The sequence below is a fragment of the Roseateles sp. genome, from assembly GCF_965262435.1.
Taxonomy (GTDB): domain Bacteria; phylum Pseudomonadota; class Gammaproteobacteria; order Burkholderiales; family Burkholderiaceae_C; genus Paucibacter_A.
Genome location: NZ_OZ253537.1, coordinates 4,450,615 through 4,508,285 on the forward strand (window position 1 = coordinate 4,450,615; position 57,671 = coordinate 4,508,285).

General features: G+C 58.5%; 43 protein-coding genes and 1 pseudogene (2 of these 44 only partly in view). 10 read left to right on the top strand and 34 right to left on the bottom strand.

What is annotated here, in order from left to right; translation table 11 throughout:
* From ACQY39_RS19105 to ACQY39_RS19150, 10 genes are all read right to left on the bottom strand, one after another.
* On the bottom strand, positions 1-77 hold the 5' end (the start) of the coding sequence (locus ACQY39_RS19105; RefSeq protein ID WP_428508928.1) for a DUF3455 domain-containing protein. 475 nt of this gene lie to the left of the window's left edge; only the first 77 of its 552 coding nucleotides appear in the window; its start codon is at positions 75-77; the stop codon falls past the left edge of the window.
* Positions 78-94: 17 nt separating this feature from the next.
* Positions 95-610: a superoxide dismutase [Cu-Zn] SodC gene (sodC, locus tag ACQY39_RS19110; protein ID WP_428508930.1), complete on the bottom strand. Its 516-nt coding sequence runs from the start codon at positions 608-610 to the stop codon at positions 95-97.
* 460 nt (positions 611-1,070) lie between these two features.
* Positions 1,071-1,343, bottom strand: a complete 273-nt coding sequence (locus tag ACQY39_RS19115; protein WP_428508932.1) for a transposase — start codon at positions 1,341-1,343, stop codon at positions 1,071-1,073.
* Positions 1,344-1,517: 174 nt separating this feature from the next.
* The gene (locus ACQY39_RS19120) at positions 1,518-2,192 is read right to left on the bottom strand and encodes a PEP-CTERM sorting domain-containing protein (RefSeq protein WP_428508934.1); all 675 of its coding nucleotides are present in this window, start codon (positions 2,190-2,192) and stop codon (positions 1,518-1,520) included.
* Between the two features lie 74 nt (positions 2,193-2,266).
* Positions 2,267-5,485: a cellulase N-terminal Ig-like domain-containing protein gene (locus ACQY39_RS19125; protein ID WP_428508936.1), complete on the bottom strand. Its 3,219-nt coding sequence runs from the start codon at positions 5,483-5,485 to the stop codon at positions 2,267-2,269.
* A gap of 1,450 nt (positions 5,486-6,935) precedes the next feature.
* Positions 6,936-7,712, bottom strand: coding sequence for an SDR family oxidoreductase (locus ACQY39_RS19130; RefSeq protein WP_428508938.1), 777 nt, complete (start codon positions 7,710-7,712; stop codon positions 6,936-6,938).
* Between the two features lie 28 nt (positions 7,713-7,740).
* Positions 7,741-9,021: an L-fuconate dehydratase gene (locus ACQY39_RS19135; protein ID WP_428508940.1), complete on the bottom strand. Its 1,281-nt coding sequence runs from the start codon at positions 9,019-9,021 to the stop codon at positions 7,741-7,743.
* A gap of 40 nt (positions 9,022-9,061) precedes the next feature.
* Positions 9,062-9,919 carry an ureidoglycolate lyase gene (locus ACQY39_RS19140; RefSeq protein WP_428508941.1) on the bottom strand — a complete coding sequence of 286 codons (858 nt, stop codon included), beginning with the start codon at positions 9,917-9,919 and terminating at the stop codon, positions 9,062-9,064.
* A 24-nt stretch (positions 9,920-9,943) separates the two neighbouring features.
* Complete coding sequence (locus ACQY39_RS19145) at positions 9,944-10,852, bottom strand: amidohydrolase family protein (protein WP_428508943.1); 909 nt, start codon at positions 10,850-10,852, stop codon at positions 9,944-9,946.
* Positions 10,849-11,601: an SDR family oxidoreductase gene (locus ACQY39_RS19150; protein ID WP_263568881.1), complete on the bottom strand. Its 753-nt coding sequence runs from the start codon at positions 11,599-11,601 to the stop codon at positions 10,849-10,851. The genes ACQY39_RS19145 and ACQY39_RS19150 overlap by 4 nt, the downstream gene beginning before the upstream one ends.
* Before the next feature lie 239 nt (positions 11,602-11,840).
* On the opposite strand from ACQY39_RS19150, the gene ACQY39_RS19155 reads away from it, so the two are divergent.
* The 3 genes and pseudogenes from ACQY39_RS19155 (at position 11,841) to ACQY39_RS19165 (ending at position 16,936) form a co-directional block, all read left to right on the top strand.
* Positions 11,841-12,278 carry an RbsD/FucU family protein gene (locus tag ACQY39_RS19155; protein ID WP_428508945.1) on the top strand — a complete coding sequence of 146 codons (438 nt, stop codon included), beginning with the start codon at positions 11,841-11,843 and terminating at the stop codon, positions 12,276-12,278.
* A gap of 109 nt (positions 12,279-12,387) precedes the next feature.
* On the top strand, positions 12,388-15,840 hold the full coding sequence (locus tag ACQY39_RS19160) for a pyruvate carboxylase (protein ID WP_428508947.1): 3,453 nt from the start codon (positions 12,388-12,390) through the stop codon (positions 15,838-15,840).
* 69 nt (positions 15,841-15,909) lie between these two features.
* Positions 15,910-16,936, top strand: a pseudogene (locus ACQY39_RS19165) (IS5 family transposase).
* Here ACQY39_RS19165 and ACQY39_RS19170 read toward each other — a convergent pair.
* From ACQY39_RS19170 to ACQY39_RS19205, 8 genes are all read right to left on the bottom strand, one after another.
* Entirely contained in the window at positions 16,883-17,998 is a 1,116-nt protein-coding gene (locus tag ACQY39_RS19170; protein ID WP_428508949.1) for a lactonase family protein, read from the bottom strand. The pseudogene ACQY39_RS19165 and the gene ACQY39_RS19170 overlap by 54 nt on opposite strands.
* A gap of 1,186 nt (positions 17,999-19,184) precedes the next feature.
* On the bottom strand, positions 19,185-20,690 hold the full coding sequence (locus ACQY39_RS19175) for a xylulokinase (protein ID WP_428508951.1): 1,506 nt from the start codon (positions 20,688-20,690) through the stop codon (positions 19,185-19,187).
* A complete protein-coding gene (deoC, locus tag ACQY39_RS19180; RefSeq protein ID WP_428508953.1) occupies positions 20,690-21,385 on the bottom strand; it encodes a deoxyribose-phosphate aldolase in 696 nt (231 codons plus the stop codon). The genes ACQY39_RS19175 and deoC overlap by 1 nt, the downstream gene beginning before the upstream one ends.
* An 11-nt stretch (positions 21,386-21,396) precedes the next feature.
* Positions 21,397-22,416 carry an aldo/keto reductase gene (locus tag ACQY39_RS19185; protein ID WP_428508955.1) on the bottom strand — a complete coding sequence of 340 codons (1,020 nt, stop codon included), beginning with the start codon at positions 22,414-22,416 and terminating at the stop codon, positions 21,397-21,399.
* A gap of 957 nt (positions 22,417-23,373) precedes the next feature.
* Entirely contained in the window at positions 23,374-24,180 is an 807-nt protein-coding gene (locus tag ACQY39_RS19190) for an IclR family transcriptional regulator (RefSeq protein WP_428508957.1), read from the bottom strand.
* 78 nt (positions 24,181-24,258) lie between these two features.
* Positions 24,259-25,644, bottom strand: coding sequence for an MFS transporter (locus ACQY39_RS19195; RefSeq protein WP_428508959.1), 1,386 nt, complete (start codon positions 25,642-25,644; stop codon positions 24,259-24,261).
* 46 nt (positions 25,645-25,690) lie between these two features.
* Entirely contained in the window at positions 25,691-28,414 is a 2,724-nt protein-coding gene (locus ACQY39_RS19200; protein ID WP_428508961.1) for a GH116 family glycosyl hydrolase, read from the bottom strand.
* 107 nt (positions 28,415-28,521) lie between these two features.
* Positions 28,522-30,936 (bottom strand): TonB-dependent receptor, encoded by a 2,415-nt coding sequence (locus tag ACQY39_RS19205; protein ID WP_428508963.1) that lies wholly within the window; start codon positions 30,934-30,936, stop codon positions 28,522-28,524.
* Between the two features lie 854 nt (positions 30,937-31,790).
* Here ACQY39_RS19205 and ACQY39_RS19210 point away from each other — a divergent pair.
* Positions 31,791-33,041: a GGDEF domain-containing protein gene (locus tag ACQY39_RS19210; RefSeq protein WP_428508965.1), complete on the top strand. Its 1,251-nt coding sequence runs from the start codon at positions 31,791-31,793 to the stop codon at positions 33,039-33,041.
* A gap of 100 nt (positions 33,042-33,141) precedes the next feature.
* Here the strand turns inward: ACQY39_RS19210 and ACQY39_RS19215 are convergent, their stop codons facing one another.
* Positions 33,142-34,053 (bottom strand): substrate-binding periplasmic protein, encoded by a 912-nt coding sequence (locus tag ACQY39_RS19215; protein ID WP_428508968.1) that lies wholly within the window; start codon positions 34,051-34,053, stop codon positions 33,142-33,144.
* A gap of 261 nt (positions 34,054-34,314) precedes the next feature.
* Between ACQY39_RS19215 and ACQY39_RS19220 the strand changes: the two genes are divergently transcribed.
* Entirely contained in the window at positions 34,315-35,916 is a 1,602-nt protein-coding gene (locus ACQY39_RS19220; RefSeq protein ID WP_428508970.1) for a B12-binding domain-containing radical SAM protein, read from the top strand.
* On the opposite strand, the gene ACQY39_RS19225 is transcribed toward ACQY39_RS19220, so the two are convergent.
* Positions 35,906-36,913, bottom strand: coding sequence for a hypothetical protein (locus ACQY39_RS19225; RefSeq protein ID WP_428508972.1), 1,008 nt, complete (start codon positions 36,911-36,913; stop codon positions 35,906-35,908). The genes ACQY39_RS19220 and ACQY39_RS19225 overlap by 11 nt on opposite strands.
* Before the next feature lie 61 nt (positions 36,914-36,974).
* Here ACQY39_RS19225 and ACQY39_RS19230 point away from each other — a divergent pair, with 61 nt between their 5' ends.
* Complete coding sequence (locus tag ACQY39_RS19230) at positions 36,975-38,183, top strand: nucleotidyltransferase family protein (RefSeq protein WP_428508974.1); 1,209 nt, start codon at positions 36,975-36,977, stop codon at positions 38,181-38,183.
* Here ACQY39_RS19230 and ACQY39_RS19235 read toward each other — a convergent pair.
* Positions 38,159-39,259 carry a glycosyltransferase family 4 protein gene (locus ACQY39_RS19235; protein ID WP_428508976.1) on the bottom strand — a complete coding sequence of 367 codons (1,101 nt, stop codon included), beginning with the start codon at positions 39,257-39,259 and terminating at the stop codon, positions 38,159-38,161. The two genes, ACQY39_RS19230 and ACQY39_RS19235, sit on opposite strands and share 25 nt — an antisense overlap.
* Positions 39,260-39,273: 14 nt before the next feature.
* Here ACQY39_RS19235 and ACQY39_RS19240 point away from each other — a divergent pair, with 14 nt between their 5' ends.
* A complete protein-coding gene (locus ACQY39_RS19240; protein ID WP_428508978.1) occupies positions 39,274-40,086 on the top strand; it encodes a class I SAM-dependent methyltransferase in 813 nt (270 codons plus the stop codon).
* Here the strand turns inward: ACQY39_RS19240 and ACQY39_RS19245 are convergent.
* From ACQY39_RS19245 to ACQY39_RS19305, 13 genes are all read right to left on the bottom strand, one after another.
* On the bottom strand, positions 40,050-41,456 hold the full coding sequence (locus ACQY39_RS19245; protein ID WP_428508980.1) for an oligosaccharide flippase family protein: 1,407 nt from the start codon (positions 41,454-41,456) through the stop codon (positions 40,050-40,052). The genes ACQY39_RS19240 and ACQY39_RS19245 overlap by 37 nt on opposite strands.
* Positions 41,453-42,550, bottom strand: coding sequence for a glycosyltransferase family 4 protein (locus ACQY39_RS19250; RefSeq protein ID WP_428508982.1), 1,098 nt, complete (start codon positions 42,548-42,550; stop codon positions 41,453-41,455). The genes ACQY39_RS19245 and ACQY39_RS19250 overlap by 4 nt, the downstream gene beginning before the upstream one ends.
* The gene (locus ACQY39_RS19255; RefSeq protein ID WP_428508984.1) at positions 42,550-44,028 is read right to left on the bottom strand and encodes a B12-binding domain-containing radical SAM protein; all 1,479 of its coding nucleotides are present in this window, start codon (positions 44,026-44,028) and stop codon (positions 42,550-42,552) included. Before ACQY39_RS19255 ends, ACQY39_RS19250 begins: the two co-directional genes overlap by 1 nt.
* Entirely contained in the window at positions 44,025-45,134 is a 1,110-nt protein-coding gene (locus ACQY39_RS19260) for an amidohydrolase family protein (protein ID WP_428508986.1), read from the bottom strand. The genes ACQY39_RS19255 and ACQY39_RS19260 overlap by 4 nt, the downstream gene beginning before the upstream one ends.
* Positions 45,131-45,796: a class I SAM-dependent methyltransferase gene (locus ACQY39_RS19265; protein WP_428508988.1), complete on the bottom strand. Its 666-nt coding sequence runs from the start codon at positions 45,794-45,796 to the stop codon at positions 45,131-45,133. Before ACQY39_RS19265 ends, ACQY39_RS19260 begins: the two co-directional genes overlap by 4 nt.
* A complete protein-coding gene (locus ACQY39_RS19270) occupies positions 45,793-46,758 on the bottom strand; it encodes a radical SAM protein (RefSeq protein WP_428508990.1) in 966 nt (321 codons plus the stop codon). Before ACQY39_RS19270 ends, ACQY39_RS19265 begins: the two co-directional genes overlap by 4 nt.
* Before the next feature lie 25 nt (positions 46,759-46,783).
* Complete coding sequence (locus ACQY39_RS19275) at positions 46,784-47,866, bottom strand: hypothetical protein (RefSeq protein WP_428508992.1); 1,083 nt, start codon at positions 47,864-47,866, stop codon at positions 46,784-46,786.
* On the bottom strand, positions 47,863-48,375 hold the full coding sequence (locus ACQY39_RS19280) for a hypothetical protein (protein ID WP_428508994.1): 513 nt from the start codon (positions 48,373-48,375) through the stop codon (positions 47,863-47,865). The genes ACQY39_RS19275 and ACQY39_RS19280 overlap by 4 nt, the downstream gene beginning before the upstream one ends.
* A gap of 42 nt (positions 48,376-48,417) precedes the next feature.
* Entirely contained in the window at positions 48,418-49,128 is a 711-nt protein-coding gene (locus tag ACQY39_RS19285) for a TorF family putative porin (protein ID WP_428508996.1), read from the bottom strand.
* A complete protein-coding gene (locus tag ACQY39_RS19290) occupies positions 49,128-50,246 on the bottom strand; it encodes a S8 family peptidase (RefSeq protein ID WP_428508998.1) in 1,119 nt (372 codons plus the stop codon). The genes ACQY39_RS19285 and ACQY39_RS19290 overlap by 1 nt, the downstream gene beginning before the upstream one ends.
* Before the next feature lie 107 nt (positions 50,247-50,353).
* Entirely contained in the window at positions 50,354-50,965 is a 612-nt protein-coding gene (locus ACQY39_RS19295) for a zf-HC2 domain-containing protein (RefSeq protein WP_428509000.1), read from the bottom strand.
* On the bottom strand, positions 50,965-51,582 hold the full coding sequence (locus ACQY39_RS19300; protein ID WP_428509002.1) for an RNA polymerase sigma factor: 618 nt from the start codon (positions 51,580-51,582) through the stop codon (positions 50,965-50,967). Before ACQY39_RS19300 ends, ACQY39_RS19295 begins: the two co-directional genes overlap by 1 nt.
* Positions 51,583-52,527: 945 nt before the next feature.
* Positions 52,528-54,075, bottom strand: coding sequence for a methyl-accepting chemotaxis protein (locus tag ACQY39_RS19305; protein ID WP_428509004.1), 1,548 nt, complete (start codon positions 54,073-54,075; stop codon positions 52,528-52,530).
* A 691-nt stretch (positions 54,076-54,766) separates the two neighbouring features.
* Here ACQY39_RS19305 and hxsB point away from each other — a divergent pair.
* The 3 genes in view from hxsB to hxsA are tightly spaced (at most 44 nt apart) and all read left to right on the top strand, a layout consistent with a single transcriptional unit that may run on beyond the window.
* On the top strand, positions 54,767-56,218 hold the full coding sequence (gene hxsB / locus ACQY39_RS19310) for a His-Xaa-Ser system radical SAM maturase HxsB (RefSeq protein ID WP_428509006.1): 1,452 nt from the start codon (positions 54,767-54,769) through the stop codon (positions 56,216-56,218).
* A gap of 44 nt (positions 56,219-56,262) precedes the next feature.
* Complete coding sequence (gene hxsC / locus ACQY39_RS19315) at positions 56,263-57,333, top strand: His-Xaa-Ser system radical SAM maturase HxsC (protein ID WP_428509008.1); 1,071 nt, start codon at positions 56,263-56,265, stop codon at positions 57,331-57,333.
* Positions 57,326-57,671, top strand: partial view of a His-Xaa-Ser repeat protein HxsA gene (gene hxsA, locus ACQY39_RS19320; protein ID WP_428509010.1) — the 5' portion only. Its footprint extends 320 nt past the window's final position; the window shows 346 of its 666 coding nt (coding positions 1-346); the start codon lies at positions 57,326-57,328; its stop codon lies beyond the right edge, outside the window. The genes hxsC and hxsA overlap by 8 nt, the downstream gene beginning before the upstream one ends.

Below are 57,671 nucleotides of genomic sequence, written 5' to 3' on the forward strand. Positions count from 1 at the left end.
CCCGCGAATGCCAACCCAGTCACTAGAGCGAGCGCACGGGTCCAACCGAAAACTTCATTGGCAAATTTCAAACTCATCATTATTTCTCCCGCGATCAAGAATCCAGAACACCACAGGCAATACGGGCGCCGCCACCGCCGAGTGCAACTGGATGATCAGCATGGTTGTCACCTCCTGCATGAATCATGAGCGAACGCCCTTTGAGATCGCTGGAACGCAGGCGCGGGGCCACGACGGCATTGGTCGCCTGGCCCTTCGCATCGACGTAAAGTGAGGGCAGGTCCCCCAAGTGACCATCACCCCAAGGACCCAAGTGTTGAGCGGTTTGGGCAGGATCAAAATGCCCGCCAGCTGCACCGCCGACCACAGCTTTCCCATTCACTTGACTGGGCCCACAGCTGGGCTTTTCATGAACATGAAAACCATGCAGACCCGGAGGGAGTCCATACAGATTTGGAATTAGCTTGACGCCATATGTTGTGGCCTGGACTTCAATACTCCCGACCGGAACTTCCCGGCCGTCTTGGTCTATCAGGCTCATTGGAACAGTTACTGCGTGCGCCGCACCGGCACCTGCGAAGACCGCAAGTCCCAAAAGTGCGAGTGCCATAGACCTAGTTTTCATCGCGTACTCCATTCAGTGAAAAAGCTTCCGGGGGCCCCGGCTTAGAAGTATCGTGATCACTGAACCGAAAGCCCAATCGGATTCTTGAATGGCGACGTTGAGCTGAATCTATGGGTCGACAGCTCGGTCGCAGCGTGTGCAGCTCGCATGCCCATAACAGGCGCCATTGATGCGATGGCAAATTGGGCGGCACCCACAGGCTAACAAAGCTACCCAGCCATCCCCACACGCCAAGGTCAGATCTAGAAGTCTGACTGCCGTTCGTGCGAGTGCAAGCCCTCGGCGCTGATCGCTGGCGTTGGATATCCCGGCATGGACGTGGCCTGACGCACAGGTACAACGGTACAGGCGCGCCTGTCCATTTGAGAACTTCTGATGGGCATTGCGCCCTCTTTAGGATGGGCGCTGGCCTCTAGACTCAATTCTGCGAGCCTGATATGCGAGGTTAGGCCTTTACGCAGAGTGCGCCCCTGAGTTCGCGGATATTCGAGTGCGCCTCGGCCAGCATGTGCCTTAGCTTGGCGTTCTCATTTTCGAGCAACTGCAATCGCTGGTCACCCATGGAATGCGCGCCGCCGCGTTTTGCCCGCCATCTATAGAAGGTGGTGTCACTGAAGCCGCCGAGACGGCACAGCTCCCCGATCGGCAGACCGGCTTCGGCCTGCTTGAGGAATCCAACGATTTGTTCCTCAGTGAATCGACTCTTGTTCATGCCCATCACAGTTCTGGTTGATGGACTTGCGTTCCACGATACCGGCACAACTCAAAGGGCCCGCGTCAGGCAAGGACCTGATGTGCTGAACGGCGTCATTCAAATGTTGCAGAGAATTGTTCAAATCGCTACGAGGGAACAAGGGCAAGGCGGACTTACCCCCAGAAAGTCCCTTCTGAATTACGCTCGTTTTGTAGACCAGGACATGGCCTCAGAACGGCGCCGGCGGCGCGCAGTGACGAGACCCAAGCCAAGCAAAGCCGCCGAGGTGGATGCGAAGGTGCTGGGCTCAGGAACATCGGTGACCTCGATGCTCGTCGTGTACTGAAAGCTCCCCCCAGCGGGCTGCATGAAGTCCAGGGATTGAAAAGCTCCAGCGCTGTAAACCATGTACGTGCTCTGGCCCAAGAGCCCGCTGAAGAGGTCGCTTCCACCTGCCGCCATTGAGCGGCAAGTGCTGCCAACCAGGCTCAAGCAATCCTGTCCAATCAGGGCTTGAGACAAGGCATCAACCAGGGTCCAAGTCCAAGAGAAGGCTGTCGTGTTTGAACTCTGTCCATTTGCAAGAAATTGCCCAGTCACGGACATTCGCCGGATATGGCCGCCAGGCACGATAGAAAAAGCGAATGGGTCCTGATCAATGAACATTTGCGGCTCGCCGAGTGCATCCGTTGTGCTGCTCAAGGTCATGGTGCCGCTGATCGTGTTGATGCCGAGGCCGAGGGAGAACTGCGTCACGGGCCCAGAAACCAGGTCTCCTGAGACGGCCTCGTCATAGTGCACAGGCGAACTTTGCGAGGCCTGCGCAAACAGGATCAAGCCGACGCAGACAGTTGCAGCGAGGAATTTTTTCATTTTGCTTTTGCCTCAAGGGCAAGTGAGAGGTATGAGGCGGATCTCGCCCGAAGGCGAGATCCGCCAACGCGGTCTTACTGGATCAGACCTGTCAGGCTTGAGCTGCGAACATTTCGGCCCGATGTGAAATTGGCGCGAATGACATAGGGCTCAGCCGCGCCACCCGTCGTGAACGTGAAGGTGCCGGTCCCAACGCCGCCAGGCGCAACGGAAGCTGTTGCCGCGGCTTGGTTCAAGACACCTCCAGCTGCAGACAATGCGATAGCCGGAGTTATTGCCGTTGTGCCACGATTCATCGCTGTCCAGGTCACGGTGTAAGTCGTGTTCTTGCTCAGCGTCTGTGGGAGCGCGGACAGGCTTCCACTCAGGTTGCTCGAGAAGTCGACCACCCAGTTGCTGCTTCCGCCGCCAACCGTATTCACGGGCAGGCTCAAGTTGCTGAACCCGCTGGTTTGCGCTGTGAGCACAACCTTCTGCCCCAGGGGCAAATCCGTGATGCTCAGCTTGCCACTGCTGGGGACGGTGTAGCTGCGAGTTGCGATTCCAGGGTTGGACGGGAAGCTCGCAGAAACCGTTGCACCAATTGCGGCCGCGCCATTGGTGAAGTCGAGGTTCACTGCGTGAGCGCCTTCAAGATTCACAGCCCCCATGACGTAGGCATGGCTGTAGGCGATCCAACTCTCGCCCGAACCGTTGTTGATCGCATCAGCCGGCAGCTGGCGCGTCGAGTCAAAGTTCACCCAGAAAGAGTCGTTACCAGGGGTCGTGGTGTAACCACCGAAGACCGATCCATCAGCGGCCCACGACTCCATCAGCTGATTCGCCAACGAAGTATTGGGGATGCCTTTGAACATCGAACTTGGCTTCACACCGCCCGCCACGGCGAAGCCACTGTTCAAGCCGGCAAACATCTGAACGTTGGCATTGGCAAGGACCTGGTAGCTTTCATCATTCAAATAGTTGCCAACCTTCAAGAGGGTGCGTGCTGCCTGCCCCCAAACCTCACTGCCACCATGCAAGTGATTGCCAAACCAATAGATCGAAGCATTGGCGGAGTTGCCAGTGCCAGTCGGATCACGGTAGACCGTGTTGGGCGCGATCTTGAACGGGTTCGCATTGGCTGCAGGCTTCTGATATCCCTCTGCCCAAGTCTGCAAGACACGGTGCCACTTCGCGGAATCAGGATCGTTGGGAGCCAATTTCAGCAGATCGACAAAACCATCCAGGTTTGTGTAGATGTAGTGACCGAGATGCATCCAGCCCGTCTGAGCAGACTCCATCAGGAACGAGTTGTCGTCCGCCGTATTGGCATCCGACTGGCTGAACTCCTTGAACATGCCATGGACACCAGCCAGCTTTTGCGTGTGGTTCAGGTACTGCCGCGAAGCAATTTCGCGCGCAACCGCCTTGGCTTCTGTCAGGTACTTGTCCTTCTCAGCACCCGTCTCGTCGGTGACCTGATACAGCAAGGTCGACGCCCACAAATACTCGACCAGCTCGCGAGTTCGCAGGCCCTTGTATCCCGTAGATTGGAGCGTCACGGTGCCCATGTCCCAACGCGGGTCAGTGATGGCGTACATGGCGCGAGCTTCGGCTTGCCATTGATACCACGGCCAGTTGTCCGGGCCGCCTGACGATTCGATCGAGTTGACGATGTCAACCTCGCCGGGCAAGTAGTACGGGCGATTCTTGGCCAGCTTCCAAGCCTTCTTCGCGGCCGTCAAATAGCCAGCAGCATTTGCGCCGGCGCCCGCGACGCCATTGAGCGCCTGATAGGCCTTTGCCAAGGTGACCGCACCGACATTCAAGTTGTTCCAAACGTAGACCTTTCCGGCCCAGAATGCGTTCCTGTTATTGAACTCCTTGAGCAGGTTGATGTACAGCGAATGACGGAACCGCCCGTCAACCTGCGGGTCCGAAGAGGTCTCTTGAAGACCGACGATGTAGTCGGCGCCACGCTTGATGTTGGTCAGAATGGCGCTCTTCTGGGCGGCCGAGAATCGGCTCCGATGCAGTGCATCCAGGTCCACCAGGGCGCGCGTAGTGATTGCCGTGGATCCCATCTCTGTGTAATTGCTTGCGCAATCGATCCAGATCTGAGGGATGGGCGGAACCGCATTGGCGGTGCTGCCACTGGCGATCAGACTGGTACCAGAGGGGTCCGGGTTGTTGGACAGACGGACATCTGCTCGGGTGTTGCCTGTCGCCGGCAAGTAGCCGCCGAGATACGGCATGCCGCGCGCAGCCATGACAGGCGGGGTTGGGCCACCAAATCGATCTTCCAGCTGTTGGACGGCAATGGTGTACATGCTCGAATCCATCAGTGGCGTATCACCGATCTTGAACGGCTTGGAGGTTTGGGTGAACCCCCCAATCGTGACCTCCATCGTGTAGGTGCCAGCACTGGTCACTTGGCTGAAATCGATGGGGTAGTAATCGACACCCCACTTGTTCACTTTCGCGCCAACCGTCCCGGAAGCAGCGGCGCTGTTCGCCGAATTCAGAAGTCGCCAGGTCGCACCGGCCACGTTGAAGCTCGCGCTGGTCTGCGGGCTCGCACGAACCATGGCACGCTTCTCTCCATAGGTTTGGTAACCCAGCTCCGACGAATGCACGGTGGCGCCAGTTGCAAGCGGCGCACTCAACTGGGTCAAATTGATGTTATTGAAACGTACTGCTGTGCCGGCATGGAACATGCCCAGTTGTCCACTCAAGTAAGGCGAAGACGAGTCCGTGTACGTGAGCGTGGCAGTGGTGGCCCCATTGAAGTAGGCCTTGATACTGCCCCCAATGGCCTCAACCTTGACGTGATAGGCCGTTCCAAACGTCAATGCTGAAATTGGCTGAGTCAACAGAAGCGCACCGTTCTTGAAGAGCTCGATGGTGCTGCCCGTACTTTGCCGATGCAAAAGCAGCAAGTAGCCGTTTGTGAAGCTTCCGCTGCTGCGGAACACCAAGCCGCCTTGTGATGCCTGAGCGCCAGTGCCAAGCAATGTGATATCCGCTTCGAATCGGAGGTCACTTGCCAACTCCGTTGTCGCAATGTCGAGGCCTGCAGCAGCTGTGGCCGTTACGCAATCTGCCGCATTAATGTTGGCGCTCCATCCTGCCACTGGCCAATTTGCGAGATGTACGTTCAAGCAAGCCGCAGATGCAAAGGAATGAGAGAACAGGCCTGCCGCAAGAATTGCTGAAGCCGCCACCGCATGCAGCTTGTGAGCGGGGGCCCTTGTGCGCTGCACTCTCGGCTGCGAAGACAGAGTGCTCCGGAGAGCTTCCTTGTTTGTGGACATATTGGAACCTTGAAGTGTGTGTGGGGACAGTCGCATTGCAAACCACGCTCGCGCGTTTGATTGAGAAGCGCGGCAGATTGCAAGCAGACAAAAAGCCAAGGCACCACCTGTCCCCATAGCTCACTTTGCCGCCACCCAATTTATCACTTATGAATATGTAATTTATTGGTGAAAACTCTTAACGCACCCGGGAGGCGAGTCAACCAAGCTGAAGCCACTTGCCCTGCGAGAACATCAAGCCTTCTCGTACTGGGAGTTGGCAAGACCATCCAGTCACAAGCCAATGGAATGAGCGCATTGGCATGAGGTCTTCGCTCGGGGGATGGGTAGGCTCGGCCTTGCATTTCCAGCCGCGGGATGGGTCCAGAACAAGGACCACTCGATTCAGAAACAACCAGCCACTTGAACTCGGCACCCGAGCAAGCGGAATAGGTCTATGTGTCCGGCTACCTTGCTCCAAAGGAGCACTCATGGTCCGCGTGCTGATCCACGACATGGCGCGCACACCGCTGTTCACCATTCAGCGAGGGAACCGCACAAGACAAGGTCAGCAGTTCAAATCGGATGTACCTAGATTGCCTCTCGGCGAGGAAACTGCCTGCTAAGTGCCCAAGCGATTGCTTGCACCTGCGCACTATCTACTTCACTCAAAACGGCGGTGACCCTTTGATGCATGGAATACAGCGGCCGAGGATCAAGAAGATTGGGATCTCTGTATGGTCCACGTCCCCAGTGCGCCTCGAAGACAGCGCCATGCGCGTGGCGCTCAACAGCAGAGAACCCAACAGCCCCGCCCTGCTCCGCCACAAACCGCAAAGCATTTCCATCGCCTCGGCCGACGCTTTCGTTCAGCGCGCTGCGCGCTGCTTCGCGCCAACTGGCACTGGAGGGATGCCGCTGAATAACCCACTGTGCGAAGACTGGCGCGGAACCGAGTAGCTCAGATTTGATCGCCTTTTGCGCGAGCTCATCTGCTTGCTTCAGCCGCCCCGAATCCACACCAACGCAAGCGACAGCTGGCTGTGTACGACTTATCGGATTTGCAGGGAGACAATTCATCAATTGCTCCAACAGCCACTGGGCCTGTCGTGGGGTTCCGCGATTCAGTACGGCTTCTATATGAGGGCCAAAGCCCTCCGAGCCAACCCCGAGAAGATCTCGGTCTGCCCGGTCAGGCGGCTCAATGACCTGCGTCCGCGAAGGCGCCCTTCGCACAGGAGAAACTTCCAGCTCAGCTTCAGCATCCCTTGTGTCAACAAGAACATGCGGCATGCCCCCAGAGGACTCAACCGGCCAGAACACCCAGCCAAACAGTCCAAGAGTCGCTCCTGCGCTCCAGAACAGAAATAGCCTCCAACGCGCGGTCATATCACTGCCCCTCAAACGAAGAGAACACAGAGCCCCACTGTCGTGCGGACTTCACCACACTCCCTACTCAGAGAGCAGTAACTCAATCCAACGCACGGTCCAGATGCGTGTAGCCGCCATCGACAAACACCCACTGGCCTGTCGTGTGCCCTGCACGCACCGACATGAGAAAGACGACTTGCGCCGCGATCTCCTCTGCCGTGGTCATTCGCTGACCCAGGGGAATTCGCTTCGTGATCTCAGCAACTTTCTGGTCGGGATCCGCAAAGCTGCTGAGCCACTCTCGATACAGCGGCGTCATGACTTCAGCAGGCACCACCGCATTGACCCGAACCCCATCACCTCGAAGTGCCGCCGCCCACTCTCGTGTGAGCGAGAGCTGAGCGCCTTTGGCCGCACAGTAGCCGCTTGTGTTTCCTTGCCCAGTGACTGCCGTCTTCGATGAAATATTGACTATGGCTCCGCGACTCTTGCGCAAGTGCGGCACGCACAAGTGGGCCATCAGATAGTAGTGATGCAGATTGCGCACGAGCGAAGCCTGGAAGTCGGCCAGGCCTGCATCCAAACCGACGTTGTCGTTGACGCCTGCGTTGTTGACCAGGCCATAGATCGCGCCAAACTCTTGAACGCATCGATCCACCGCCATCCGGCAAGCCACCTCATCGGAGAGGTCGAGTTGATAGAAGCGCGCCGATGGCTGCAACGCGTGCAGGCTTTGCTCGAAATCAGGATTAAGCGCACTTCGACCAAACACAACAGGAATCGCACCCTCAGCAGCAAGCGCCAAGGTAATGGCTCCGCCAATCCCTGCCCCGCCCCCAGTCACGATGACGACCTTGTTATCCAAATGCAATTGCATGGAATCTCCAGATGCGAGCTGAGTCGACTCAATCGCGCTTATGAATGTGAGCCGCCAAGGAAGCGGTCTTCATGGTGATGGAATAGCCAGGCTTTGTGGGCGGCATATAGGCAGCATTCTTGATCACGCAAGGATCTTCGAAGTGCTCGTGCAAATGATCGACAAACTCAATCACCCGGCCTTCACGTGTACCGGCTATGCACAGATAGTCAATCATTGACAGATGCTGCACGTATTCGCACAGGCCAACGCCACCCGCATGCGGGCACACCGGCAGATCGTACTTGGCAGCCATCAACATCACAGCCAACACTTCGTTCACACCACCCAGGCGGCAAGAGTCGATTTGCACGACATCGATTGCCCCACGCATGATGAGCTGTTTGAAAATGATGCGGTTCTGGCACATTTCACCGGTGGCCACCTTCATCGGCAGCACGGCCTCGCGAATGGCACGGTGGCCCTCAACATCATCTGGGCTCGTCGGCTCTTCGATAAACCAAGGATTGGCGAACGCCAAGTCCTTCAGCCAATCAATCGCCTGCGGCACTTCCCACACCTGATTCGCATCGATCATCAGCTTGCGATCTGCGCCGAGCACTTCACGCGCAATGCGAAGGCGGCGTACATCGTCCTCACGATCCCGGCCGACCTTGAGTTTGATGTGGTTGAAGCCCGCATCCACAGCCTCCTGGCACAGACGGCGCAGTTTGGCGTCGTCATACCCCAACCAACCAGCCGATGTGGTGTAGCAAGGGAAACCTTCAGTCTTCAGCGTGGCGATGCGCTCGGCCTTGCCTTTGGCCCGTTCCGTCAGCAGAACCAGTGCCTCCTCTGGGGTGATGCAATCTGTGATGTAGCGGAAGTCGATGCAGCGAACCAGTTCCTCGGGGCTCATGTCCGCCACCAACTGCCACACCGGCTTTCCGACCGACTTGGCCCACAGATCCCACACTGCGTTGACCACCGCACCGGTGGCAAGATGAATCGCCCCCTTATCGGGCCCGATCCAACGAAGTTGGCTGTCAGAAGTGATGTGACGCCAGAATCGCCCCATGTCAGCGGCGATCCAGTCCAAGTCCAGCCCAAGCACCATATGGCGCATGGCATCAATCGCAGCGCAGCAGATCTCGTTGCCCCGCCCGATGGTGAAGGTCAATCCATGACCTTCCAGGCCAGGTTGATCGGTCTCAAGGATCACGTAGGCCGCTGAGTAATCGGGATCCGGATTCATGGCATCGCTGCCATCCAGACTCTGTGAAGTTGGGAAGCGCACATCGAGCACGCGCAAATTGCGAATCACTGGCATGGTGTTGGGCTAACTTTGTGAAATAGAAGGCTGGCGGAACTCAGGCCTGTACGGTCGTCTGACGCTGCTCACCCAGGCCCTGGATGCCCAAATGGATGGTTTGTCCAGCGCGAAGGTAGACAGGCGTCGGCTTTTGACCGAGGCCGACGCCTGGAGGCGTTCCTGTGGAAATGATGTCGCCTGGTTGCAGGCTCATGAAGCGGCTGAGATAACTCACCAGATACGCGACACCAAACACCATGGTGCGCGTGTTGCCGGTCTGGTAGCGGTGCCCATCCACTTCGAGCCAAAGGTCGAGGTTCTGAGGGTCCGGAACCTCGTCAGCAGTCACCAGCCACGGGCCGATGGGACCGAAGGTGTCGCAGCCCTTGCCTTTATCCCACTGCGTACCGCGCTCCAGCTGGAACTCGCGCTCGGAGACATCGTTGATCACGCAATAGCCGGCCACGTGCGACAGCGCATCTTCCTCTTTGATGTAGCGACCTTCACGGCCGATCACCACACCCAACTCCACCTCCCAGTCGGTCTTCACCGAGCCACGAGGGATCTCAACCGGATCGTTCGGCCCGACGATGGCGCTTGTCCACTTGCCAAATACGACCGGCTCCGAAGGGACTGGCATGCCAGACTCAGCAGCGTGATCAGCGTAATTCAAGCCAATGCAAATGAACTTGCCCACGCGCGCCACACAAGGCCCCACACGAATGTCACTCCCAAGGACGCCCTCGATCTCAGGGAGCAGCGATTGATCCACCGAGCGCAGGAAAGCCAAGCCCTCAGGCAGCAGCACATCCCCAGCGAGATCCGGGACCACGCCGGACAAATCGCGAAGCTTTCCTTGCGAATCCAGCAAAGCGGGTTTCTCTTGGCCCTTCGGGCCGACTCGAAGTAGTTTCATAAATTCAATCCTGAGTGTTCAAGCTCAGACCTTCAGGCCGTAGAACGCCACAGCGTTCGCCGACCAGATCTGATTCTGTTCATGGGGTGACAACTCGCCGATGAGCGCATCACTCACCGCGACCCAACGTTCGTAGTTGCCGGCTAAATTGAGCACAGGCCAGTCACTGCCCCACATAAGTCGACTGGGACCAAAATGCTCCAACAGGAACTCCCAAACGGGTCGGATCGCATGGAGCGCCTTGTCCATCGTGGCCACGTCAGTAACTGAGGCCTCGTTGAACAGCCCTGAGAACTTGCAATGCAACTGAGGCTGCTGTGCCAAGGAGCGCATCTGCGAGCGCCAGTAGCTCATGCCGTCGCTGGACCATCCATCCCGCAGGGCGGGTTTGGCGGCGTGGTCGATAACCACCTCAAGTCCCGCATGCTGCCGGGCGAACAGCTCCAGCATAGGCAGATGGTCCACCTTCACCAGTGCGTCCAACTTCAGCTCCAGAAGCGTCATGGCGTCCCAGACCTGCGCGCCTGGCGCCCGTAGCAGCCAATGTGGGTCCGGCAAATCCTGCAGCATCGGACGTATGCCGCGGAGCTTTGAGTTGGTTGCCATTCGGATGAGTCGCGAGACGCAATCTGGGGCTGCTAGGTCAACCCAACCCACCACTCCAGCGACCCAAGGCGTCACCTCGGCGATTTCCAGCATGAAAGCAGTCTCCGCCTCCGTTGCTGCAGCCTGGACTAGAACCGAATGCCGGACATCTGCCGCCTGCATCAGAGCGGCAAGCTCCGGCGGCAGAAAGTCTCGTCTCAGTGGAGCGAGCGCTGGGTCGTCCGGCGACATCCAGTGATAGTCACCTCGCGACGGTCGCCAGAAATGGTGGTGACTGTCGAGGCGAACCGCCCCTGCAGACCGAGAACCAGTCGCATCTGGCTTCAAATCGTCACCCCTCCGTCGACCAGAATGGCCTGACCGGTCACAAAGCTGGATTCATCGCTCAACAGATAGACCACCTGAGGGACGATGTCGTCTACGGTCGCAAGACGCCCCATAGGCTGGCGCGCAATGAAGTCCTTTTCTGCTTGAATCGGATCCGGATTGGCTGCAATTCGCTCACGCAGCGAAGGCGTGTCCACTGTGCCCGGGCAGATGGCATTGCAACGCAAGCCGGCGCGAACAAAGTCCGCTGCCACGCCCTTGGTCAAGCCGATCACTGCCGCTTTGCTGGCTCCGTAGGCTGTTCGATTGGCAAAGCCTTTGATCGATGAGGCCATCGAAGCCATGTTCAAGATGGAAGCGCTGCCGCCCGTCCGTTCGGACTTGGCCAGCATGCCTGGCAAAAAGGCACGAATCATCCGGTACATGCTGGTCACATTCAGCTCAAAGCTGAATGCCCAATCCTTTTCCTCACAGTTCAAGACGCTGCCGTTGTGCACATAACCGGCGCAGTTGAAGAGCGCATCAATTTCACCGACCCGCTGAGCAAGCGCCAGGATCGCCGAAGCATCCATCACATCCAAACGATGCACTTCAACGCCCGGGGCGTCAGCCTTCAGGCGATCCAACAAGTCCTGATTGATGTCGGTGGCGATGACACGCGCACCCTGCGCGGCACACGCCAGCACACTTGCCCTCCCAATTCCCTGACCTGCTGCCGTGATCAAGATGGTCTTCTGGTTCAGTCTCATCGCCTAGCTCCGCCGGGTTGCGCACAAGATTGCAGGCTTCAAATCCTGCCGTAAATTTCATTCATGAATCGTACATTCATGGATGAACAAAGGTCAACAAAAATCTTGTCAACAGATACAAAACGCCCATTGCCGACAACATGGCGATCATGCCTGTGATTTTCACTGATGAACTGTTATTCTACCAGTGACATTAAAGAGCCCTTCGGCCGGTCTTCACTACGGATAGCCCTCTGATCATGCTTAAGAACATCGACCCCATCCTTTCCCCCGAGCTGCTGGCACACCTACGCGCCATGGGGCACGGCGACGAAGTGGCCATCGTTGACGCCAATTTCCCCGCTCAGCGCGTCGCCCAAAGACTCGTCCGACTGGATGGCGTTTCGTCTACGCATGTGCTGACAGCTGTCTTGTCTCTGCTGCCACTCGACACCTATGTCGACGCTGCAGCCCATGTGATGCAAGTCGTCGGAAGCGAGGATGCGCCCCCCATTGCCAACGAGTACCGGGACATCGTGGTGAAGCAGTCCGGTTCCGCGTTTGGCCAACTCGGGAAGATCGAGCGCCACGCCTTCTACGAGCGCGCCGCCCGCAGCTACCTCGTGATCGCAACCGGAGAAACAAAGCTGTACGGCAATGTGATCCTGACCAAAGGCGTGATTCCGCCCGCCAACTGAGGACACCAGCGCTACACAGCACTTCTTGCCGGCCCCGCCCTTGCTTGACCAGGGCGCAGTGCCGCTGCGGAGCGCTGCCTGATTTATTAGCAATCGGAACGGAGCATTTGTGAACAAGATCAAGACCCTGCTGGTCGCCAATCGAGGCGAGATCGCCATTCGGGTGATGCGCGCGGCCAGCGAGCTCGGCATACGCACGGTGGGCATCTATGCCAACGAAGACCGCTTTGCCTTGCACCGCCTGAAGGCGGATGAGAGCTATCTCGTGGGCGAGGGCAAGAAGCCCATTGCCGCCTATCTGGACATTCCCGACATCATGCGCATCGCCCGGGAAGCCGGCGCCGATGCCATTCACCCCGGCTACGGATTCCTATCCGAAAACCCAGAGTTCGCTGATGCCTGCGCCAAAGAGGGGATCTGCTTCATCGGCCCCACGGCAGAGGTCATGCGAACCTTGGGCAACAAGGTGGCCGCCCGAACTGCGGCCATGGCCGCGGGCGTGCCAGTCATCCCCGCATCGCAGGCCCTGCCCCAAGAACCAGATGAGCAACTCCGCATCGCCGCCGAGATCGGTTATCCCCTGATGCTAAAAGCCAGCTGGGGTGGCGGTGGGCGGGGTATGCGCGCGATCGAGTCGGCCGATCAGCTGCTGGAACAAGTGGCCGCCGGTCGGCGTGAGGCACTGGCCGCCTTCGGCAACGACGAGGTGTACTTGGAAAAGCTCATCCGCCGTGCTCGCCACGTGGAAGTCCAGATCCTTGGCGACTTGCATGGCCAGCTTGTGCACCTCTTTGAACGCGACTGCTCGGTACAGCGGCGCAATCAAAAGGTGGTGGAACGAGCACCAGCCCCTTACCTCGAAGACACCCAACGCCAGGCCCTTTGCGCCAGCGCGCTCAAGCTCTGTCATCGCGTGGGCTACACCCACGCCGGTACGGTGGAGTTTCTGTATGACGTGGACAGCGAGCAGTACTACTTCATCGAGGTGAACCCGCGCATCCAGGTCGAACACACTGTCACCGAGGAAGTGACCGGCATCGACATTGTCAAAGCGCAAATCCGCGTCAGCCAGGGTGCACGCATCGGTGGAGCAGCGTCCGGCGTTCCTGCCCAGCAAGACATCCGACTGCAGGCCCATGCACTGCAATGCCGGGTCACGACAGAAGACCCAGAAAAGGGCTTCGCTCCCGACTATGGCCGCATCAGCGCCTACCGCAGCGCCGCAGGCTTTGGCGTGCGCCTGGACGGCGGCACCGCCTACAGCGGCGCCGTGATCACCCCGTTCTTTGATTCCTTGTTAGTCAAGGTCACCACGCGCGGACAAACGCCGGCCGAGGCCATCCAGCGCATGGATCGCGCCTTGCGCGAGTTCCGCATCCGCGGCGTCGCCACCAACCTCCAGTTTCTGGAGAACGTCATCCGCCACCCCAGCTTTGCGGACGGCAGCTGCACCACCCGGTTCCTGGACAACACGCCCGAGCTGTTCCGCCTGGCGCCACGCCGCGACCGCGCCACTCGCCTGCTGCGCTTCTTGGGCGAAGTCACCGTCAACGGCAACCCTGAGATGAAGGGGCGCAAAGCGCCGGAGCATGCCATCCCCGCCGCGCACAAGCCCGCCGAGGGCGGTCATGGCGAATTGCCGGCCGGCACACGGGACCGCTTGCGTCTGCTGGGACCGCAAGGCTTCGCCACATGGATGCGTGAACAGCCGCAGGTCCTGCTCACCGACACCAGCATGCGCGATGCCCACCAATCGCTCTTCGCCACGCGCATGCGTACGCGGGACATGGCTGACATCGCGCCCTACTACGCACGCATGCTGCCGCACCTACTCTCTGTGGAGTGCTGGGGTGGTGCCACCTTCGACGTGGCCCTTCGCTTCCTGAAAGAAGACCCCTGGGACCGCCTGCGTCGCCTGCGTGCCGCCATGCCCAACCTGCCACTGCAAATGCTGCTGCGCTCAGCCAATGCAGTGGGCTACACCAACTACCCGGACAACGTAGTCCAGTTCTTCATTCGCCAGGCGGCTCAGACCGGCGTGGACATCTTCCGCGTGTTCGACTCGCTCAACTGGGTGGAGAACATGCGCGTTGCCATGGACGCCGTGATCGAAGCCGGTGCAGTGTGTGAGGGCACGATCTGCTACTCCGGTGACCTCTTCGACAGCAGCCGACCCAAGTTCGGCCTGAAGGCCTATGTCACCATGGCCAAGGAGCTGGAACGTGCGGGCGCCCACGTGCTGGGCATCAAGGACATGGCCGGAATCTGCCGCCCCCGCGCCATCCGAGAATTGGTGCGTGTGCTGCGCGAGGAAACCGGCTTGCCAATCCACTTCCACACCCACGATACCTCGGGCATCTCTGCCGCCACCGTGCTGGCAGCGATCGACGCTGGCGTGGATGCGGTGGACGGAGCCCTGGATGCACTGTCGGGGCTGACCTCGCAACCCAACCTCACAGCCATCGCCGATGCCTTAGCCGGAACGGAACGCTGCCCCGAGTTGAACACCACCTCCATGCGAGAGATCTCGGCCTACTGGGAAGGCGTACGCCGCCACTACGCCCCGTTCGAAGCCGAAATGCGCGCTGGCACCTCCGAGGTGTACGGCCACGAGATGCCGGGCGGTCAGGTGACCAACTTGCGCGAACAAGCGCGATCCCTCGGCATTGCCCACCGCTGGTCCGAAATTGCGAAGGCCTACGCTGACGTCAACCAGCTTTTTGGCGACATCGTCAAGGTCACCCCCACCTCAAAGGTGGTGGGCGACATGGCCCTCTTCATGGTCATGAATGGCCTCTCGGCCGAGGATGTCCTGGATCCCGCGCGCGACATTGCTTTCCCGGACTCGGTGGTCTCGCTGTTCAAGGGTGACCTGGGAAGGCCTACCGACGGGTTCCCAGCCGAATTGGCAGCCAAGGTCTTGCAAGGCGAGTCTCCCCTGCCCGGCCGCCCCGGCCTGGGCCTGGTGCCAGCGGATCTGGAGGCCGAGCGCAACCACGCCTCCAAGATCGCGGGCCACCACGCCAGCGACCAAGAGCTGGCCTCCTACCTCATGTACCCCAAGGTGTTTGCCGACTACCACGCCCACCTGCGCAACTACGGTGACGTCAGCGTACTGCCCACATCCAGCTTCTTCCATGGACTCAAGGCAGGTGACGAACTGGCCGTACGCATCGATGCCGGCAAAACACTGGCCATTCGGTTGCAGGGCATCTCCACCGCGGAAGACGCCGACGAGACACAAGAGTTGTTCTTTGAAGTGAATGGCCAACCCCGACTGCTTCGCGTGGAACGCGCGGGCAAGCAAGCTGGTACCCGCGACCGCGCCAAGGCCGAGCCCGGCGACAACAGCCAAGTGGGCGCGCCCATGCCAGGCATGGTCGCCAGCGTGGCCGTTCGCGTGGGCCAACGTGTTCGCCGCGGTGACACCCTGCTCTGCATCGAATCCATGAAGATGGAATCGTCGGTCTTCGCTGAAAGAGATGGTTGCGTGGCCGAACTGCTGGTGGCCACCGGCCAGATGGTGACAGCCAAGGAGTTGTTGATACGACTGGAGAGCTAAGTATGGTCTGCATAAACCCCAAGGCAAATCAGCTACCACTCTGGCTGAACAGCTGAGACGATGCAGGCCCTGAAGCAGACGAGTTGGGGATTGGCTCAGTTGAGCAAACGCACGTGGCGCCGGGTGTTCTTCGACGAGAAGGACCGCCTGGCGCCGTGGTCGGAGTTGGTCGCATTGATCAGCCGGCTCATGCCCGAGGGCGGGCGCGATCGACCACCATTTGCAGTTGAAGTGATGCTGCACATTCACTTCATGCAGCACTAGTTCGGTCTGAGCGTTCCGGCGATGGAAGAGGCGCTGCACAACATGGCTCTTTTCCACGACTTCGCCGGATTGGGCGGCTGGGAAGAACGCGTGCAGGACGAGACGACGATCCTGCGATTTCGCCGGATGTTGGATAAACACAAGCTGACCCCCAAGATTCCTCAGACGATCAACGATCTGCTGCCTAACAAGAGCTTGATGCTGCGCGCGGGCAACGTGGTCGATGCCCCTTGATCGCCGCAGCGAGTTCGACCAAGAACCTTGATGGCGAGCTCGAGCCGGAGATGAAATAGAGCAAGAAGGGCAACCAGTGGTACTTCGGCATGAAGGCCCACATCGGCGTGGACGCCGAGTCGGACCTGGACTGGTACACACGGTACGCGGCACGGCCCACAGCGTGGGCGATGTGGCCGAGGCCAACGCTCTAATGCATGAGGACGAGAGCGAAGCCTTTGGAGATGCGGGCTACCAGGGTGCAGCCAAGCGGCCCGATGCCAAGCCGCTGGTGCGTTGGAATATCGCGAAGCGCCCGACCAAGCGCAGGGCGCTGGACAGGAGCCGGGAATCGACCCCCATGATCGACGAACTGCAGAAACTCAAGTCCAGCATCCGCGCCAAGGTGTAACAGCCGTTCCTCGTGATCAAGCACCAGTTCGGCTACGTAAAGGCGCGCTACCGCGGGCTGGCGAAAGACGCGGCGCAGTTGCACTCCTTGTTCGCGCTGTCCAACCTCTGGATGGTGCACCGCCGAGTGCCCGGGGTGCAAGCAAGAGTAAATCTACATACGACAAGTCATTATCGGATGAGAAATCTGGAATTCCGATCTGAATGACACCCCCCCAGTTTCCTCATGAATATCAAACAGAGTCACACAATCAGAATGCTGATTGCAAACCAACAAGTGCCGACCGTTCGAAGAAACATCAAAACTCACAGGACAATTGCCACCACAGAAAACTGATTGCACCAGAACTAGCGCACCACTAGAACCTTCAACACTATACTGGTGAATTAAATTATCACCCCTACTTGAAGCATAAAGGTACCTCCCACTTGGATGAAACTGAATTTCAGCACCACTAACACCAGCCTGACCCGCATTGGGGAAAAGATAATTACCTACTTCGGTGCAGGCCTGCCCGTCCAACTTATACGCCGCGATGAATGCCCCCATTTCATGCGTCACATAAAAAATGTGACCGTATGCAGGGTGAAATCGCACATGCCTTGGACCAGAACCAGCAGCTGACTCAATTGTAAGATTCTGATTGCAACTTAGAACGCCATTATCACCGGCACACTCGAACAACAGAACCTTATCTGACCCCAAATCCGCCACAGCAAAATATCTCCCACATGGAGAGGCCTCAATAGCATGGGGGTGAGGACTTTCTTGTCTTTCCCTATTAACACTCGAACCATGCAATCGTTCCATCCAAACCGGCACGCCAACACCATCACCCACTAGGCGATAGCCAACGACATTTCCATCCATATAGTTACAAACATATATGAATCGCCCATCCATGGAAATGCACGTGTACACAGTGCCAGCACCCATAGCGGAACGCTCATTAGTTAGCAAAAAACCCTCACCCTCCATTCTATAGGCAGATATAGCACCATCATATTTCCCTTCATAAGAAAATATCTTGTTAGCCACATACAATTCACTGCCTTTCACTGAAAAGTGGGTCAACTCCATTGACTGCAAACCAAGATCCTCAACAACTGCATTTCCACCTTGATGATCGCAGGTTATCCTAAATAGAGACGACGCCGCTTTGACATCATTACTCAAGTAACTCCCGATCAGAAATACAGAATTTTTCATTGATCTAAGTTTTAAATATTCAAACAAATAGAACACCGAGAGCCAGTTGAAATCATTCAAACCAAAGCTCTAAAGATCCTTAATTAAAACTCTGCACGCAGCCTTCACATCGAAATCGCAAAACCGTATGAGTTGGCAACCTGCGCAGATGAGAAAGTAGTCCGGTCTCACACTACTGCAACCCTTGATGTTAATATTTTTGCCGATTTTTGATACCCAAGGGACAGGCAGACCCAGCTCACCTCAATTGCAAAAGACTTGAATCTAAGTCCTTGCTCGTGGTACCACCATGCTCCGCACACCAGTTCGAAGCAAACCTTCATGACCAAGAAACGCAAGCGTCGAGGGTCGAACGCAGCAAACCTAGCCGGATGTGACTCAGGCTACACCCCAATTCAAAAGCTGTATAAGCCGAGAAGGATTGCTTGAACTACTCTTGTTTGACTCAAATAGGCACTCAGACTGCGGAGTTCTAGCAACCACACAAATCCAACTTGCCGAAACGGGCCGGAACGTTCCACATCGCTATCTAGGAACACACTGGAGTGGAGCATTTCGCATGATGGAGCTTCGCTAGGCGCGAACGTCGGACTCACACATTAAAAATGAACCAGCGTCACTGGGCCCCCGACCCAGTCTGAATCCATGAACACCCGCCCGAGAAGAACGATCTCGTGAAGCCGAAGCGATAGATTTCTCGGACAAAAATGAATGGGCCGGCCATGTGCGGCTGTAGCACAAGACAGACCACTCCTGCCAGCCAAGGCGCTACAAATCCGAAGTAACGCGAGCGGCTTTCAGCACCAAACTCAACTCCATTCTGGGCGCATTGAGAAGTACCGAACACTTGCTCTGTCGCAGCAAGTTGAGCGAGCAACAGCAATTTGGCAACTGCACGGCTTTATGGATTGATTCCTACAAGCCCCGCGGCGTATCGCTGCGCAGCATAGGCGAAAACACCAATTAGCACACGCAACCACATCCAATCGCAGGATCCGGAACCACTTCGCATTGACCCATAGGTCTTCAGCAGGATTGCCGACCAAATAGCCGCCGTCTGGCTGTATCACAACAGCCCAGTCCCACCAACAACAATCTCAAAGAAACAATCAAGAAAACCTCAAAATTTCTTACGCCCTTCACTGAAATTACTGGCTGCCTAGCCATACTCTTCAGAGACCGACGTCAACCCCTGCTCCTAGCAAGCTACAAATGCTTATCCAAGCTCGGAATTCAACCCCCAAATTCAAAACAAGTCCCTGTATATTGGCGCCATTCTTAAGCCAACAGACTTAAATAAGTCATAACGCGCTTGATAGAAAGCGACAAGATCAACTTCGGGGTAGAAATTCTTTTCATCACAATGTGCGGACTCAATCATTGAATAGTCATCCCAAACCTTACCACCAACAGCCGCCAAAGCAGCAGCCCCTAGTGCGGCGCACTGTTGGTTCACGCTTGTCGTTTGGACTTTCAAATTAAAAACATTTGCAAATAGCTGCATCCAGAATTCATTCTTGCCCCCTCCGCCGACAATTCTGATTCGATCTTCAAACTTTTGGACATCAGCCAGTGCATCTAGTGCAACCCTCAGCCCAAAAGTAATTCCTTCGAATACAGCACGGGTCATATCCGATTTGGTATGCTTTAATTCCAACCCAAAAAATCCACCCTTCACCTTTGGAGTCAAATCCAGTGAACTTCCTCCCGCGAGGTGCGGAATGAAAACAACACCATTCGCACCTGGCGGTGACAATTTAGCTTCTTCAGTCAAGGCATCGAAATCCACCTGATGGACAAATCGATCGACTACCTGCTGCTTGTACCAATTCAACGATGTGCCTGCGGAAAAAATAGCCGCCGCGGATGTAAAAAGCTCCGGCAAAACATGAGCAAATACAAATGGCTTCGTATTCACATCCAAGATCGGTTCTTTCGAAGAAACAGCGATCCAACTGGAAGAGCCAAGAGAGTTGTAGGCTTTACCATCAGCAGTATTCCCGGCCCCTAGTGCCATACAGGAATTATCTACCCCCCCCACCACCACCTTGACTGTATTTGGCAGCCCTAGCTGATCGGCAACTTCAGGCAACAAAGTTCCAAGCACATGATCAGAAGGATAGATCTCGGGGAATAGGCGCTTCGGAATGTTGGCCGCATCTAGGATACTCAATGAATAGCACCAACCATTCAGATCATAAGCACCGGAACCAGAAGCGTAGGAATAATCAGTTGCCAACTTCCCTGTCAAAAGATAGTTCAGGTAGTCCTTCGTGCCAAGAAAGATGGCCATCTTCTCAAAAACTTCTGGCTCGTTCTCCCGCAGCCACATTAACTTGAAAAGTGGGTAATGTGCTGGAGGAAAACCGTTCCCCGAGGTCAAATACCATTCAAGCTGAGAGTACCCTTCAAAGAAGGCGTCAGCTTCTTTATCCGCTCTTGAATCAGACCATATTGGCGTCCATTCCATTAGCAAGCGTCCTCCTTCACTCAAGGGAATCAATCCCAAGCTGTGACCAGACACCCCCAAGGAAATTATTTCTTCTCTATTTACATTGCTACCGGAAAGCAAATTTCTCGTGGACTTTACAAATGCTTGCCACCAATGGGCCGGACTTTGCTCTCGATAATTGGCTGCAGGATATCTTGTTTCGTACGACTCAAAGCTAAAGGAAATCAACTTAGCTTTCGAATCAAACAAGCAGGCCTTCACCCCACCGGTACCAAAGTCATACGAGATAACGTAGGACATTAGTACTCCCCACCAAAGGCACTCGAGGCACCTTCAATAATATTCAAAGCAGTAGCAACACCAAGGCCAAAGCGAGTGGCCCCTGCAGCGTGCAAAGCCCAGAACGTTTCCAAGTCTCTCACGCCTCCAGCGGCCTTTACTTTGCACTTGCCAGCAACCGCCTTGGACATCAAGGAAACATTTCTCTCTGTCGCCCCAGTTGGCGCCCAGCCAGTCCCCGTCTTGACAAAATCGGCCCCCGCAGAGGCAGCCAACTCACTGGCTTTGACTATTTCCTCATCCGTTAGGTGGTGGCATTCCAGTATTACTTTTACCGGCGCAACCCCAGCGCAATCTACTACCGATTTAATATCAAGGGCAAACTCGTCGTAATTGCGAGATTTAAGAAGAGCGATGTTCATGACCATATCGATCTCGCTACACCCCATACCAAGCAACTCTTGACACTCAAAAACTTTGCTTGCTGTAGTTGTTCCTCCACCAGGAAAACCAACAACTCCACCAACCAATATTTCCGGATAATCTTTTAGCGCATCAATTACTTGTTTTGTATGGGACGGAAGCACAAATACACATTTAACTCGGTACTTTATGGCTGTTTTCAACAAAACCTGGAAGTCCGATTGACTTTGCTCTGCCTTTACAGCGCTCAAATCAATCATATCAATAACAGCTCTTAAGTTTGTGTGATTCATTCGAATTACCCTCACCAAGCGTACGCATACGGAGCCTCACCCCCCGGCCCCGGGAAAATCTCATCGAGAAGCTTCAGGGTGCTCCCATCCAAATTGATCTCTGCAGCTCGAATGGCGCTATCCAATTGATCAACAGTTCGAGGCCCAATAATTGGAGCTGTAACAATTGGGTTATGTAGCAACCAAGCCAAACCGATGACCGCAGGATCTTCGCCCAATTCTTTGCATAGCCCTTCATATTGAGTTAGCTGGTGCTGCCACTTGTTGATTGTGGCCTCCATCTCTGGACTGCTACGACGGTTACTCGCCTTGGACTTATCTAGCAGGCCAGCCAATATGCCTCCTGCCAAGGGACTCCAAGGCATAAATCCCATGCCATAGTGGCGACAGGACGGAATAACTTCAAGCTCGACGGCTCGATTAACAAGGCTGTAGACACTTTGCTCTGCTATTAGACCGTGCATTCCACGCTTTTCTGCCTCTTGGTTAGCTGTGGCAATATCCCAGCCTGCAAAATTGCTCGAACCGTTATAGACAATTTTCCCCTGACTCCGTAACGACTGCATCGCACCCCAGGCTTCACTCCATGGGCACTCTCGATCGACATGATGCATTTGATACAAATCAATCCATTCTGTTTGCATCCGCCGCAAGCTGTCTTCACAGTGCTTTTTGATTTTCATGGCAGAGAGGCTTAGTCCATCGGTATTGGGCTCTCTTAAACGATCATTTCGTTTCACTGAGCCATACACCTTTGCAGCTAGAACCACTGCTTCTCTACGGCCTCCACCTTGAGCAAACCATCGTCCGATAATTTCCTCCGTGAGTCCTTTTTCTTGAAAATCTCCGCCGATGCTTTCACCGCCATACACATCAGCAGTATCAAAGAAGTTAATCCCGAACTCCAATGCCCTATCCATAATCTTGAACGCTTCTTTTTCAGATGTTTTCCATCCAAAATTCATTGTTCCCAAACATAGATTACTGACGATGACGCCATTTTTTCCAACGCGTTTGTGCTGAACTGACACTATATTTACCTCTGATAAGTAAGCCTGGGTGGATTCAAAGTTAGAATGCAACACCCGTCGGGTCGAATCGCTTCGCACATGTCAAAGCGATCCAGCTCCCACTACTGCAAGTGCTGCTGTGAATACCGATGATGAGTTTCCATTACTAGGGGCAAGACAGCCACCCATCCCCCGAAATTGCAAGAGTCTTGGACTGCATCCGCAGCGGATGTGCCACCAGCTGCTGTGTAAAAGTACCGTGCAAACCTTGAAGTAGCGAGACGCGAATGCGGCTGAGGCTCAACGCTGCGCCTTCGGTTGGAATTCTCGCGATCTGCATCCAACGCACAAACTTTAGGGACTGTCAAGACTCACTCGAATTAGCCTTGGTTGCCTCAGATGAACACCCTGGCACCGGCTCGTATGCAGCCACACGAACGCCGACTTGCCGCCTTGGGCCGAAGCGCCCATCACACAGTCACGCACAATTGGAGTGGCGCTCGTCGCTTGCTTGATCCGCGCCAAGAAGGACCATCGTGGGTTCGCGGCAAGCCTGAGCCGACTCAAACAGATTGCAATCTTGGCCTGCGTTAAATTGGAACCGCCCGAGGTCTTCCATCACGGGAAGCCAGGGCATTGGGAAAGCGAACTAAGCCACTAGCAGAGAATTGCGCTTCACTCTACGCACTCACTTACCTCATGGTCCATGCAGCTTGGTCTGTTCTAGGCAATTCACGATCGTCACTGCGGCTAGAAAATTACTGAAAATCGAGCGAAACCACGATTGACTGGCTACAGCATCGGGAACCGGCAGCAGACCCGGCAGCTTCCCCCGTGGGCTCAGTTAAGAACTTGCAAGTGATACCGATTCGGTTCATTCGAAGTTGACCGATAGGGCCACTGGCTTCCCGCTCCGACATCAATTTCAAACAGTAGCCGCGAAACACAGGCCTGGCCTGCCCTGTTGTCGGCCTCCATCTAGGTCCGAGCGTCGCTGACCACAAGTTGACTTGAGATCATGCCGGCAATCTCGCTCAGCTGTGTTACTGCCTCATCTTGCGTGCAGACCATGCTGGAAGATTTGACAAAGGGCACCGTAAGCGCCGCAGCCGCAAACTCCCCTCGGCAGATTGGAGCCGACAGGTCAGTAACGCCGGCGACAAAGTTGCTCGGTAACACTCCGTAGCCCACCTTACAGATCTTGTTCACTCGCTTGATGAAGGCGTCAATCTCGCCTTCATAGCCAGAGGCTCCGGTGTCGAACCAACGCGCCCAGCGCTCTCGAGTTTGCTCACTCTGAAAAGAGTACAGCACTGCGCCAGACAAAGTACTGATCAAGGGGCGTCGATAGCCCACGCGCACCGAAAATCCGATGTCTTCGCTGGACTCCATGCGCGCGACCACGACTATTTGGCCTTGCGAGTGCATGACCAAATGGCAGGACTGCCCAATGTTCTGCGAAAGTTGGCGCATGCAGGGCAGCGCCACCTCTATAAGCCCCTTAACCGAAGGCTGGTTCATGCTGAGAGCGAACAGCTTATCGGTCAGGTGATAGCCCTCCGTACCAGGCGCTCGCTCCAAGAAACCTCGAAATTCCAGCACCTGGATCATGCGAAAAAGTTCACCGGTGGATCGGTCCAGTTGACGCACGATTTCGGCAACGGTAATTGGGCCACGTTGCGCAGCTATCAACTCCAGAATATCCAGCCCCTTCTCTAGCGCTGGCGCCTTGTACAAGCGCTCGTCAGCCTCAGCGACCGGTTTGGATTCGACTTGTTTGGGCATGTGACTCAGCCTGTGTAAAGGGGTTCATGACCCAACCAAAGGTCGGGTTTCCGAAATCATATCGGACTGTTGCACTGGTCAACCCGGAGCAATGGCAGCCGCTCGACGCTGGGCAATTCGCTCCAATCGCTTGCGGATCACACCATGCCGCGCACGAGACAATGGCAAATACGAAGCACACCATGCCGCTCCAAAAGCGAGAAGTGCTGGAACGAAAGCCATGGCCAGGCAGATACCGAATGCAGCTGAGGTAGTGTGGGTATTGTTTGCTGGATCAAAACCAAACATGCTCGCCAATGCAAATCCGAAGGCCGCACCGAGGCCCGAAATGGCTTTATACAGGAAAGCATAGATGGCATAAAAGGTGGCAGTCTGATCTACCGAAGTCTTGAGCGTGGCGTAATCTGACACATCGCCCAAAATGGACGGCGGCAGAATTTGCCAAGCAGGCTGAACCAGCTGCAAAGCAGCAAACACCAACAAGTACTGAATGAAGGCATTGGGACCGGGCTGGATAAAGCCAAGCAGGATGAAAAAGAAAGCACTTGACGCAATGCCAACTAACAGCATGTGGCTCTTCTCAAACCGGCCCATCCACCTCAGCCACACCGGAATCATGATCAGATTGAGCGGCAGGCAGACCGCATAAATAAACGGGGCCTGCTTGCCCAGTTGCAAGTAGCTGGCTAGGTGCAGATACGCCAATGCCACTTGCATGCCATTGCCGATAAAGAACAACACCACCATACCAGCGAAGATGCGTAGCGGCCGGTTGTCCCGCAATGTACGCAAGAGTTCAGCGAGCGAAACTCGGTGTGGAGCCTGCTCCACCACTGCACCTTGCGGGCAGAAACGCGTGGCCAAGAAGATGGTGAGCGGAAAGAGGAAGGCAATCAACATGAACGCTATCCGCAGCGTTTCACCGTTGTACTCGGCCAGCAGCAACGAATGCACATTGCCAGTCTTGTGCAACTCAATGATGAGTGGCAGCACCAAGAACAACAAAGTGCCAGCAAACAAAAAGCCAGTACGGTAGGAGAAGATACGCGAACGGTCGTCATAGTCTCGACTGAGCTCGGCTCCCCAAGAGAGGTGAGAAACTTCCACCACCGTCCATCCAAGCAGGGTCACAAAGTAGGCAACGAAAAAGTAGCCGTCAAATAGGCGTTCCTGGGTGGGATTGAAGAGGAAGTAGGCCCCAATCAGCAGGATCACCGAGCCCAGCACCACCCAGAATTTCCGGCCGCCTGGCCAATGGCGGGTGCGGTCCGAGAGCATGCCCACCACAGGATCGGTCAGTGCATCGAGAATCTTGCACAGGGTGATTGCCGTCGCAATGGCGCTGAGGCTGACACCAAACTCACGTGTGTAAATACCTTGAATGATGCTGCCTGCGGGGCCGATCATGATGGCAAGGAAGAAGATTGGCAGTGCATACAAGACTGCCCCTTTACGATCAAACATGAAGTTCCTTATCTAGCATCAGATCCACCGCTACGGTTCGAATTCTTCACGAGGCGAGCCCAGTGACGCGTAGCTTCATCCCAGGCGTTCCAGACGCATCCAGCATGACTGTCGAACCCAGGCAGACCTCCACCATGCCCTCCTCGGTTTCGCTGAACTTGCAGTCATGCACCAGATCAGCGACGTTCAGTTCAACGGACTCGGCCTTGATCCCCTCAGGTAGGCGCACCTTGAGTGTCCTCAGCTTGACGCTGCCAAATTTCAATGACAACTCTGCCTCGATTCCATGGTTGACATGCTTCTGGGAGTAGTTTCCCCAACCTTCGGAAAACAGTACCGGTGCCTTGAAGTTCTCTTCGCCGATCTTCGGATCCATCGTCAGAGACTGGCGAGGCCCGTGGTAGTCAAAGCCACACGCCGTGATGTAGACACCGTAGCTCGCCATCGCACGCGAGTAGTGATCCCCACATTCGATTTCATTCCAAGGGTTCCGCAGCGAAGGGGCATAGCGATCGTGAATGGCTCGGGTGAGACTCAGCCCCTCATAGACCATACCCTCAGCCAGCATGTGCGCAGCGACCTGATACTCAAATCCGGTCATGCACTCGTTGAGGTAGCCCTCCGATGTGATTCCGAGGCCAATGTCTGCCTGAATCCGGCCGCTGGGGTCATAGGCCGCTTGAGGCCAAGTGCACATCAACATACCGGCCTCGCCCGGCATGGCGTACCAACGCCCACCGCTAACTCCAGTGAACGCATTGCGATACGGGCCCACGTCGACCGCAAAGTTGTAGCGCCAGAGTGCTGTGAGTGCAGAGACGCTGTGCTTTTGTGAGATGACACGCTCAAAACCGACCTGGTGCGCGAAGCTTTGTCCCAGCACCTGATCGATGTAGCACCCTTCTTGCAAATCAACGGCCCTGGGCTTGGTCGCATCGCCAACGTGCTCAAAGTAGCGTCCGTTGAAGAGTTGCTCCACAAAACTCTCGCGCCCCACCGCCAGCAAGGATTCGCAACGGGATGCGAACTCTTGATCATCGATATCGATGGCCATTTGCTTGCCAGCGGCCAATGCAGCCAAATAGAGCGAGCTGATCCATGGAATCTTGCCGTACCAGGTCGCATCCAGCGTGTTGTATTGCGGTCCCTCAAGCAGCCCGTCGCCATCACGGTCAAACTTCATGAGGAACTCAAGGCTCTTTCGGACCCTCGGCCAGAGGCGACGAAGAAACTGAATGTCGGGGGAATGCTTGTGCTCTCTGAGCACACGAATGATGGTGCCTGCCGTCCCGTCCACGGCCATGATCGCTTCACCTACGGATTCAGCAGGTGCCACCGCCTGGTCGCCATGACTGGAGGCCTCAGCCCTGTAATCCATCGAACCATCGGAATGGTAGGCGATCCCATAATCCACATGTTCACGGGTCAGTCGCTCCAGGTCCGGAAACACAGCCGCGACGGCTTGGGCGTATTGCCACACATGCTGACAAGTTCCGGGGCAAGAGTCGACGCCTTCCCAGCCGTAGAAGCGTCCGTCTTCGAAGCGATGCGCAGTTTGCGTCGCCAAGATGGAGGTATTGATGAAGGTACGATCCATGAACCAGCGTGGCAAACTGGAGTCGTACCAGGTTGAAACCCACAGCTTGGTGGCTGCAGTCAGTCGCTCAAAATGGCGCTCAACATAACGAGCAACCTCCAAGCTGTCAGAAAACTTAGTTGCGTAGTACCGCTGCTTGCTGCTGAGCTTTGGAATCGTCTCCATCGTCGAGAAGAAAACCTTTCCACCCGAGTACCGAGGAAAGTGCCAACTGACGACAAAGTTGAGTTCAGCAAATCCACCAATCGGGAGCATGATCTTCTTGCTCAGACCGCCAAGGATTCGCTCATTCAAGTCTGCACTGGCCTGTCCGGAAACTTCCGAGGCAAGGTCCAGCTTTTGCTCAGAAAAGTCACTCGGGTTTTGCAAATCAAGCTTGGCATGCCCAGCACCACCCGGATGCAAAAGCGCCAAGGACATGGAACCCCATCCGTCAACAACAACGCTCGGGTCCTCCAGCTCCGCCGTGCAATGTAGGACAACACTGTCGCGGGAGGTATGAATCTCATTCTTGCGACGACCTGCTGGCTTGGTCTCGAAGGGAAAAACCGCGTTCTCCATCCAGGCTCCAACGGTCAGTTCCTGTATCTCCGTCGAAAGATTCGTGAAGCGATAGGTAAGCACGGTAGCCGGCAGCCCCGAGTCGTCGGAATCGAGTGGCACGAAAGGTGAAAACGCTTCCAGGTCAACGCCGACGGTGCAGTCCGGGTCATTGAAGCGCACCTTACCGATTGGGTAGCTTCCTTCAAAGTCAACGTTCTTGAAACCTTGTGCATCCAGTGTGCGGAGCTCACCATCTGACGTTCGAAAGGCCATTCCAACAAGGAAGGGCTGGTCAGGCACCTGCGGATCCGCGTAATGCGGCCCGTGCGGATCCCCTGTGTCCTTGCGCCCGCCATAGGCCTTGAAAACATCCCAGTGGCAAAGGCGCCCGTCACCGCTCAAGTACACCTGTCCCGTGCAAATGCCGCTGACAGGCATTCCGACATAACGCAGCTCTTCACCACGGAGTCGCAATGAATCAGTGTCACCGCTCAGACGATCCAGCCAGTCAGCGGGCAGTACCTTGTCCGCAGGAAGCAAACGCGCGTGCTCAACGTTTTCTGGAGGCAATGCACCGTCGAGCGTGGGAAATTGGGTGAGTTTTTCAGCAGTCACAGCGAGGTCCGACATGGAAGGCAAAGGGATCATGTTTCGCCGGCAAACAGAGACGGCGAAACGAAGAGCAGTGGCGAGCCTCGTGCCGTGCACAAAGCTCGCCCTGCTCTCGACTTACACGCTTAGAACGAGCGCGTCACACTCAAACGCCAATTGCGAGGTTCGTTCCATTGTTGAATCGCACCGAAGAAGTCCGGCACGACAGCCACGGTCGAAACCGGTCGACGCTGATTGTTCAAGTTCTGCCCAATGAGATCGATACGCCACTTCTGGTCTTCGGTGTTCAGCGAAACGCCTGCCGAAATCAAGGTCACTGCAGGGCTGATGTAGTACTTGTCGGTTGCCGGATTTGCACCAACCAGGCCCAGACCAGAACTCTCGGACGCATTGGCCGCATTGATACCAATCTTCGAGCGATACGCAGCGTTCGCAAAGATGCGAGCCGCCAGACCGGAATTGAGATTGAACCTGTAGTCGAAGCGCACGTTGCCCTGCAAGGACGGCGACAGCGTGGGCACATCCAGGAAGGTGTTCGCGATGTTGACCGGCCCCGTCGGTGAGGCAGCCATCACCTCAGTAACCTTGAACTGGTTGTAGGCCACGTTGGCGGTCAACAGCAGTTCGCGAGTCACTTGATAGCGAGATTCCAACTCAATGCCAGTGCTGTGTGCTGCACCTGCATTCTGAGGAACACCAGCAAATCCGGTCGCGCTCACGGCAATGGGCACAGCCGTATTCACCGAGACAAGGAGGTCTTTGTATCGGTTGTAATAGACCGACGCATTCAAGCTCAAACGGCCATCAAGGAAGGTACCCTTGTTGCCCAACTCAAGAGCATCAACACCTTGCGCGTCGGTACTCAATGCAGCGCCTGGCACCACGTTCGAAGCGGGGAAAATGCTGCCCGCTTGGAAGCCACGCTTGAACGATGCGTACGCCATCTGATTTCGGGCGTAGTTGTAGTCCACAGTGAACTCCGGCGTCACGGCCCGGTACTTGCGCTGACCAGAAAGTTGGCCACCGAAAGTGGTGTCAATGATGGTGGCGCCCTCAGGAACGCAGAAGCATGAATTCGTGCTGAAGTCCGCCAGCGATCCGCCAACAAAGGTCGTGCTCGGACGATTCCCTTGCGTGGCCTTATCGTCCTCCGTGAAGCGAATGCCGCCAGTCACATTCAGGTCTTTGGTCAGCGCATAGCCGACATTCACAAAAGCCGCCTTGGACGTGACCTGTTGGGACAAGCCATCAAAGACGCGGCGAATGTCAACGGCGGTTTGCCGCCCATTTGGGTCAGTTACATAGCTGGCTTGATGCTTGGTATCAAGGAACGCGAGGAAGTTGTTGACGTCAGCGCTTCGTGAGCTGGTGTCCTCCGTGTAATAGAAGACACCACCGATCACATTAAGAGGCCCGCGGCTCCAATTGGCTTGGAGCTCATGACTCTTGCCGCGTAGGTTCAGTTGCTCACTGACTGTCAGGAATGGTGCCGCAGTGCCTTCGATATCGAAGATGCGACCGTTTTCCATCTTCCGGTCGGCACCCAGGTACTTGACCAGCAGGTCATCTGACACTTGCCACTGCGCTGACCAGGTCAAACCTCGAGCCTTGACAGTTGAATTGCCGAAGGTGTCAGTATCAAGGACATCGGGATCGGTCGAAGACTGCAAGCGATTTGGCACGATCTTCGGATAGCCGGCCAACGGGCCTGTATTGAAGATGTCCTTCATGCCACTGTTCGTGATCTTCAGCTGCTTCGCCGGCGCATCGGCATCGGTCTTGTCATAAGCGACAGTGAAGCGCAGCTTGTCGGTCGGGTCGAACTGCAGCTTGCCCTTCAGCACCTTGGTGTCTTCACCCCAGCCCTTTTTGCCGGTGTTTACCAAGGTCTGGTAGCCGTCGCGCATGAGAGAGGCAGCGCCAAGATTGAAACGCAGCATGCCGGGCACCAAGGCACCACTCATCTCGGCCTTGACATCACGACGGTTGCTGTTTCCCGTGGCCACTTCAACATAGCCATCGGCCCTGTCGTTGAGGGGCTTGGTGTACACCTTGATCGCACCGCCAAAAGCATTGCGGCCGTACAAAGTGCCCTGCGGACCGCGCAGAACTTCCACGCGATCAACCGAGAACAGATTGATGTTGGAGCCCAGGCCCGAGGGCGTGTAGACATCATCAATGTAGACCGGCACGGAAGGCTCAATACCCACGGCTGGCGTCGCCGTGCCCATGCCGCGAATGAAGAAGCGTGCCGTGTTGTTGTCCACCCCTTCTGCAACATTGAGACCCGGGATGTACTGCGTGAGGCCCGCGACGCTACTCACGCCCGCCGACTTCAGCGCAGCGGCGCTCATGGCAGAAACGGATGCCGGAACGTCGGAAAGACGTTCTTCACGGCGACGCGCCTGAACCACCACCTGCTCCAGCTGAACCGCGCTTTCACCTGTCTTGCTGGTCTCAGTCTGCTCTTCAGCAGCCATCGCACTCACGGCGAATGCAATGCTTGAAACCGCGAACAAGCCTCGTGCCAAATCTCTCATCGACGTCTCCTTAGTTGGGGGAATTTTTCAACGATTGAAGAGTATCACCAATGAATCTTAATCTCAAGGATGAAAGTAGCAGGGTTTACATCTATGCCCAATCCGAGATCGCAACACACATGAAACGAACGAAGAAGGCACCCCGAAGCCCCGAGAGAACCTAGTCTTCTTCAGACCGGAAGGCGCTCATTGATTGAGGCCAATGCCGGACATCACGCCCCGTGCTGCAGCAATTCATCCACATCATTCAACGCATCAATACCGGTGTTTGCGTCACGAGAGATGCGCGCAAAGAACTCGACTTGACGACGGGACCACGTATGGCGCGGACAGCGCATGCCAGCCACGTCCAAGCAGCTCCGACGAGCTAAGGTGAAGTGGGCAGGAGGTAGCCCACACTCGGTTTGAATGCCGTGTAGAAATCTGGTGTCCATGAGCACATGAGTAGGCTTTTCGCCGGCGTAGGCTTTGAAGAGCATCCTCGGTCGAGAGGCCAAAAGCTCTGCTGGGAACGGCATCCGCGCCCCAGGATTGCCAAGCGGACGGGCTGCACCCCAACTGAAAATCCAACGTAGCCCAGTTCTTGCCCGAGGGGGCCGGAGAGCCAGACAGCACGCACCCGAATGCGCCGACAGACCACCCGCGCCACTATCCGACCGGTGAGGCTCCATGAGGATGAGAACAGGGCACCCGATCTAGGCTGTGATGGACCGCAGCGGCCGACCTAGCCATGGCTATCACCCATAAGCAAGCATTGCAAAGATGAATGTCGGCTTTACCTCGGCGCCACACCCTGGACACGAGGCTCGAGCTGCTCACGCGGCTTTGTGTGCACAAAGCAACGCGAACCGAGCATGCTGTCGAACCAAGCTCAAGGCCGACCAGCTACGATTAATTGCATCTATCAAAACATGGGCATCTCTCATATGCGCGACGATCTGGCCATAGTTGTTGGCGCGCAATTTTTAGTCTATGCCGTTGCTTGGGCTGGCATAGCCTGCGTAGACAAGCCACGCCGAGTGTCCAGCACCTACTGGGCCCTCTATGCCTTGTTTCAAGCTCTATCCATCGCACTGTTCGCTCTTTCAGTGACATGGAGTTCGAAGAGCTTTGGCGCCCTGAGCTTGCTTCTCGCCATTGGAGGCTATGCGCTTTCCAACGCAGGCGTTGACCACTTCTTGAACGAGCGCGTTCGATACGCCTGGATCTGGATCTGTCTCGTAGCTTTCTTCTCAACAGTTGCACTCAATCCCCTTTCATTGCTGCGCGAACAAGCAGCGCAAGTTCTCAGCCTCAATGGGAGCGCAGTTGCGTTTTGCACCATTGGAGCCGCGCTATTTGCTCGCCCTCTGCGTCGCGAGTTCGGGACTGCCGGACTGATAGCGCTGCTTCCGAGCATCCTTTACGCGCTGCTTCTAGCTGTTAAGACAATCCTGTTCTTCATCGGAACAGGGGTTTCAAAGACCGACCTGCCTTCGAGTGAATCCCGCTTGGGCCTCTTTGTTTTCGTCATCTCTGTCGCTGGTGCTGTCAACATCTCATTCCTTGGTCTGTATGTCTCTCGACTACTGAAAAGCATGAAGAAGGTCGCCACAACCGATAGCCTCACAGGGCTTCTCAACCGCTTTGAGACAGCGAGGATCTTGCGTGGCGAATGGGCGCGACATGAACGCAGTGGCAAAGTCCTCGGACTCGCATTTGTTGACATCGATCACTTCAAGCGCATCAACGACTTAGGCGGACACAAGCAAGGCGACGAGGTATTGCGAACCACTGCAGCGCTGCTGAATCGCGAGCTGAGAACCTCCGACATTGTTGGGCGCTGGGGCGGCGAAGAGTTCTTGATCATTCTTCCCGAGACGAGTGCACAAGGCGCAGTTGCAGTGATGATGAGACTGCATCAGGCGCTTCAACTGGATAAGGTCGAAGTACCTGCTGGATGCGAACCACTCACAATAAGTGTTGGTGTGTCAAGCTCTGAAGGCGCGTCCACCCGGAACGGTGTAGACGAACTGATTGCTCAAGCGGACCAAGCCATGTACCGAGCGAAATCATCCGGGCGCAATAGAACAGTAATTCATGAGATGTCAGCAACCTGGGTGTGAAGTGAACTCTGACCGAAGGCCCGACAGACTTGCAAGCCTCCTTTGGAATGCATACACAGACTGCGAAATGTCTCAGACAGGAGAAGTCTGTTCCCGCTGATCATGGGCGAAGTGGCTCTGCGTACTGCCCAATGATTCTCTTCAAGGTGCCGTCGACTCTCATGGCGTCTATCGCCTTTTCTAGTTGCGGGATCAAGGCCCGATGCGAGCTCTTCAAGCTGATTCGAAACTGAATTGACACCGACTCCCCTTTGAGTGGAATCTCGAGCAAATCGTTTTCAACCTGAAGTTGCCTGGCCGTGCTTCTGAGCATCAAACCGTCGTCGACAATCAAATCGGTTCTCTTCATAAGAAGCATTCGAACCAGCGCCTGTGGACTGTTTGCCAAAGAAAGCGTCCCACAGGGCAAGTGCTTTTTGACCCAACCATTTCCTCTGACTGCGCCAGTCTTTGGACCGCACAGTACATCTAGGCCGATCGTTTCACCCGACAGCCCCCCGCCGTCTTTGCTTCGCACGAACACACTGGCACGCCAAGGAATCAAACCGCCGCCGATAGGTCGGGAAAACAGATTTCTATCTGGCGTTTCAACCGCAAAAAAGAAGTCGGCGTTACCCATGGACACATCAGCTTGCGCTCTAGCCCAGGGGAGCACACGGTGCTCGACTACCAGACCCATGCGATGCTGCAGAATCTCTTCGGCGAGCTCAACCTCGAGACCTTGAACCCGAGTCCCGTCCTGCCACGAGTACGGCCGATATTGCTCAGCGTAAACAACCAAGATTCCCGAGTCTGCATGTGCCAGCGGCACGACGAACACCAGGAGTGCCTGCACACCCCAAATGGCAATGTGCCTGAGCACTGGCCGTCCGCGCCCGCTGTCATCGCGGCATTTGGTATTCCCGCCGGCCCCATACCCTCTTTGGCTGCAGCCTAAGACCCATCCGAGAAAGCGTTGGGGCGCGCCTCCGATTTGAAGATCGCCATCGCCATGATCAGAGTCGATGGCCATTGCGCAAGGTCGATCGACACTTTCCCAATTCTCAGACATAGAGGTTCGCTACGGTTTGAGACATCAACAGACGATGAGGTGGCTACTACTGTTTCCGATAGGTAAAGAACACGAGCAACAGCCTCCTGAGCTTGGCGAGCAGACTGACATGGATACAGCCTGACTTGATGAAGGCACGAGAAGTGCAGCTCCTCAGCCAACCAATTTATCTACAAGGCCAAGACCAACAAGGGAAACGATGATTCCACATATTCAAAAGAATTGGAACTCCGATCATGCAAGTGGACATCGCCCGGACCTATAAGTTGCCCGGAATCTTTTGGATTACCCCCCCCCCCCGTTCACGGCACGTTGAGTCGAACTCACAGCCAATTGCGGCACCAACAAAGGAACGAAATTGCAGGCACATTGAACCTGTCGGCAACCCGCCGGGACATACGGACCGACTCCACGAAAGGTGACGGCGTGCTCTCCATCCTGGTCGCCCACAGTTTCTTCCTGCGCTTCGACGCCAAACAGTTCGAACGCGCCAAGCCATACCCTCCGCTTGCGACTTTGCAAGTAGCTGCCATGCTGCGGCGCCTCGGCCATGAGGTTGCCCTCTTTGACGCGATGCTGGCGGCTGGCACACAGGACTTCGATGACAAGCTCGCTGCCACGCGGACCGACGTCGTGCTGCTGTACGAGGACAACTACAACTATCTCAGCAAGATGTGCCTGGCCAAGATGCGCGAGGCCGCCTGCCAGATGATCGCCAGCGCCCGCCGGTCCGGAGCGCGCATCGTTGTGGCTGGCTCCGACGCCAGCGATGCTCCCGATGTGTACCGTGGCGCAGGTGCGGACGTTGTGCTTCGCGGCGAAGGGCTTGATGTGCTTCCAGCGCTGCTGCGCCGCCTGGAAGAAGGACCCAGACTGAGCGACACGGACCTTGTCGCCGGGCTCGAACAGCCGATCAACTTCAAGCGCAAAGAGACCACTGAACTTGAAGCACCGGTCGCTTGGGAACTCGTCGACATCGAGCGCTACCGCGCCACCTGGGTCGCTGCCCACGGCCACTTCAGTCTCAATATGGCCGCATCCAAAGGCTGTTCTTTCCGCTGCTCCTGGTGCGCCAAACCCATCTGGGGCCAGCGATACCAACAGCGCAGCGCAGCAGCCGTGGCTGCGGAGATGGTGGAGCTGAAGGAACGCTTCGCCCCAGATCACATCTGGTTCGCCGACGACATCTTCGGCTTCCGCGTCGACTGGGTAGAACAGTTCGCTGCCGAGCTGGCACGGCTCGGCGGCGGCATCCCCTTCTCCATCCAGACCCGAGCCGACCTGACCAGCGAGGCCATGGCCAGGGCTCTGGCTGACGCCGGTTGCCGAGAGGTCTGGATTGGCGCCGAGAGCGGCAGTCAGAAGGTGTTGGATGCGATGAACAAAGGCACCACGGTGGAAGAGATCCTGCAAGCACGACGGGACTTGCAGGCAGCGGGCGTGCGCGTGGGCTTCTTCATCCAGCTCGGCTATCTCGGCGAGGGTCTGTCAGAACTGCTGCAGACGCGCCAGCTGATCGAAGAGGCCCGGCCCGATCTCATCGGCGTCAGCGTTTCCTACCCACTGCCAGGCACGAGCTTTCACGAGCAGGTCAAGGCCCAGCTGGGCAGCAAGACCCATTGGGACGACAGTGCTGAGTTGGCCATGATGTTCCGCGGCAGCTTCAACACCGAGGTCTACCGCACCGTGCGCGATCTCTTACATGAGCAGGTGGATCTGGGACAACTAGACGCCTCAGTACGCCAACACGCGGATGACGAGATCAGGTGCCGCTGGGCCCAGTTGATCGACACCCTGCAATCGGACGAGGCGCTCATGCCATGAGCAATGCCTTCAAGGCCAGCGCCCCAGCACGAGGATGGCTGCCGCGGCGCAGTTCCCAGCCATGAAGTCGCGCGCAGCGTTGGGCAAACACAGCCCAGCCTGGCTGGCTGGCCGCATAGGGCTGGCTCAGCTGCAGGCGATGAAGAAGTTCTTCGGCGTCGAGGCGCCGCAGCAATTCGCCGTCGCTCGCTGGCGCCGGTGCCGCGAACACGAAGTGCGCCAGGCGCAGCGGCTCAGCAGCCAGCGACGCCCAGCCACCGCGAAGATTCAGTTCGAACTTTTCAACACCGCTTCGGCGGCGAATGATGGGGGCCGACAGGATGCGATTGCGCAGTGCCGTGTCGCCAACCCAAGTCACAGCGTCCTGGCGCATATGCAGATAGTTCGCGATACCCGTTGTCCGCAGGGAAACCGGATCGACAAAGCAGGCGTCCTCGGTCATGAAGTCCAGACCTTCGCCAAGTGCATGAAGTGTCAACGTCGACTTGCCTGCGCCGCTCTCCCCGATCAGCAAAGCACCATTGCCATCTATGCCGACGCAGCCGGCATGCAATGCAAGATACCCCTGCGCTCGACTGGCCAATGTGAACACAGCGAACTCGATGAGTTCGTAGCGAATGTGATATGGCCAAGCCAAGAGTGCCTCAGAGACTTGAACAAGCGCATGCCTTCCGCGCACATTGATGAGCGCCAAGTTTTCCGCATCCATCACTGCACCCAGCAAGCCCGCGCCTCCCACCATGCGCGCAGCTGGGGGCTCACTCGCGTAACGCAAGTCCGACTTCAACAATCGAAGTTCGACCGTCAACGCGGGGCCTCCATGAACCTGGCTGGGCAAATCTGCAAAGGCAGCATCAGCCAGTGCCAACAGGTCACAGCTGTCACTACAGAACTCAATGTCAATTCCGAGCAGGTTGAATTTTCGTTTCAAAGGAAGCAATGCCTGCTCAGCAAATGGATCGGCGACTTGCCGAGGATCTGCACGCCAAGATTTCATATGGGAGATTTCCGTGAAGCTAGTTAGGTTAGACAGAGATACGGTTGTGCCGTTCGCTGCGATGGACGAGGCTCTGAAGACCACGACTGCCAGACTCGCTGCCGAGTTGGCCTCTCCCTCTCGAACTGCCCCAGACTGGAGCGAATTCGAATGGAGAACCGCAATGGCCGCATCCGTTATGCACGGCGTTAGCAGTCTTCTGGCTGGTCGATTGCAATGGGTGGGCCCTCCAATTTGGCAAGATTTTTTGGCTAATCAAAGCGAGCAAGGGTGCCGACGTGAGCGCAAGGTGCGCGCGCTCCTCGGCCGTTTGGATAACGAAGCTCAAAACCGCGGTTTGCCCCTGCTGGCCATGAAGGGATCGGCCTTGCTGAGTTTGGAAATCTACAAGGAAGGCGAACGGCCAATGAGCGATGTAGACCTGCTGGCTTGCCCGACCGACATTGCTGAAACAGGCAGTCTGATACTTTCCGTTGGCTACGAAGTTGGCTCCGTCAAGCTTCGTCACATTGCATACGAACCATCGCACAGACCGACCGACCGCGCCTTCGGCGAGCATGAGGACAATCCAGTAAAGATCGAGCTCCACGCAGCTGTAGCGGAGCCATTGCCGCTGCGCGAAGTCGACATCACGGCCGGCCTGATCTCCCCTAGTGCCAAACCAGGTTTGAACTCGTACTCCAGTCTTGCAAAGTTGATGCGCCACTTGCTCATGCACACGGCAGGCAATCTGTGCACCCGTAACGTTAGGCTGATCCAGCTGTACGACATCGCTATGCTCGCCCAATGCTTGAGTTCTGCCGATTGGGATGAAGCTCTTGCACCGTCCTCGGACGACCGATCCGCTTGGTGGGCAGTGCCCCCGCTGGCACTGACACAGCGGCACTTCCCGGCCCACATGCCCACTCACCTTGCGAGCACCGCAGCTGAAGCGTACGCCGCCTGTCCGACTTGGCTGCGTAGAGCCAGTTCGACATGGCAATTGAGCGAAGTGGCTCTGTCGCGACTGGACATCCCACTGCTGCCGGGCCTGGTGTGGTCGCGTGGAACCACTGATGCAGTGGGCTATTTTTTGCGGCGCCTGCACCCACTTGAGCAAGCAGAAGACGCGAAAAATTTGCATCGCCAGCATTCCCTGGCTGGCTCCGCATGGGCGCAGCGGCCACGCTGGCGAAAAGCTCTTAGCCTTCTGGTTGGCGCACAACCTCGGCCGCACACGCTGTACTCCATTCATCGAGCCTTCTCCTACCAACCCGTGAGCGCGGCATGAAGCCGTTCAAACTGTTTGTGACTGAAGTTGGCGTCTTCTGCGATAGCCAATCGCTGAGCTTCTCGCGCCAAACGAAGCCGCAAATCCTCGTCTTCGGCAACACGAGTGATGAGCGCAGCCAACCCCTGTACATCACCCGGCATCACGCAGAGCGCCGCGCGCGGCGTCCACTCGACCAAGTGGCCTACGGCAGTTCCAATGCTCGGCACGCCAAGCACAGCGGCCTCGAGCATGGCAAGCGGGCCAGCTTCGTGGCGAGAGCTGACGACATACAGATCCGCTCGCGCCAGCAACGGCCGCATTTCAGCCTGAGTCAAAAATCCATGAAAGCGCACACGGCCGCTGACACCCAGTTGTGCAGCAAGCGCCTGCATCTCGCCGTTCAAGGTGTCCTCACCCATAACGTCGAGCTCAGCCCTCGGCACTTGCGCCACAGCACGCAGCAGGGAGCTCTGGTCCTTCACACGGTTGAGGCTGGCCACCTGCACGAGGCGCAGTGCGGCACCGGCCACGCGCGGACGTGGTTCGCTGAGCGGAAATTCGGCGAGGTCCACGCCCAGCGGCAGGCGTTGGCCCGCATGACCCAGCGCAGCCAATTGATCAAGCACCGGCCGGCTGGCCGCTGTCAGCACATCAGCGCCGCGCAGCACCAGGGCCTCGCGCAGCCGACCGCGCCACGCAAGGCGGCCGCCATAGCCGATGTCGTGCAAAGCCACCAGTTCGCCACCGGCCACATGCACCGCACTCGGCAGCCCGAGCAACTTCGCTGCAAGTACAGCCACCAGTCCGGCAGGTCCCGACCAGATCGACTGAATGAGTTCGAAGCGGCCACGCCGGTGCTCCTTGGCAATGGCCCACACAGCACGGGCCTGGCCCAGCGCCATTCTGGGACCGCCGATGTTGTGCACGCGCGCGCCGCACAGCCACCACTGGCCCGGATCAGGTTCCTGCCGCAGAGCGAACACATGCACCTCGTGCAGCACGGCAAGGCGCTTGAGTAAAGCCAACAACGCAGGCACAACCCGCACCTCGCCCGAGCGATCCACCCCGCCCGGCACAACGATCGCGATTTTCAAAACGAGCCCTCCGCATGAAGACACAAACCCAATTGCTTGACACTCAAGAAGCCTTCGACAGCGTCGCCGCAGACTACGACGGCCCACGCGGCAACAACACCGCCATCCAGGACATGCGAGCCGAGATGTGGCGCTGGCTGGGACGCAGCTTCGAGCCGGGCAGTCGGCTCATCGACTTGGGCTGCGGCACCGGACTGGATGCTGTGCATTTGGCAAGCCAAGGCCACTTTGTGACGGCGACGGACTGGTCCGAACGCATGGTGGAGCGCACGCGCGACCGCGCACGCGCCGCTGGACTGGCCGTCGACGCACGCGCCATCGGTGCTCACGAGCTGCAACACCTGGAAGGTGATGCCAGCTTCGACGGCGCCTACTCCAACCTCGGCCCGCTGAACTGCGTTCCTGACCTGGGTGCCGTCGCCGTCGAATGCGCGCGGCTCATCAAACCCGGCGGCCGCTTGGTCTTCACCGTCATCGGCCGCTACTGCCCCTGGGAGATCGTCCACTATGTGCGGCAGCGCCGCTGGGCACGCGCGGGCATCCGCTTTGCGCGCGACACCGTGGCCGTGGGCATGAACGGCCGTACCATTTGGACGCGCTACTACACGCCAAGAGAGTTCCATGCCGCCTTTGCATCGCACTTCGAATTGGAAGTGCAGCGTGGCCTCTGTGTCTTTGTGCCGCCGCCCTATTTGACGTGGTTGGCCGAACGCCACCCACGCTGGCACGAAAGGCTGTGGGCACTGGATAGGCGGCTGGCCGGCTGGCCGGGATTCAATCGACTGGGCGATCATTTTCTGCTCGTCATGCGCCGGCGCACGAACTGAAGCGCCTCGTCCAGCAGCGGATGGCGGCTCCAGCGCATGGCCGCCACACAGGCAATGGGCGCGAAGACCAGCGGCACGGCCAACACAGCCAGCGTCGCAAGCAGACTGCCGCCCAGAGCAGCGCCCAGAGCACGGGGCGACTGGTCAAGATGCCGGGCGGCCAACCATAGCTGCACCGGCAGCGCCACGGCCGCCGCCCCGAACAAGGCCCAGGCAAAGGACAGCAGGCTGCCGTCGAAGAGTGCCGCGCCCAAGACCAAGCGAGCAGCCAGCGTCACGCCAATCGGCAGCGCAGCCAGCTCCGGCCGGCCGATGGCGGCCAGCGCGGCATTGAGCTGCGCGAACACCAGCCCTAGCGCTGTCATCAGCGCCAGGGGGAGCACAGCCGGCGTGCATTCGACCCAGGCAGGACCATAGAGCAGCCCAAGCAGCGCCTCACGGTGAGCCACGGTCAGGGCTAGCAGCGGCCAACCCAGGCCCGTCAACAGCGCCGTGGCATGGCGCAGCGCGGGCTCCAAACTTTGGCAGTTTGCATGCTGGCGGGCCAGCATCGGCAATGCACCAAAACTCAAGGCATGGCCGGACACGGCCTGCAGCAGGCCGACCACAGCCTGGGTGCGACCTAACAGCCCCACGAGATAGGCTGAGCCGAACCGCCCCAGCCACAGATCAGGAAGCGCGCCGTTCAGACCGCTCAACAGGCTGACGAACAAGGCGCGGAGGCCAAAACGCAGCACCTCGCTCCAGCCACGCCACGACGGCCTCCAGCTGCGTCCTGACGGCAGGCAGGCATAGGCAAGTCCGCAAATGCAGACGTTGGCAACCTGGGCCCAGGCAAGGCCCTGCGCGCCACAGCCTTCCGCCGTCAGCAACAGAGCCACGGCCGCATGGCCCAGTGTGCCGACACGCGACACAAAGGCGATGCGCGCCGCAGCCAGCTCCCGCAACTGCAGTGCGGCCATGACGCCGCCGAATGCCGACAGCGGCAAGCCCAACGCCATCACCTGCAGCAGCGCCGCCAGACCGGGTTGAGCAAATTGCCGGGCCAGCGGCTCTGCCAGAACAAGCAGGGCCAGCGTCATCACCACTGTTGTGCTCGCCATCAGCCCCAGGCATGCCGAGAAGCGCTGCGCCGTGAGCTCAGGTTCCCGCTGCAGATAGGCCGACACGCCGGCGTCACGCAACAGCTGGGCGATACCGAACATGGTCGCTGCCACTGCATACAAGCCCAGCTCGGCCGGCTGAAGCAGACGTGCCAGCAGCAGCCCCAGCAAAAAGCGCGTCGCGACGCCGCCGATTGACGAAGTGAGGTTGACGAGGAAGGCGCGCCGGAAATCGACGATTGCGGGGGCGAGGGCACAGTCGCTCATATGGCAAGCAGGTCCTCATAGGCCGCCACCAAGCGGCGGCCTAGCGCTTCAACCGAGCAGTGCGAGTCAAAGCGCGCGCGGGCCAGAGCGCGACGCTGCGTCGCCGGCAAAGCAGCCAGCTCCACCAGGGCATTGGCCAGCCTTGACGCGTCACCAGCCGGCCATAGGCGTGCGGCTTCACAACCGCCGGTAAGCGCCCGGAAGGACGGGATGTCGGTCACCGCCACGCCCAGCCCGCAGGCCAGGGCTTCGATGACGCTGTAGCCGGTGGCCTCGCGGTGGCTACCCTGGACCAGGATGTCGGCCGAGGCCATCAATGTCTCGATCCGCGCATGCGGCTGGGCACCCAGAAGATGCACACGCCCGGCAAGCAAGGGGTCACGCATGCGCTCACGAACGGCGTCATGCAGCGGTGATCGGCCATAGCAGAGCCACAGCTGCAGGCCGGGCAGACGCGGCACGGCCAAGGCCACGCCGTCGAGCACGGTCAGTGGGTCCTTGTTGCGATCCAGGTGCGCCACCCACAGCAGGCAGGGTTCACCAGCCAGCAGGGCGTCGGCGCGCGCAGCTGCCGGACCGCGGGTTTCGAAGGCGCAGCTCGATCCGGGGACTTCGTAGATGCGCGTGTCCGCAGCGATCAGGCCTCGGCGGCGAAAGGGCAAGGCCTGTTCGCGCGCGCAGAACATCAGGCCGCGGGCCGACTTCAGCGCGCGCCGCCACGCCGGCCAACGCCAGGGACGCGGCGGTGCATCGGCGCGGTCCTGCAGCACGATGGGTCGGCCCGGGACCAGGGAAGCGAGCGTACTCACTTGCTGGACAAAGCCCAGGCCCTGGACATGCACCAGCTCGGGTCGCAGGCGATCGAGCAGCTTGGCCAGTCGCTCCGGCTCGCTGTCGCAGGGCAAAAAGTGGTAGCCAATGCCGCCTTGCCACAGCTGCTCCACAGCAGCACAGGCCTGTACGACAAGCACGTCAGCGCCCGCACCTGCTGCTGCCTCAGCGAGTTGAGGGACGGTCGGCCAGTCCTGCAGCAGCTGCGCTGGCGCCCGCCCCTGCGGGTCACGATGGAAGCTGATCTGAACGATCCGCGCCATCACAGTGCATTCAGTTGGGGATCCCACAACTTCACGGCGCGCTCCAGCCAGCGAAGCTCGCGCGGGCGATCGTAATGGGCCGTCCGGTAGCGCCAGGCCGAAGCGGCGCGCAGGGCCGTCTTCTGCCAAGCGGGCGCACGGATATCGGTCAGCGTCGGGAAGCGGCAGCCCAGCACCGTTCGGAAGTCGCGGATGCGCTCGCGCAAGGCAGGGCTGAGCCAGGCTGCGTCCTTGTGGCACCAGTAGTCCACCCATTCCTTTTGCGCCCAGGCATCGGCATTGTCGGGGAACACAAAGCCCTTGGGCAGTGCCGGGTCACGCGGCGTCCAGCGACCCTCACCCAGCCGCCGCGGCGGCAGCGGCGTGTGGATGTGCAACATGATCTCGGCCTGCGGGTGCAGGCGCTTGACCTGACGGATGAAGTCAAAGGTTTTCTCCGTCTCACCCTCGGGGTCGTGCGGCGGCGCCAGCATGAAGGACAACTCGGGCACCACACCGTTGGCGCGGCAGGTCTCGACGACGGCCAGGGTCTGGTCAGAGCGCGTTCCCTTGCGCATATCGCGCAGCATGCTGTCGCTGGGCGACTCGGCCCCGATATAGGCCATGCGCAGCCGGCTGCGCCGCACCTGGGCCCAAGAGGCAGCGGACAGGCCCTGCAGCGCGTCTGCGCGGGCATAGCACCACCACGGCATCTGCACGCGTGCCAGGACCTCCAGCAGCGGAGCCATCTCCACCTCTCGGTCAAAAAAGTTGTGGTCGTAGAACTGCACCGAGTCGGCACCGAAGCGGCTCTGCAGCCTACGCAGATCCCGCTCCAGGCGCTCGGCTTCGGGCAAAGCCGTCTTGCCACGGAACATGGCGGCCACGCCACAGAATGTGCAGCGATAGCGACAGCCCAGGGCCGCCTGATAGCCCGTGGTGCGGTGGCCGAGGTAGGTCGGGCCCAGATAGCGCTGCGGTTCATCCACCTCGTCATAGCTGAGCTCGAGCTGCAGCGGCGCGGTCGAGAAGGCACGGTCGGCGTTGTGCACGATCTCCCCCTCGCGGCGCCAAGACAGACCGGCCACCTCGCCCAGCGGCTGGCCCTGGGTCAGCGCATCCAGCAGTTCGACAAAGCCTTGTTCGCCTTGGCCGCGTAAGGCGTAGTCCACGCAATCGCTGTTCAAGGTGGCGTCCGTGCACAGCGTCGGAAAATAGCCGCCCCAGACAATGGGCAGTTCGGGTGCCACGGCGCGGATGGCGCGTGAGACGGCCAGCGCCGCCGGCAGTTGCGGCCCGCCCATCACCGACAGGCCCACGGCGGCATAGCCACCCTCGCGCACCGCGGCAGCGGCCACCTCAGGCACATTGGGGTCAAGGTTGCCGTCGAGGATGCGCGCGGCATAACGGCCCCTCAGCGCCGCAGCGAGATGCATGACAGCGAGAGGGAAGCGCGCATTCGAGGTGATGCGAGGGTTGATCAGCAGCACGCGCTTCATACAGAGGTCCCAGGGTTCAACAATTCCAGCCCAGGCTCAGGGGCGAAAAGGTGCCGAGCCAGGGCCTTGGCGCGGCCGTCCACGCGCACCGGCGCCAGCTGGAGCGCCTCGCCCAGATCGGCATCGGCATAGAGCGCCTGCCCGGCCACGACGACAAGGCGCAGGTCGGCACGGGTCGCTTGCGCCAGTGGCAGTCCAGGCGGCAAGGCAATCAGGTCAGCTCGCAAGCCGGCTTCCAGTCGACCGCGATCGCTCAAGCCCAGCAAGCGGGCGGCACCTTCGGTCAGCCAGGTCTCCAAGCGTTCGTCATGCCAGCCCGTCAGCTCTTGCACCAGGGCCAGCTCCGCCAGAAGATCCCGCCCGCCGCTGATGCGCGAGTCGCTGCCCAACAGCAGCCGACCCTGTTGAAACAAGCCTTCGGGGTCCAGCGTCCGGCCGAACAGATGCAAGTTGGAGCCTGGACACCAGACGACAGCAGAGCCCGCTTGAACAAGACGGTCTTGCTGCGCGGCACTCAGGCTCAGGCCGTGGACCAGCAGCGTGCCCGGCGTGATGCAGCCCAGAGCTTCGAGCCGATCAAACTCCAGCGCCGCAGCGCTGTCGATCCCCTCGGCCGCATGGATGATCCAGGATTGACCGAGCGGCGTCGCCTGATGCGAAGCGCGCACGGCCTCATCGCCGTCCAGCGCCAGAGAATGCGCCCATCCGCCAGGCGCCGGCGCGTCGACCGCAAAGCCGGGCTCGTCCAGCACGGGATCCCGCGGGTCGTGATGCAAGACAGTCGTCACGCCACTCAGCAAGTTCTTCAGTCCGCCTGCACGCAAACGCTCTACACGCGGCCTGGATCGGTGCTCAAGCAGGCACGGGTCGGTCGACAAGCGAGGGGTGATGTCGGCAATCCATTCGCTCGCATTGCGATAGCCCTCGCGAAACTTCAGGCGCGGCAGTGCGCCGTTGAGCTGCAAATGGTCGTGGGCGTTGATCAGGCCGGGCAGCAAGCGCGCACCGCCGAGGTCCACACGCAAGCCCCCCGCCCCGCGAGCAATGAAGCCACCCTCCGTGCTGAGGCTCATGCCGTGGGCCGCATTGAAGAAGTGAAAGCTCACGGCTTCATCAGCCTCAAGGCCAAAACAACAGCCAGCCCCGCCCAGCGTGAATAGAAAGCCTCGGAGCCCGTGAAGGGCTCACATAGCTCACGCCCGACACAAACCTCGCGGCTGGCCTCCAACACCAAGCCGGCCAGCTCCGCTGCCGCCTGGTGGGCATCGAGCTCATAAAGGGCATGCAGCAGCTCATGGCGCTCACCGGCAGCGTCGGTGAAGCTGCGGGTCATGCCGGCACGCGCGGCCGCCGGGTGGAAGTCGGAATACACGAGGTGGCCACCGGGAGCGAGCACGCGAGCGGCCTCTGTCATCCACGCGTTGAGGCTGGGCGCATGGCCGACGGCGAGCCCGCTCACAATGACATCGAAACTTTCCGCCGTGAAGGGCAGCCTCCCCATATCGGCCCGCACACGGTGGGCCAGTGGCGCACGCGCCAACATGCCGGAGGACAAGTCGGTACCGACAATCATGCTTGCGCCGCGAGGCTGAAGCCAAAGGCCATAGCGCCCACTGCCACAAGCCAGGTCCAGCACGCGCCGGCCATTCACCTCCGGCAGCAGGCTCAGCACAGCGCTCTGCTCGGCGCGCATCAGCGGGTTGTGCGGCAGCGGCGGGTAGCTCTCGGCCCAGAGGTCGTAGGCCGCTTCGTTGGCGAAGCGGCTCATGTCGGAAACCACTTGGAGCACACGCAATTCCGACACTCGGGCCGCAGGCCAGCGCGGATGCCCGCGCGCAAGTGGCGCATGGAGGCGGCGTTCAATCCCTCGCTCAATCCGGCTTCGCCAAGCTGGGTAGGGCCGGCAATGAAGAAACAAGGTCTCAGTCCGCCGTCTGCTTCAACGACGATCGAGTGCTCGGGTGCATTGCAGCGTACCGGCGGTGCTTCGCCCTGGCCGAGCAGGGCCCGGTAGTGGGCCTCGATCCGGCGCAGCTTGGCCGGCGTCTCGACGATAAAGCCGCTGTCGAAGTCATCGCCATGGTCTCGCTCCAGCGCATCAAGGGCCGCGACAAGCACAGGTAAGTCCTCCGGGCGCAAGGCGACACCCTCGGCGACTTCGCTATGGCGACCAAAGGCCTCGCCATGACTGACGTCCGCAGCCAGGAAGGAAATCCCGCCCACGCCCAACTTGCGCGCGAGCCGAACCAGATCGCCCAGCTCGCTGGCATTGCGCCGCTGCACCGTCACGCGCAACCCCACGGGCACACCTTCGCGCACCAGGGCTCGGATGCCGGCGCAGACCGCCTCGAAGGCATCCAGCCCGCGGATGGCTGAATAGCTCGCGGCCGTGCTGCCATCCAAGGACACGGTCACCTGCTCGAACAGCCCTGCAACCTCAGCTGCGTTCTTGGCAAGACTCAGGCCCGCTGTCAACAGCCACAAATTGAGCCCGCTAGATTTCAGCAGTGCAGAAATCTCAGCCCATTGCGGGTGCAGAAGCGGCTCGCCACCAGAGACCAGCACGGTCTGCGCGCCGAACTCACGCAGCCCCGGCAGCATCTGCTGCACGGTCGCAAGCTCGATGTCTCGTCGACCGTGCCGCCAATAGTCGCAGCTCACACAGCGCGAGTTGCAACGCTCGGTGAAGTAGATCGTCGCCAAAGACAGCTTGGTGAGCGGCTCGGCCATTTCTGTCCGACGCTCCAAGAAGATTTCAGAACATGCCATGGAGCTCGACGAAGCTCTGTCGCCGGTTGTCGATTGCGTTCTGCGGGATGCCGCCGAACTTCCGATAGCCCATGCGCAGCTGCAAGAAGGCGATGGGCGTGTACTCATACACGAGGCTATATCGCACTTTGTCGTCATGAGCCACGCGGCGGTCGGGATCGAGATGCTCACTCGTGAACTTCAAGTTATGGCCCTGCCGCACCAACCAGTTGGCTTCCAGTAGCGCGGCAACTTGACGACGCTTGCCCTCCGGATATCCGGCATCGCTGACCAGGTCGATTTCGGCCAACCAGGCCACCGGCCCCGTCGTCGTGCCCGCGAACAGACCATAGGCCTGGCGCGCCCCTGCCGCAGACTTGACCTGAGCAGCAGCGACACCTAGACGGCCCCAGGGTTGCATCCAGGTGGCTTGGGCCGTGGTCTGGTGCCCCTTAGAAGCACCCGTGTTGCCAGGGCCATTGCTTCGCACCAACTGAATCGACCACTCATCGCTCTCGTGCCCCAACTCCAGCCCCTTGTCGGGCACGGTCATGCTCACGCCGCTCAGTTGGCGCACAAAAGTCAGGTTGTCCTGAAGGCGCCATCCAAAGGGCAAGTAGAACTGGCCGGCCTTGGCGTACCAGCCCAGACCTGGCGTCTGCAGCCGCACGTAGGCCTCCTGCCGTTCAGCCTTGCCGGGTCCAACCTGCTGATCGAGGTACACGCCAAGATAGTCCTTGATGAGCTGCACGTCGGCATACAGCCGCACCTGCTCGGTGCCGCCAACGCTGCGCACGGGCTGACCAGAGACTGAGGTACGCGTCGTAGCGCTACGCGAATCGCCGCCCAGGCGCAGGCGGTCATCGAACAGCGATCCATTCCAACCCTGAAGCGCCTCGGGCAAGGAAGTAGCCGGGATGGCGCCTTGAACGAATGCATTACCAACGGCATTGCGCAGCCCTCCGCCGGTGGGATTCACATGACAAGCGGCGCATTTGAGACCGCTTCGAATGGCGAGGTAGGGCTCGGCACTGACACTTGAAAACAGCAGCGCAAAAGCCATACCGATGAGCAATCGAAAGGCCTTCATTTTTGTGCTCCGTTGTTGATCCACTGACGAATGAGCCCGATGGTCTGGGCGTCCAGATAGGGACCACCCAGGGGCATGCGAGCTCCGACAGCCTGATGGCCCTCGAGCTTGTGAATCAAGTAGCTGTTGTCCGCATCACCTGGCGCCACGCGCTTGAGCGCTGGCACACCTCCGCTAGACACGCCGACCAGCATCGCAAAACTGTTGCTCGCATCCAAGCGCAAACCGCGAGGCGCTGCAGCCCCGGAATGGCAAGCCGTGCAGGCGGGCGTGAACACATGGGACTGGATGGAGCTGAACTTGGCCGTCATCGGTCCCGCTGGATCGTCGCCCTCACCGATCGGCCTGCCATTGGCATCTAGACCTTCGCCGCTGCCGCCACCACAACCGGCGATGGCCGCCAATGCAGCGCATAGCCCGTACAACATCACCTTGGAAGCTTTCCTCATGTCCGCCCTTTCTTGGCACTCATTGCCCGGTGAGTACCCGTCCGGCGAGGTCAGGTTCAAGGCGAGGTGAAATGAACGACAGGCGGCAGGATCTGCAAATAATCAAAAGGCAGTCGTGAGTCCGAGCACCGCAGTTTGGCGACGACTCGAATCCGTCCAGATATAGGGCCCGCCACGGCTGACTGACACCCAAGCGAGTTGCAAGTCGCTGCTGGCGCCAAGCTGCCAGGACGCGCCGAGGCGAAGGTCCACGCGAGTCGGTCCATGCGACCCGACATAGGACAGGATCCGCCCTCCGCGCCCATCCAGCACACCGACATGGCCAATTGCAGCAACCCCATTTGCGAGTGGCCACCGCAGGTTGAACTCCGCATAGGCACTGCGGTTGCCGCTGCCATAGTAGTCCGGCGAGTGGAAAAAACGCACGCTCCAGCGCTCGCCCAACAGCCCTGCGTAGACCTCATAGAAGTCATAAGGTCCTGCCCGGTGAAACGTGTGGGCCAGGGCACCTACTTCTGCGTCGAGCCCCGGCAGGATCGCGAAGACCCGGCCACTGTAGCCCTGCAGCCAGGCGCCCTGCCGGCCTGCGGTAAAACGCGCTTGCGCCATCTGTACGCCGCCATACCAGCCTGCGTCGCCATCCCACGCCAGACCCAATTGAACGCTTGGCCGATTGCTGCTGTAGGACATGCCTCGATTCCTTGCATCGGTCTGCATAGACAAGGTCCCACCCAGATCGGACCACGCCGGCCCGGTGACACCGAGCAGCGAGACAATCAAGAGCGTCAAACGAAGCAAGCGCGCGGAGAACATCAGTCGGAAGTTTGCCCCAGCGCAAGGCACACGGGCCCACGGCGCCCAGCATGGTGCGCCAAGGTCGCACAACCGTCGATGCGGCCTTTGTCGGTGATCAACGTCGCCTTCAACACATCCAAGGGCTGAGCTTTTGCATCCAATTCACGCACCAGCGCCAGCAAACCTGAGGCATGCGCGGCCGCAAAGGACGAACCCGTCACCACTGTCCAGCCACCGCCCGGTGCGGCGCTGGGCACATCACGCCCCGGCGCGAACAAAGTTCCTTCCGGCCCGGGCGGTGCGCTGCCAACGACCAGCACACCTCGATGGCTGGCCGGAAATGGCCCGCCCCGCATCGATTGCGCCGCAACGATGGTGGCGCCACGCGCCTGCGCTTGGTCCAGCAATAGCGCCAGCAAGCGATCATCAGGGCCACCCAGGCTCATATTGATGATGTGCGCGCCATGCTGGATCGCCGCATGCAAGGCCTTGGCCAAGCCAAGGCTTGTGCACAGCGTCTGATCCCGCGGTGCCTGCCAGCAGGCGCGCAATGCCAACAGCCGAGCTTGTGGCGCTACGCCGACGATGCCGGCGCCGTTGTCAGCTCTCGCCGCAATGATGGAGGCCACCGCAGTGCCATGAGCTTCCGCCTGCAGAGGCCGGTCGTCGACAAAGTTCTCGCTGAAGGCGATCTGTCCAGCAAGATCCGGATGACGCGTCTCGACGCCACTATCCACAACCGCCACGCGCACGCCACGGCCGGTGGCAAGCTTGTGCAACTCAGCCAGTTGCCACTGTTGGGCTGCGGGCTGCGCCGTATAGAGCGGCTCCCTTTGACTCACTGACGCTAGGCCTTGCGCTTCATAGAGACTCACCGCTTGAGCCCAGGCGACTCGATGGTCTTCCCCCACCTTCTGAGCCGATTCATTCGCTGAGCGAGGATCACCCTCAGGCAGACGCATGACAAAACAGTCCACGCCAGCCAGCGGCATCGCCCACTCGCTGAGCATCTCCAGCCCATGCGTACGGGCCAAGGCCTGAGCCACATGCCGGCGCGACTGCCGGCCCACGCCTTCGCCATACGTACCAGCGTAGCTACCATCCGGACGGTAATGCGCCTTGGGAAGTTGCAGCATGACAAGCACTTGACGTCGCGCTTCGTCCGCTTGCAAATTTCCTTGCGCCCACGCACCGCCTACAAGCAACCAACAGGCCCACAAAACAAGGGTGCTCCGCCAAGCCCTCATCGCGGCGGTCTCGGTTGCAGTGACTCTGCAAGCGCAACGATAGGCGCTTTGCGGAGTGCAGCGAGGCCTTTCGCATCAACGCGCAACAACCAAGCGCCGGTTTCAGTAGGTCCACCTACAACACTAGCCCCCTCGGACAGCAGCAACTTACGCACGGCGCGTTCACTCGTCTCGGGCTTGAACATGACCAATGCATCCGCAACAACAGGCACGCTGTTAGAAGCCGACAGACCTTCATAGACCGACTCAGCCGGGCTCGCCTGCAGCCACAAACCCAGCAACATGGCAATCGCCGCCCCCTGTAGGCCCAGTACCCAAGCAATCCACCGCGGCACCGTAGATGCCGTCGACTTGGCAGGCCGCATCAGTGCGTGCATCTTGGCTAAGCCCACCTCGACATCACCGCAATCACCTTGAGCTCCCGCAACGGCCAGCACCGTCTGCATGGGTTGCTCAGCAGCCAACTCATTGCGGCAAGCCTGGCAGTGCAACAAATGTTGCCGCACTTGCTTCAAATCAGCCTCCCCGAGCTTGCCGCGCGCAAACCAGGGCAGCAGGGCCTGCACAGCCACGTGTTCATCTTTTTCCATGTGTACGACCACGCTCATCACAATTCACCTTGCCGCCCGGCCAAGTCGTCCAACAGCAGACGTAGCCGCCGCCGAGCGTAAAACATTCGCGTTTTCACGGTCTCGGGCGGACTGCGCACCACATCAGCAATTTCGGCATAGGCCATATCATGGAAATAACAGAGCTCCACAACCGTCCGATGCTCGGGCGACAGCTCTGCCATTGCTTCACGCAGCCGACCACGCAGTTGCTCGAGATCCAAACGCTGCTCCGGTCCTGGCCCGGGATCCATCGGCTCATCAACGCTTCCGTCGTCCACCGGCAAGTCCTGCCTAGCCAATGCCTTCAGCGCCTTGCGGTAGGCGATACCAAAAATCCATGTCGACAGCTTGCTGCGCCCGTCAAAGCTCTCAGCGCGCTGCCAAACAACCATCATCGTGTCATTCAACACCTCCTCGATCGCTTCCGGGCGGCGCATCATGTGCGCTAAAAATCGCCACAACCGGGGGTGATAGATCCGGTAGAGGACGTCAAATTCGCTCCGCCGTCCACGCTTAATGGACTCCAGCAGCGCCAACTCCGCGGACTCAGCCGACGGCGTTCGACCATCAACCGGGGCATCCTCACGCATTTTTTTGGAGCTGGGCCACTTCAACATTCTTGTCCTCGAAAACCCTTGAGTTCCAGACGAGCAACAAAAGGTTCAATCCAAATGCAGCATCCGTCACCGCAGCAATGGACAAAGCCTCACTTTCTGTAAGGCCAGTCCTTCGACGCATGGTTGATCTGAACTGAAGCGCACACCTGCTCAAAGAGAGCGTCGTACTGCTTGAACGTCGATCATGAGCTGTCGAACCAAACACTTCGACAAGGCGATATTTCTGCATGACTGCCTGCGCACTGAGTACACCTCTCATTGCAGGAGCTATTGCAGACAACGCAGTCACGAAGCTGCAGCCAGCGTCTCCTTGCTTGACTCGAGCGCCGACGTCACAGCTACCTCCCGCACTGCGATTAGCGCCCAAAGGCCCAGAGAGCAAGGTGCTATCTGTCGCCCGACTGAGGCTCGTCGTCCATCGAACTCTCAACCCATGGCTGCTCATACATAGGAACTCCGCTCTTTCATCCTTTGGGATCAGAAGATGAACTGCCCGACAAATACATGCGGTCTCTATGCATCCCTAGAACCACGTCCCCACATCTGAGTTCTGCGGATCGCCGACCCAGGAGGCAAAGGGCGATGGCCAAGGGACTGAATGCACTTCAGGCCCAACAGTAGCCCGAGACCACAAGGTAAGACTCGAGCAGAACCACTCTCTCGCCAAGGTACTTGATATGACAGAGACCCTTGACACTGGGCCAGCTGCGAGCGGGGAGCCGAAAAGTAGCGGCACCATCGAATAGCTGACCTCCAAGCATGGCGCAGGCAAGAAGGACCAGCTGCATACTGCGCAACCGACGAGCAGAAGAAGCAGCAACAGTCCATTGCCCCCTTCTTCCGGGAAACCATCTCGTCTGGCAGGGCCTGCACCATCAAAATCAACCGCATCTGACCATTGCCACCTTGCTCTGGATTTGATGGCTGACAAGCACCCACCCCTTACGCTTGAAATCGAGCGACAGCGTCCACCAATTGGCTAGATTGATGTTTCAAGCTTTCAGCTGCGGCGGCCGATTGCTCGACCAATGCAGAGTTTTGCTGCGTAACTCGGTCCATCTGACTGATGGCTTCACTGACCTGTCGAATGCCATTCGCCTGTTGCACGCTTGCTGCCGCAATGCCGGCTACCCTCGATGTAACGATTTCAATCGAATGCAACAGCTCCGCCATGGTTGAGCCTGCGTGCTCAACCATCGACGTTCCTTTTTCAACGGAAACTGCACTCGCACCGATCAGTGTTTTGACATCCTTCGCGGCGGCTGCGCACCTTTGCGCCAAAGCCCGGACTTCACCCGCAACCACGGCAAAGCCACGCCCCTGCTCCCCTGCGCGAGCGGCTTCCACAGCGGCATTGAGCGCCAGGATGTTCGTTTGGAAGGCGATCTGATCGATGGTGCCAATGATTTCAGAGATGCGGGCGGAGGCCGAGCTGATTTCACCCATGCTCGATACGACTTCACCAACGACCTCGCGGCCACGGATCGCAGTCTTGGCCACCGCATGGGCCAGCTCATTCGCATCCCTCGCATTGTTCGCATTGTTCTGAACCGCGGCATCCAACTGACTCATGGTGGCCGCCGTTTGCTCCAGCGCACTGGCTTGCTCTTCAGTGCGCTGACTGAGATCAGAGTTTCCAAGGGCGATCTGAACACTTGCAGTGGCGACGCTGTGAGCATTTTCTCGCACGCTGAGTACCAAGCCAGAAAGTGCCCCTTGCATCTCGCGCAGCGCCTGAGACAGCACACCCAGCTCATCACTGGTGACGTTGTCAATTCGGGCTCGTAGATTTCCGTTTTTGATTTGCTCAGAGAAGTCAATGGCCAGCGCTAGAGGCTTGGTGATGGAGCGTGTAACCAGCCAAGCGAAGCAGAGTGCAGCCGCGATACCGATGGACGAAGCACCAATCGTCAGCTTCATCGCTGTAGCACGGTCCTCCGTTGCTTGCTCGTACTCGTTCTTCGCTACATCGGTTTGCAGCAAGATCAATTCATCCAATGCTTTCTGCGCCATGGGTGCAATTGGATGAATAGCGTCTGAATAGACCTTCAAGCTCTCTTCCAACTTGCCAGCTTGCATCGCCCGCATCGCTGGCAGTATTCCTTCTTTCACGTAACGCGAGCGCACAGCAATGAATTGCGCAGCCAAACGCTCTTCGTCCGGGGCCATCGCTGTAGATTTGTACGCGTCCCAGGCCTTCCCTACACGCTCGACGTTGCTCAAGATCTCAACGCTTCGCTTTGTCAAGTTCTCTTGATCTGGCCTCTGTTGCATGTCGAGAACGAGAACTCGATTGCGCACCATGAGGTAGTTGATTTCCGCCAGAGACTGGATCGCCTTCGTTCGATCCAAATAGACAGTCTTCAGTCGACCGTGAACCTGATCGATCAAGGACAGAGACAAAACAGCGCTAATCGCAAGCAGAGCTGCAATTGCGCAAAATGACGCCATCAAACGGGTTCGAATACTGACTCTGTTTAGTACGTACATCCTGGCTCCTGAAATTGGTCCTACCCCGCATCAGCTCAATAGGCCATCGGCTTGCGCACCCTTGATTCAAGGCAAGCGATGCGCCACCTTATTTTGGGAAACAATGATTCCATAAATGCGCGACAATCGGTAGACGGAGTTGCACGGAATTTCCAGGCAAATCTTGGTCTACGAGAATCTATCCAATTGAGCAGAGCTTGTCTCTATGCCAATGGTCGCAAGAGCGTTCTTGGACCAACCTCACCTGAGCAAAGCGCTGGTGTTCGGTACGCACTCGAACTCAAGCCGAGAGAACCCACTGAGTCAAACGCCCTACAGGAGCAGCCAGGTGCTTGAGACCATCAACCCAAACACATGGGATCCATCAGCCAATTGCATCTTTCAGGATGGGGCCAAGTTGGCGGCAGATCGCAGGCCGTTGCGACCAAGGCTATTCATCGAAAGCCACGCTCCACATCCCGTGATAGCTATGTCGACGAGTCTCGCGACAGCAGGTACGCCGACGAAAACGCTAGTCTTGACCGCAGCCTAGCCAATTTCTCCGCGGATCGTCCGCGTCCAGTTGACTCACGAGGTGCCACCGGATGAGGCTTTACATCGACGAGCCCTTACAGGATTTCGATGAAGAAGCCTTCGACCATGTCGACGCTACTCTTGAATACTCAAACACCAGCAAGAAGGGAGTGTCCCCGTGAAGTTTGGAGGTTATGCGCCAGAGATCCGCAGTTTCGAAGTACATCAGATCAACGAAACCCTGATGGCCTGCCTGTCCCCGGTTGGGGAAGTGGTCTTCCTGTCCCCGATTGAAGTCGAACAACTTCTACGGGATCCCGCCGGCCTTCCAGCAGCCACGGTCCGCGAGCTCAAGTCCAGGCACGTGTTGAAAAGCGCTGGAAACAGCCCAGGCCTGGATCGCCTGTATGCCGCCAGACTGAGTGCGAAGCGGTCGATCGCCGCCAACGGGCCGGAACTACATATTCTTGTCCCAACCCTGCAGTGCGCGCACAGCTGCCAGTATTGCCAGGTCAGCCGCGCAATCGATTCAGAAGGCTTTTCGCTCACGCAGGATCAACTTTTGATGGCCTGTGACACCATCATGGACAGCGGCGCGAGCACCCTCACTGTCGAGTTCCAAGGGGGCGACCCCTTGAATCGATTCGACCTTGTTGAGTTCGGAATCGAAGCGCTGGCACATCACCACAATCGCCGAGGACGCCCCGTTCGCTTCGTCATCGCCTCGACGCTCCACCAACTCACGGCCGACATGTGCCGATACTTTGCCCAGTACGACGTCAAGCTATCGACAAGCATTGACGGGCCCGCCTGGCTGCACAACAAGAACCGCCCTATTCCAAGTCGTGACTCCTACGATCGCACGGTTGCTGGCATCAAGTTGGCTGTCGAGGTACTGGGCAGCGAGAGCATTTCTGCCTTGATGACAACCACCAAGACCAGCCTTGATCATCCTGAGGACATCGTTGATGAATATGTGTCGCTCGGGCTGCACGAGATCTTCCTTCGCCCGCTCAGCCACTACGGATTTGCGCGCCGCAACCTTGGATTGCTGGGATACACCACAAACGCCTTCATGGCTTTCTACCGACGAGCGCTCGACCGAATTCTCTGGTGGAACGACAGGGGAGTGCCCATCCGGGAAGTCCACGCGAGCCTCGTATTGAACAAGCTGATTGGCAGCTTCGACGCGGGCTATGTGGACCTGCAAAGCCCGAACGCAGCCGGCAGCGCCGTGCTGGTCTACAACTACGACGGGCATGTCTACCCAAGCGACGAGGCGCGGATGCTCGCTGAAGCGGGTGACACCAGCTTCCGGATGGGACTCATCGGTACGCCTCTCACCACCTTGCTGGCAAGCGAAGCCGCTCAACGCATCGCCCGTGAAGGCTCCGCCGATGCTGATCAGGCCTGCAAGGCCTGTTCGTTCAAGCACCATTGCGCTCCCAGCCCTGTCGATGCAGCATCATTGAGTGGCACTGCTCGGCCAACGGCCAGCACTGAGCACTGCCTCAGGAGCAAAGCACTCTTTGGCGAGATGCTGCAAAGACTGGTTGCGACCCGGGAATGCGTGGGCAGCGCAGAGGTGGTCTTTCATGCCTGGGCAAGTCCGGCCGGACAGGGCTCGTAGTCATGCGGAATGTGCACCTAACGACTGAAGCACATGCCTCTGGCATGTTCAGGGTGGACCGGATCGACCCTGACCTGGCTCAATTGAGTGGGTCGAACTGGACAGGCCCTATCACCATCGAAGTTCGAACGCGAGCTTCAGCTCAGGAACCGGGTGCGCTCGGCTCCCTCGAGGTCGGAGACATTGTGAAACTGGCGCAGGGTAGCTCCCGCGCCGTCGTCTGCTTTCGCCCGAGCGACCGCCATCACACTCTGTTCGTCACCAATCAGTGCAATAGCCGCTGCCTGATGTGCTCGCAACCACCAACTTCAGAGGACGACAGGTGGCTTTTCACTGAGGCAGAGCGCATTGTCGAGCTGGTGTCCGTAGCGCCGGAAGTGGTCGGGATCACCGGCGGGGAACCGACGCTCCAGCCAGTGCGGCTGCGAAAACTCCTCGATTGCATCCATTCGCGGTGGCCGGATACCAAAGTGGAGGTGCTCACGAACGGCCGCTGTCTTGGCGATGACCAGGTGGCGGAGGCCCTCCTCAGCGGACTGCCACCTGGTCGTACCAACTGGCTTATCCCGCTGTATGCAGGCAACGATGAAGTCCATGATTTCGTCGTGCAGTCCGCCGGAGCCTTCGACGAAACGCTCTCGGGGCTGCTCAATCTTCAGCAATTCGGCCAAGGCATTCAGCTCCGAACCGTGATGGTGAAGCCCGTGATTGAGCATCTTGAGCAATGGGCCCGTTTTGTAGGGCACAGCTTGCCATTTGTTAAAGCGGCAGCCTTGATGGCCACGGAACCGATCGGGTTTGCGTTGGCCAACCAGGAAGCGTGCCTCGTCGACGTCACTGAATATGCCGACGAATTGGGTGTCGCCGTCCAGAACTTGGTGCATAGCGGCATACGCCCAGTCCTGATGAACATGCCTCTTTGCAAAGTACCCGATCCACTGCGGCGATTCGCAGCTCGAAGCATTTCAGACTGGAAGAACGACTACACGCCCGCTTGCGAAGGCTGCGCACTCAAAGGAGCGTGTGCAGGCTTCTTCGTCTGGGACAAGAGCTCACTCTATCGAACGGGCATCAAGCCCGTCCCTGTGCAGGTTTTTGGAGGCGCACATGTCTAAATTCATTCATACCCTGGCTCTCTTCATCGCCAGTGCCCCGCTACTCGGCTCAAAGGCCAATGCCGAGGCCGCGACAGGATCCGCGCCCCCGCCACTCGAACCCAAGCCCGTGTCTCTGAGGCCGCTGAACCTTGAGATGGACAACCTGTTCGCTGGCCACCGATCCCATTCCAGCCACCGATCGCACGCCAGCCACAGTTCGCACTACTCCGGGTCTGGTGCAGGGTCGGTGGCGCCAAGTCCGCCACCGTACTATGTACCAACGCCAGCCCCCACCCCGACGCTGACTCCGGCTCCGCCGCCGCGACAGTCTTACTCCTTGGTGCCTGAAGACTCGG

Excerpts from the sequence above, each read along its gene's own strand:
- ACQY39_RS19265 (WP_428508988.1), bottom strand. The coding sequence starts at position 45,796 with ATGAGCCGCTTCGCCAACGAAGCGGCCTACGACCTCTGGGCCGAGAGC.
- ACQY39_RS19215 (WP_428508968.1), bottom strand. The coding sequence starts at position 34,053 with ATGGCCATCGACTCTGATCATGGCGATGGCGATCTTCAAATCGGAGGC.
- ACQY39_RS19155 (WP_428508945.1), top strand. The coding sequence starts at position 11,841 with ATGCTTAAGAACATCGACCCCATCCTTTCCCCCGAGCTGCTGGCACAC.
- ACQY39_RS19230 (WP_428508974.1), top strand. The coding sequence starts at position 36,975 with ATGGACGAGGCTCTGAAGACCACGACTGCCAGACTCGCTGCCGAGTTG.
- ACQY39_RS19135 (WP_428508940.1), bottom strand. The coding sequence starts at position 9,021 with ATGCCAGTGATTCGCAATTTGCGCGTGCTCGATGTGCGCTTCCCAACT.
- ACQY39_RS19175 (WP_428508951.1), bottom strand. The coding sequence starts at position 20,690 with ATGTCCTACGTTATCTCGTATGACTTTGGTACCGGTGGGGTGAAGGCC.
- hxsC (WP_428509008.1), top strand. The coding sequence starts at position 56,263 with ATGTTCAGGGTGGACCGGATCGACCCTGACCTGGCTCAATTGAGTGGG.
- ACQY39_RS19150 (WP_263568881.1), bottom strand. The coding sequence starts at position 11,601 with ATGAGACTGAACCAGAAGACCATCTTGATCACGGCAGCAGGTCAGGGA.
- ACQY39_RS19140 (WP_428508941.1), bottom strand. The coding sequence starts at position 9,919 with ATGAAACTACTTCGAGTCGGCCCGAAGGGCCAAGAGAAACCCGCTTTG.
- ACQY39_RS19195 (WP_428508959.1), bottom strand. The coding sequence starts at position 25,644 with ATGTTTGATCGTAAAGGGGCAGTCTTGTATGCACTGCCAATCTTCTTC.
- ACQY39_RS19225 (WP_428508972.1), bottom strand. The coding sequence starts at position 36,913 with ATGAAATCTTGGCGTGCAGATCCTCGGCAAGTCGCCGATCCATTTGCT.
- ACQY39_RS19270 (WP_428508990.1), bottom strand. The coding sequence starts at position 46,758 with ATGGCCGAGCCGCTCACCAAGCTGTCTTTGGCGACGATCTACTTCACC.
- ACQY39_RS19190 (WP_428508957.1), bottom strand. The coding sequence starts at position 24,180 with ATGCCCAAACAAGTCGAATCCAAACCGGTCGCTGAGGCTGACGAGCGC.
- ACQY39_RS19240 (WP_428508978.1), top strand. The coding sequence starts at position 39,274 with ATGAAGACACAAACCCAATTGCTTGACACTCAAGAAGCCTTCGACAGC.
- ACQY39_RS19275 (WP_428508992.1), bottom strand. The coding sequence starts at position 47,866 with ATGAAGGCCTTTCGATTGCTCATCGGTATGGCTTTTGCGCTGCTGTTT.
- ACQY39_RS19210 (WP_428508965.1), top strand. The coding sequence starts at position 31,791 with ATGCTGTCGAACCAAGCTCAAGGCCGACCAGCTACGATTAATTGCATC.
- ACQY39_RS19285 (WP_428508996.1), bottom strand. The coding sequence starts at position 49,128 with ATGTTCTCCGCGCGCTTGCTTCGTTTGACGCTCTTGATTGTCTCGCTG.
- ACQY39_RS19290 (WP_428508998.1), bottom strand. The coding sequence starts at position 50,246 with ATGCTGCAACTTCCCAAGGCGCATTACCGTCCGGATGGTAGCTACGCT.
- ACQY39_RS19305 (WP_428509004.1), bottom strand. The coding sequence starts at position 54,075 with ATGTACGTACTAAACAGAGTCAGTATTCGAACCCGTTTGATGGCGTCA.
- ACQY39_RS19120 (WP_428508934.1), bottom strand. The coding sequence starts at position 2,192 with ATGAAAAAATTCCTCGCTGCAACTGTCTGCGTCGGCTTGATCCTGTTT.
- ACQY39_RS19250 (WP_428508982.1), bottom strand. The coding sequence starts at position 42,550 with ATGGCGCGGATCGTTCAGATCAGCTTCCATCGTGACCCGCAGGGGCGG.
- ACQY39_RS19245 (WP_428508980.1), bottom strand. The coding sequence starts at position 41,456 with ATGAGCGACTGTGCCCTCGCCCCCGCAATCGTCGATTTCCGGCGCGCC.
- sodC (WP_428508930.1), bottom strand. The coding sequence starts at position 610 with ATGGCACTCGCACTTTTGGGACTTGCGGTCTTCGCAGGTGCCGGTGCG.
- ACQY39_RS19205 (WP_428508963.1), bottom strand. The coding sequence starts at position 30,936 with ATGAGAGATTTGGCACGAGGCTTGTTCGCGGTTTCAAGCATTGCATTC.
- ACQY39_RS19255 (WP_428508984.1), bottom strand. The coding sequence starts at position 44,028 with ATGAAGCGCGTGCTGCTGATCAACCCTCGCATCACCTCGAATGCGCGC.
- ACQY39_RS19130 (WP_428508938.1), bottom strand. The coding sequence starts at position 7,712 with ATGCAATTGCATTTGGATAACAAGGTCGTCATCGTGACTGGGGGCGGG.
- deoC (WP_428508953.1), bottom strand. The coding sequence starts at position 21,385 with ATGAATCACACAAACTTAAGAGCTGTTATTGATATGATTGATTTGAGC.
- ACQY39_RS19115 (WP_428508932.1), bottom strand. The coding sequence starts at position 1,343 with ATGGGCATGAACAAGAGTCGATTCACTGAGGAACAAATCGTTGGATTC.
- ACQY39_RS19295 (WP_428509000.1), bottom strand. The coding sequence starts at position 50,965 with ATGAGCGTGGTCGTACACATGGAAAAAGATGAACACGTGGCTGTGCAG.
- ACQY39_RS19200 (WP_428508961.1), bottom strand. The coding sequence starts at position 28,414 with ATGTCGGACCTCGCTGTGACTGCTGAAAAACTCACCCAATTTCCCACG.
- ACQY39_RS19125 (WP_428508936.1), bottom strand. The coding sequence starts at position 5,485 with ATGTCCACAAACAAGGAAGCTCTCCGGAGCACTCTGTCTTCGCAGCCG.